Annotated in this window: 36 protein-coding genes and 1 riboswitch; of the genes, 13 read left to right on the top strand and 23 right to left on the bottom strand. The window is 72.6% G+C overall.

Annotation, left to right across the window (positions count from 1 at the left end; translation table 11 throughout):
* Positions 1–152 precede the first annotated feature (152 nt).
* Together ACFYPG_RS32800 and ACFYPG_RS32795 are read right to left on the bottom strand one after the other, a co-directional pair.
* Positions 153–2,987, bottom strand: coding sequence for a Na+/H+ antiporter subunit A (locus ACFYPG_RS32800; RefSeq protein WP_355009527.1), 2,835 nt, complete (start codon positions 2,985–2,987; stop codon positions 153–155).
* Positions 2,988–3,702: 715 nt separating this feature from the next.
* The gene (locus tag ACFYPG_RS32795) at positions 3,703–4,089 is read right to left on the bottom strand and encodes a hypothetical protein (RefSeq protein ID WP_355009528.1); all 387 of its coding nucleotides are present in this window, start codon (positions 4,087–4,089) and stop codon (positions 3,703–3,705) included.
* Between the two features lie 178 nt (positions 4,090–4,267).
* On the opposite strand from ACFYPG_RS32795, the gene ACFYPG_RS32790 reads away from it, so the two are divergent.
* The gene (locus tag ACFYPG_RS32790) at positions 4,268–8,938 is read left to right on the top strand and encodes a DEAD/DEAH box helicase (RefSeq protein WP_355009529.1); all 4,671 of its coding nucleotides are present in this window, start codon (positions 4,268–4,270) and stop codon (positions 8,936–8,938) included.
* A 115-nt stretch (positions 8,939–9,053) separates the two neighbouring features.
* On the opposite strand, the gene ACFYPG_RS32785 is transcribed toward ACFYPG_RS32790, so the two are convergent.
* On the bottom strand, positions 9,054–9,608 hold the full coding sequence (locus ACFYPG_RS32785; RefSeq protein WP_355009530.1) for a hypothetical protein: 555 nt from the start codon (positions 9,606–9,608) through the stop codon (positions 9,054–9,056).
* A gap of 102 nt (positions 9,609–9,710) precedes the next feature.
* Here ACFYPG_RS32785 and ACFYPG_RS32780 point away from each other — a divergent pair, with 102 nt between their 5' ends.
* The gene (locus ACFYPG_RS32780) at positions 9,711–10,511 is read left to right on the top strand and encodes an SAM-dependent chlorinase/fluorinase (RefSeq protein WP_355009531.1); all 801 of its coding nucleotides are present in this window, start codon (positions 9,711–9,713) and stop codon (positions 10,509–10,511) included.
* Between the two features lie 25 nt (positions 10,512–10,536).
* A complete protein-coding gene (locus ACFYPG_RS32775) occupies positions 10,537–10,779 on the top strand; it encodes a CPCC family cysteine-rich protein (protein WP_238671784.1) in 243 nt (80 codons plus the stop codon).
* A gap of 33 nt (positions 10,780–10,812) precedes the next feature.
* Here the strand turns inward: ACFYPG_RS32775 and ACFYPG_RS32770 are convergent, their stop codons facing one another.
* The gene (locus ACFYPG_RS32770) at positions 10,813–12,075 is read right to left on the bottom strand and encodes a hypothetical protein (RefSeq protein WP_387355076.1); all 1,263 of its coding nucleotides are present in this window, start codon (positions 12,073–12,075) and stop codon (positions 10,813–10,815) included.
* 109 nt (positions 12,076–12,184) lie between these two features.
* On the opposite strand from ACFYPG_RS32770, the gene ACFYPG_RS32765 reads away from it, so the two are divergent.
* Positions 12,185–12,994: a DNA-formamidopyrimidine glycosylase family protein gene (locus tag ACFYPG_RS32765; RefSeq protein WP_355009533.1), complete on the top strand. Its 810-nt coding sequence runs from the start codon at positions 12,185–12,187 to the stop codon at positions 12,992–12,994.
* 165 nt (positions 12,995–13,159) lie between these two features.
* Positions 13,160–16,771, top strand: coding sequence for a hypothetical protein (locus tag ACFYPG_RS32760; RefSeq protein WP_355009534.1), 3,612 nt, complete (start codon positions 13,160–13,162; stop codon positions 16,769–16,771).
* A gap of 71 nt (positions 16,772–16,842) precedes the next feature.
* Here ACFYPG_RS32760 and ACFYPG_RS32755 read toward each other — a convergent pair whose 3' ends face one another.
* The 7 genes from ACFYPG_RS32755 to ACFYPG_RS32725 form a co-directional block, all read right to left on the bottom strand.
* The gene (locus tag ACFYPG_RS32755; protein ID WP_355009535.1) at positions 16,843–17,628 is read right to left on the bottom strand and encodes a hypothetical protein; all 786 of its coding nucleotides are present in this window, start codon (positions 17,626–17,628) and stop codon (positions 16,843–16,845) included.
* Positions 17,629–17,651: 23 nt separating this feature from the next.
* The gene (locus ACFYPG_RS32750) at positions 17,652–18,527 is read right to left on the bottom strand and encodes a PspA/IM30 family protein (RefSeq protein ID WP_355009536.1); all 876 of its coding nucleotides are present in this window, start codon (positions 18,525–18,527) and stop codon (positions 17,652–17,654) included.
* Positions 18,528–18,723: 196 nt separating this feature from the next.
* Positions 18,724–19,158 carry a helix-turn-helix transcriptional regulator gene (locus tag ACFYPG_RS32745; RefSeq protein ID WP_355009537.1) on the bottom strand — a complete coding sequence of 145 codons (435 nt, stop codon included), beginning with the start codon at positions 19,156–19,158 and terminating at the stop codon, positions 18,724–18,726.
* Positions 19,159–19,367: 209 nt separating this feature from the next.
* Positions 19,368–19,862, bottom strand: a complete 495-nt coding sequence (locus ACFYPG_RS32740; RefSeq protein ID WP_387355085.1) for a CinA family protein — start codon at positions 19,860–19,862, stop codon at positions 19,368–19,370.
* A gap of 223 nt (positions 19,863–20,085) precedes the next feature.
* Positions 20,086–20,676, bottom strand: a complete 591-nt coding sequence (pgsA, locus tag ACFYPG_RS32735; RefSeq protein WP_355009538.1) for a CDP-diacylglycerol--glycerol-3-phosphate 3-phosphatidyltransferase — start codon at positions 20,674–20,676, stop codon at positions 20,086–20,088.
* 77 nt (positions 20,677–20,753) lie between these two features.
* Complete coding sequence (gene rimO / locus ACFYPG_RS32730; protein WP_355009598.1) at positions 20,754–22,262, bottom strand: 30S ribosomal protein S12 methylthiotransferase RimO; 1,509 nt, start codon at positions 22,260–22,262, stop codon at positions 20,754–20,756.
* Positions 22,263–22,341: 79 nt separating this feature from the next.
* Complete coding sequence (locus ACFYPG_RS32725) at positions 22,342–23,265, bottom strand: ornithine cyclodeaminase family protein (RefSeq protein WP_387355072.1); 924 nt, start codon at positions 23,263–23,265, stop codon at positions 22,342–22,344.
* 91 nt (positions 23,266–23,356) lie between these two features.
* Positions 23,357–23,428: riboswitch (guanidine-III (ykkC-III) riboswitch) on the top strand.
* A 61-nt stretch (positions 23,429–23,489) separates the two neighbouring features.
* Between ACFYPG_RS32725 and ACFYPG_RS32720 the strand changes: the two genes are divergently transcribed.
* Positions 23,490–23,804, top strand: a complete 315-nt coding sequence (locus ACFYPG_RS32720; RefSeq protein WP_357195224.1) for an SMR family transporter — start codon at positions 23,490–23,492, stop codon at positions 23,802–23,804.
* 82 nt (positions 23,805–23,886) lie between these two features.
* Complete coding sequence (locus ACFYPG_RS32715; protein ID WP_112586600.1) at positions 23,887–24,132, top strand: hypothetical protein; 246 nt, start codon at positions 23,887–23,889, stop codon at positions 24,130–24,132.
* 66 nt (positions 24,133–24,198) lie between these two features.
* On the opposite strand, the gene ACFYPG_RS32710 is transcribed toward ACFYPG_RS32715, so the two are convergent.
* A complete protein-coding gene (locus ACFYPG_RS32710) occupies positions 24,199–26,658 on the bottom strand; it encodes a DNA translocase FtsK 4TM domain-containing protein (protein ID WP_355009541.1) in 2,460 nt (819 codons plus the stop codon).
* A gap of 113 nt (positions 26,659–26,771) precedes the next feature.
* Between ACFYPG_RS32710 and ACFYPG_RS32705 the strand changes: the two genes are divergently transcribed.
* The 3 genes from ACFYPG_RS32705 (at position 26,772) to ACFYPG_RS32695 (ending at position 30,086) form a co-directional block, all read left to right on the top strand.
* The gene (locus tag ACFYPG_RS32705; protein ID WP_355009542.1) at positions 26,772–27,251 is read left to right on the top strand and encodes a YbjN domain-containing protein; all 480 of its coding nucleotides are present in this window, start codon (positions 26,772–26,774) and stop codon (positions 27,249–27,251) included.
* Positions 27,252–27,337: 86 nt separating this feature from the next.
* A complete protein-coding gene (locus tag ACFYPG_RS32700; protein WP_387355083.1) occupies positions 27,338–28,909 on the top strand; it encodes a YbjN domain-containing protein in 1,572 nt (523 codons plus the stop codon).
* Between the two features lie 124 nt (positions 28,910–29,033).
* Positions 29,034–30,086: an LPXTG cell wall anchor domain-containing protein gene (locus tag ACFYPG_RS32695; RefSeq protein WP_387355069.1), complete on the top strand. Its 1,053-nt coding sequence runs from the start codon at positions 29,034–29,036 to the stop codon at positions 30,084–30,086.
* Between the two features lie 80 nt (positions 30,087–30,166).
* Here ACFYPG_RS32695 and ACFYPG_RS32690 read toward each other — a convergent pair whose 3' ends face one another.
* From ACFYPG_RS32690 to ACFYPG_RS32670, 5 genes are all read right to left on the bottom strand, one after another.
* A complete protein-coding gene (locus tag ACFYPG_RS32690) occupies positions 30,167–31,855 on the bottom strand; it encodes a ribonuclease J (RefSeq protein ID WP_355009544.1) in 1,689 nt (562 codons plus the stop codon).
* A 52-nt stretch (positions 31,856–31,907) separates the two neighbouring features.
* Complete coding sequence (gene dapA / locus ACFYPG_RS32685; RefSeq protein WP_355009545.1) at positions 31,908–32,834, bottom strand: 4-hydroxy-tetrahydrodipicolinate synthase; 927 nt, start codon at positions 32,832–32,834, stop codon at positions 31,908–31,910.
* Between the two features lie 47 nt (positions 32,835–32,881).
* On the bottom strand, positions 32,882–33,622 hold the full coding sequence (thyX, locus tag ACFYPG_RS32680; RefSeq protein WP_355009600.1) for an FAD-dependent thymidylate synthase: 741 nt from the start codon (positions 33,620–33,622) through the stop codon (positions 32,882–32,884).
* Positions 33,623–34,824: 1,202 nt separating this feature from the next.
* Positions 34,825–35,508, bottom strand: a complete 684-nt coding sequence (locus ACFYPG_RS32675) for a DUF2752 domain-containing protein (RefSeq protein WP_387355066.1) — start codon at positions 35,506–35,508, stop codon at positions 34,825–34,827.
* Between the two features lie 4 nt (positions 35,509–35,512).
* The gene (locus ACFYPG_RS32670; protein ID WP_387355064.1) at positions 35,513–36,742 is read right to left on the bottom strand and encodes a winged helix-turn-helix domain-containing protein; all 1,230 of its coding nucleotides are present in this window, start codon (positions 36,740–36,742) and stop codon (positions 35,513–35,515) included.
* A gap of 79 nt (positions 36,743–36,821) precedes the next feature.
* Between ACFYPG_RS32670 and ACFYPG_RS32665 the strand changes: the two genes are divergently transcribed.
* Complete coding sequence (locus tag ACFYPG_RS32665) at positions 36,822–37,373, top strand: GNAT family N-acetyltransferase (RefSeq protein WP_387355063.1); 552 nt, start codon at positions 36,822–36,824, stop codon at positions 37,371–37,373.
* On the opposite strand, the gene ACFYPG_RS32660 is transcribed toward ACFYPG_RS32665, so the two are convergent.
* A complete protein-coding gene (locus ACFYPG_RS32660) occupies positions 37,272–38,546 on the bottom strand; it encodes a glycosyltransferase 87 family protein (RefSeq protein WP_387355061.1) in 1,275 nt (424 codons plus the stop codon). The genes ACFYPG_RS32665 and ACFYPG_RS32660 overlap by 102 nt on opposite strands.
* A 35-nt stretch (positions 38,547–38,581) precedes the next feature.
* Between ACFYPG_RS32660 and ACFYPG_RS32655 the strand changes: the two genes are divergently transcribed.
* The gene (locus tag ACFYPG_RS32655) at positions 38,582–39,175 is read left to right on the top strand and encodes a GNAT family N-acetyltransferase (protein ID WP_355009551.1); all 594 of its coding nucleotides are present in this window, start codon (positions 38,582–38,584) and stop codon (positions 39,173–39,175) included.
* A 10-nt stretch (positions 39,176–39,185) separates the two neighbouring features.
* On the opposite strand, the gene ACFYPG_RS32650 is transcribed toward ACFYPG_RS32655, so the two are convergent.
* The 4 genes from ACFYPG_RS32650 to ACFYPG_RS32635 form a co-directional block, all read right to left on the bottom strand.
* Positions 39,186–40,073 (bottom strand): carbohydrate ABC transporter permease, encoded by an 888-nt coding sequence (locus tag ACFYPG_RS32650; RefSeq protein ID WP_355009552.1) that lies wholly within the window; start codon positions 40,071–40,073, stop codon positions 39,186–39,188.
* Between the two features lies 1 nt (position 40,074).
* Entirely contained in the window at positions 40,075–41,196 is a 1,122-nt protein-coding gene (locus tag ACFYPG_RS32645; protein ID WP_387355059.1) for a carbohydrate ABC transporter permease, read from the bottom strand.
* 77 nt (positions 41,197–41,273) lie between these two features.
* Complete coding sequence (locus ACFYPG_RS32640) at positions 41,274–42,524, bottom strand: extracellular solute-binding protein (RefSeq protein WP_355009554.1); 1,251 nt, start codon at positions 42,522–42,524, stop codon at positions 41,274–41,276.
* A 26-nt stretch (positions 42,525–42,550) separates the two neighbouring features.
* Complete coding sequence (locus ACFYPG_RS32635) at positions 42,551–43,528, bottom strand: LacI family DNA-binding transcriptional regulator (protein ID WP_387355056.1); 978 nt, start codon at positions 43,526–43,528, stop codon at positions 42,551–42,553.
* Positions 43,529–43,685: 157 nt separating this feature from the next.
* Between ACFYPG_RS32635 and ACFYPG_RS32630 the strand changes: the two genes are divergently transcribed.
* Positions 43,686–45,803, top strand: a complete 2,118-nt coding sequence (locus ACFYPG_RS32630; protein WP_387355054.1) for a glycogen debranching N-terminal domain-containing protein — start codon at positions 43,686–43,688, stop codon at positions 45,801–45,803.
* A 264-nt stretch (positions 45,804–46,067) separates the two neighbouring features.
* On the opposite strand, the gene ACFYPG_RS32625 is transcribed toward ACFYPG_RS32630, so the two are convergent.
* Positions 46,068–46,538 (bottom strand): GNAT family N-acetyltransferase, encoded by a 471-nt coding sequence (locus tag ACFYPG_RS32625; RefSeq protein WP_355009557.1) that lies wholly within the window; start codon positions 46,536–46,538, stop codon positions 46,068–46,070.
* Positions 46,539–46,691: the final 153 nt, after the last annotated feature.

Here is a 46,691-nt window from a genome sequence, read left to right as displayed (position 1 = left end):
TGCGGGGCTCGCAAACCCGGCTCACTCCTCGCGCTCACCGCGCCACCCCTGTTCGCGACTGCGGGGCTCGCAAACCCGGCTCACTCCTCGCGCTCACCGCGCCACCCCTGTTCGCGACTGCGGGGCTCGCAAACCCGGCTCACTCCTCGCGCTCACGCCCGGTCCCCCTTGTCGACGGCCAACCCGCCGCTGGCCGTTCCAGTGGCCTCGATGTGCCGGTCCACCTCGGCACCGAGGCTGCGCAGGATGTCCAGGACCAACCCGATCACCACCAGGTACACGCCGATGTCGAAGAAGAGCGACGTGACCAGATGGGCGTCGCCAATCAGCGGCAGGGTTCGGTCGACCTTCGCGCTCTCCAGCACCGACCCGCCGAGCAGCAGCGCCACCACACCACTGCCCACCGCCATGGCCAGCCCGGCGCCGAGGATCGCGCCAGCGCCGATCGGGGCCGCCTCGGTCAGCTCGTACCGGCCGCCGGCCAGGTAGCGCACCACCAGGGCGAGACCCGCCACCAGCCCGCCGGCGAACCCGCCGCCCGGCGCGTTGTGCCCGGAGAAGAGCAGGAACAGCGAGAACAGCACCACGGTGTGGAAGATCAGCCGGATGACCACCTCCAACACGATCGAGCGGCGCTCCTCGTAGAGGGTGGGGCCACCGCGCAGCCACACCGGCCGGCCGCGTCCGCCCTCCTCCTGCTCGGCACCGGGCCGGCGCGGCCGCGGCCCGGTGCGGGAGCGCTCGAAGATCAGGCTGGCCACCCCGGTCGCGGCCACCACCAGCACCGCCAGCTCGCCCATCGTGTCCCAGGCCCGGATGTCGACAAGGGTCACGTTGACCACGTTGCGGCCGTACCCGTGCACCACCGCCAGATCCGGAAAGGCGGCGGAGATGTCCGGCGCCCGGCGTGCCCCGACGGCGGTGAGGGCCAACCCGGCGGCCACCACACCCGCCGCCACCCCGATCACCCGACGGACCCAACGGGTACGGCGCAGCGGGCGGGCCGAGAACCGCTCCGGCAGGCGACGCAGCACCAGCACGAAGACCGCGATCGTCGCGGTTTCCACCAGGAACTGGGTGAGCGCCAGGTCGGGCGCTCCGTGCAGCACGAACAACATCGCCGTGCCGTAGCCGGTCATGCCCACCAGCAGCATCGCGGTCAGCCGGCGGCGGGCACCGACCGCCAGCACCGCCGCCACCGCGATCACCACGACGACCACCGGTTGCAGCGCGCTGTCCCAGAGTGGAATCCGCGCCCGCCAGGGGCTGGCGGAAAGCATCGCCGCACCCGGCACCAGCACCAGTGTCACCAGGATGATGCCCAGATACTGCGGCAGTGAGCCACGCTGGGTCGCGCTGGTGACCTCGATGGCCAGCCGGTCGAACCGGCCGACCGCCCACTCGTACCCCTGGTTGCCCCCCACCGGTGACCGGAGTCGGGCCAGCACCGGGGCGAGCGGCCCGCGCACGGCGAAGAGCAGACCGCCACCGACGAGCGCCAGCACGGACAGGCCGAGCGCCGGGGTCGGTCCGGCCCAGAGCGCCAGGTGCGCGTCGACACCGCCGAGCAGATCGGCGTACGGGCGCAGCAGGTCGTCCAGCACGCTCGCGGCCGGACCGGCGAGCAGACCGACACCGGCGAGCACCGCGGGCGGGACCAGCATCGACGCGGCGATCGACCCCGGCGGGACTGGCGCCACACCCGGCCGGTCGGCGAACGCGCCCCAGAGGAAGCGGGCGCTGTACGCGACGGTGAGCACCGTCCCGGCGACCAGGCCGGTGAGGAGCACCGGCTGGTCGGTGAACGCCGCGAACACCGCCTCCTTGGCCACGAAGCCGACCAGCGGCGGCACACCGGCCATCGACGCCGCGGCCAGCACTGCGACCACGAACAGCGGCCGGGACCAGTGCCGCACCCCGGACAGCTCGCGCAGGTCACGGGTGCCGGCACCGTGGTCGATGATGCCGACGACCAGGAACAGCGCCGCCTTGAACAGGGCGTGCGACAGCAGCATCGCGGTGCCGGCCAGCGCGGCGTCGGGCGTGCCCGAGCCGGTCACAGCCACCAGCAGGCCGAGCTGACTGACCGTCCCGTACGCCAGCAGCAGCTTGAGGTCGGTCTGACGCAGCGCGGCCCACCCGCCGAGCAGCATGGTCGCCACACCGGCGACCTGCACCAGCGGCCGCCACGGGCCGACCGTGGCGAGCACCGGCGCGAGCAGCCCGACCAGGTAGACACCGGCCTTGACCATGGCGGCGGCGTGCAGGTAGGCGCTGACCGGCGTGGGTGCCGCCATCGCGACCGGCAGCCACGAGCTGAACGGCAGCACCGCCGACTTGGACAGCGCGCCGGCCAGGATCAGCAGCACGGCGCCCACCAGGTACCCGCCTCCGGGCAGAGGCTGCTGGCTGATCTCCGACCAGCGGTAGGTGCCGGCGTGTTCGCCTAGCATGATGAAGCCGACCAGCATGGCGAGTCCGCCCAGCGTGGTGACTGTCAACGCCTGCGCCGCCGCCCAACGGCTGGACCGCCGTTCGGTGCTGTGCCCGATCAGCAGGTACGAGAAGATCGTGGTCAGCTCCCAGCCGACGTAGAGCAGCAGCAGGTCGTCGGCGAAGACCAGCGCGAGCATCGCGCCCGCGAAGGCGACCAGGACCGCGACGAACCGCGCCAGCCCGCTGGAACCGGCACCGAAATACCGGGCGCTGTAGACCAGCACCAGCGTGCCGACGCCGCCGATCAGCAGCGTCATCAGCCAGGACAGCGTGGTGAGCCGGAACGCGATGTCGAGGCCCAACTGCCGGATCCACGGGTACGTCTCGACCACCGCCCCGCCGTCGGCGACGGCCGGAGTGCGGGCCACCGCCCAGCAGAACGCGGCAGCCGGCGCGAGCGCCAGCGGGTAGCACGCGCGCGGACCCCACCGGCGGACGAGCAGGGGCGCGGCGAGGGCCGCCACGAGATGGAGGATGAGCAGTACCAGCACCTGCGCTCCCGATCGACATGGCCGACGCCCGTGGCAGCGGTGGCGCCTAGCAGCGATCAGACGCCAGTTCCTCCCCCGCCGGGCGGTTTTGCCAGAATTCGTCCCCCCAAGCCCTCCAACTCCACACCACCCTGACCCCCACCCACCCCCGTTCTCCCCCGCTCGCGCCGATCTTGCAGTTTCGGATGTCGACTCGCGCGGAATGCCCGCTATGCCACGACAGCAAGTGCAAGATCGCGGGGAACGAGCAGCGCACCCCGGTCGATCATGGAGCTGTGGTGCCCGATTTGGTCTTTCACGGGGCACTTGTCACCCACCACAACTCCTTGATCGACGAGGGTGGGGGCGGGCGCGGGCAGGACGAGGGGTGGGGGCGGGCGGGCAGGACGGGGGGCGCGGGCGGCGGGGAGGGGTACGGGGCGCGGGCGGAGGCGCGAGGCCCGGGCGGGCGCGCGAGGCCCGGGCGGGCGCGGGGAGCGAGCGGAGCGCGCGGGGAGCGAGCGGAGCGCGAGGCACAGGCGGGGTGCGGCGCGGGGAGCGAGCGGGGCGCGGGGAGCGAGCGGGGCGCGGGGAGCGAGCGGGGCGCGGGACACAGGCGGGGCGCCAGTGGGGCGCAGGGCACAGGCGGGGCTCGCGGGCGCGGGGTGGGGGTGGGGGTGCGGGTGGGCCGGTGACGGGGACTTTTGATTGACGGGGGTGGGGCGGGGCGGGGTTGTCAGGTCAGGAGGGCGTTGTTGAGGGGTTGCGCGTCGCCGGGTGCGGGGCGGTCGCGGCGCAGCTCGGCCAGCAGGTCGGGGCGGCCGAGTTGGCGGGCGACCCGGTCGACGACCCGCTCGGCGGCGGTCAGCGAACGCACCGACAGCAGGCGGCCACGGCTCTCGCGACGCAGCACGAAGTAGTGCACTGCCACGCGGACCTGACCCCGGTCGGCGGCGCTGGCCTGGGCGGTGCAGAGAACCATCTGGCGTAGACAGTGGGCGAGGCGTTCTGCGAGCTCGAGCTCGGGGCCGTGCAGGCCGGCGCGGAGCGCGGCGAGGTGGCTGTCGACCTTGCGAATCAGCACGTCGGTGCCCGGTTCGACGGTGCGCTGCTCGCCGGCCATCAAATCCCCTCACCCCGGTTCGCGTTGCGAGTGAAGTTACTTTATGTTGCTCCTTAGAAGCAAACAGTTAAGTGAGACTTAACGTATTAAGCGCACCTTCCACGCTTTTTGCCTTTTGCTGGTTCATTCCGTCGTGAGGTCGCTCGTGGATGTCGGACCCGCGGGGCACGATGGACCGGTGACCGGGGCAGACGCAGACGCCGGCGCGGTGCTGGCCGGGTTCGGCCCGGCCACCCGCGCCTGGTTCGACAACGCCTTCGCCGCCCCGACCGCCGCGCAGACCGGCGCCTGGCGGTCGGTCGCCGCCGGGCGCAACGCGCTCGTCGTGGCGCCCACCGGCTCGGGCAAGACGCTCGCGGCCTTCCTCTGGTCACTGGACCGACTCGCCAGCGAGCCAGCACCGGCCGAGGCCCGCCAGCGGTGCCGCGTGCTCTACGTCAGCCCGCTCAAGGCTCTCGCCGTCGACGTGGAGCGCAACCTGCGCGCCCCGCTGGCCGGCATCCGGCAGGCGGCCACCCGGTTGGGCGTCGCACCGCCCGACATCACCGTCGGCATGCGCACCGGCGACACGCCCGCCGACGAGCGACGCGCCTTCGCCCGCACCCCACCGGACATCCTCATCACCACGCCCGAGTCGCTGTTCCTGCTGCTCACCTCCGCGGCTCGCGACTCGCTGCGCGGCATCCAGACGGTGATCGTCGACGAGGTGCACGCGGTGGCCGGCAGCAAACGCGGCGCCCACCTCGCCCTCTCTCTCGAACGCCTCGACGAGCTGCTGCCCGCCCCGGCGCAGCGCATCGGCCTCTCGGCCACCGTCCGGCCGATCGACGCCTGTGCGCAGTTCCTCGGCGGCGCCCGCCCGGTCGACGTGGTGCAGCCGGCCACCCTGAAGACCATCGAGGTCAGCGTCGAGGTCCCGGTGGAGGACATGACCCGCCTGGACGAGCAGGAGCAGCCACCGGAGGACGACCTCGGCGGCCCCGGGCCACGTCGGGCGTCGATCTGGCCGGCCGTGGAGGAACGGGTCTTCACCCTCATCGGGCAGCACCGCTCGACCATCGTCTTCACCAACTCCCGGCGTAGCGCCGAGCGCCTCTGCGCCCGACTCAACGAGCTGGCCGCCGAGGCGGTGGCCGCATCCGCGTCGGTCGAGGGCGCGATCGGCGTACCGGAGGGGTTGCCGGCCGGCGACGACCCGGCGGGCGACGGTGACCCGGCATCCGGCGCGCAGCGCTGGGGCGGTCCCGCCGGTCCGCTGCGCAACCGGCCGCCGGCCGAGGTGATGGCCCAGTCCGGCGCGGCCACCGGCGCGGCGCCCGTGATCGCCCGCGCCCACCACGGCAGCGTCTCCCGGGAGGAGCGCAAGCACATCGAGGAAGCGCTCAAGTCCGGCCAGCTCCCGGCGGTGGTGGCCACCTCCAGCCTGGAGCTCGGCATCGACATGGGCGCTGTCGACCTGGTGGTGCAGATCGAGGCGCCGCCCAGCGTGGCTGCCGGTCTGCAACGGGTCGGCCGGGCCGGGCACCAGGTGGGCGCGGTCTCGCGGGGGGTGGTCTTCCCCAAGCACCGCGGCGACCTGCTCTCCTGCGCGGTGGTCGCCGAGCGGATGACCGCCGGAGCGATCGAGGAGCTGCACTACCCGCGCAACCCGTTGGATGTGCTGGCCCAGCAGATCGTGGCGATGGTGGCGCTGGAGCCGTGGACGCTGGGCGACCTGGCCGTGCTGGTCCGCCGGGCCGCGCCCTTCGCCGAGCTGCCCGACTCGGCGCTGCACGCCGTGCTCGACATGCTCTCCGGCCGCTACCCGTCCACGGCGTTCGCCGAGCTGCGCCCCCGGCTCGTCTGGGACCGGGCCACCGATGTGCTCACCGGCCGCCAGGGGGCGCAACGCCTCGCGGTGACCAGCGGTGGAACCATCCCCGACCGGGGTCTGTTCGGGGTCTTCCTGGCCGGCGCCGAGCGGGCCGCCCGGGTCGGCGAGCTGGACGAGGAGATGGTCTACGAGTCCCGGGTCGGTGACGTCTTCCTGCTCGGCTCGTCCTCCTGGCGGATCGAGGAGATCACTCCGGACCGGGTGCTGGTCTCGCCCGCCCCGGGGCAGGCCGCCCGCATGCCGTTCTGGAAGGGCGACCAGCTGGGCCGGCCGGTGGAGCTGGGCCGGGCGATCGGCGCCCGGGTCCGCACCCTGCTGCGCCAGACCGACGAGGCGGCAGTGGCCGCGCTGCGCGACGGTGGGCTGGACGACTGGGCCGCCAACAACCTGATGGCCTACCTGCGCGAGCAGCGGGAGGCCACCCGCTCGCTGCCCGACGACCGCACGGTGGTGGTCGAGCGGTTCCGCGACGAGCTGGGTGACTGGCGGCTAGCCGTGCACAGCGTGCTCGGTGCCCGGGTCAACGGACCCTGGGCCCTCGCGGTGGGCCGCCGGCTGGCCGAGCGGTACGGGGTCGACGCCCAGGTGATGCCCTCCGACGACGGCATCGTGGTGCGTCTTCCGGACACCGCCGACGAGCCGCCCGGCGCCGACGTGGTGGTCTTCGAGCCCGACGAGATCGCCCAGCTCGTGGAGGAGTCGGTCGGCACCTCCGCCCTGTTCGCCGCCCGTTTCCGGGAGTGCGCCGCCCGGTCCCTGCTGCTGCCGCGCCGCGACCCGCGGCGTCGCCAACCGCTCTGGCAGCAACGGCAGCGGGCCGCGCAACTGCTCGACGTCGCCCGCGAGTACGCGGACTTCCCGGTCACCCTGGAGGCTGCCCGGGAGTGCCTCCAGGACGTCTTCGACCAGCCGGCGCTGGCCGGGTTGATGCGCGACCTGGCCACCCGCAAGGTGCGGCTGGTCGAGGTGGAGACCAGCGCGCCGTCGCCGTTCGCGCGGTCGCTGCTCTTCGGCTATGTCGGCGCGTTCCTCTACGAGGGTGACGCCCCGCTGGCCGAGCGCCGCGCCGCCGCACTCGCCCTCGACTCCACGCTCCTCGGCGAGCTGCTCGGCCGTGTCGACCTGCGGGAGTTGCTCGACCCGGCGGTGCTCACCGAGACCGACCGGCAACTGCGGTGGCTGACCGAGCAGCGCCGCCCCCGCGACGCCGAGGACGTCGTCGAGCTGCTGCGGGTGCTCGGTGACCTGAGCGACGCCGAGTTGACCGAGCGGGGTGTGCCGGAGACGTGGCTCAGTGAGCTGGAGGCCACCCGCCGGGTGCTGCGGGTCCGGATCGCGGGCGAGCAGCGCTGGGTGGGTGTCGAGGACGCCGCCCGCCTGCGCGACGCCCTCGGCGTGGCGCTGCCGATGGGGGTGGCTGAGGCGTACCTCGCCCCGGTGGCCGATCCGCTCGGTGACCTGGTGGCCCGCTACGCCCGCACCCACGGGCCGTTCGCCGCGGCGAGCTGCGCGGCCCGGTTCGGGCTCGGTGTGTTCGTCGTCGAGCAGGCGCTGCGCCGACTCGGCGCCACAGGGCGGGTGGTCTCCGGGGAGTTCACACCGGATTCGGCCGGCGCCCAGTGGTGTGACGCCGAGGTGCTGCGGATGCTGCGTCGTCGCTCGCTGGCGGCGCTGCGCCGGGAGATCGAGCCGGTGCCGCCCCGGGCCCTCGCCACGTTCCTGCCGCGCTGGCAGCAGGTCGGCTCGTCCGCCCGAGGTGTGGAGGCGCTGGCCGCCACCGTGGAGCAGTTGCAGGGCACTGCGGTTCCGGCGTCAGCTCTGGAACGCTTGGTGCTGCCCGCCCGGGTCGCTGACTACTCCCCCGCCCAGCTGGACGAGCTGTGCGCCAGCGGGGAGGTGCTCTGGGCGGGGTCGGGCGCGATCTCCGGGGGCGACGGCTGGGTAACCCTGGCGTACGCGGACGCCGCACCGCTGCTGCTCCCGCCGCCCGACGAGGCGTTGACCCGTACCCCGCTGCACGACGCGGTGCTCGACGCGCTCGGCGACGGGCAGGCGCTCTTCTTCCGCCCGCTGGCCGACCGGGTCGGGTCGACCGACGACGCCGCGTTGACCGCTGTGATCTGGGACCTGGTCTGGGCGGGCTACCTCAGCAACGACACCCTCGCCCCGCTACGCGCGGTGCTCGGCGCCGGCGGCGCGCACCGCTCCCGGCCGTCCGCGCCCCGCACCCGTTACCGGCGGCCCGGTCGGGTGGCGCTGCCGACCCGGGGTGGCCCGCCGACGGTCGCCGGCCGCTGGTCGCGTCTTCCGGCGCGGGACCTCGACCCGACCCGGCGGGCCGCCGCGCTCGCCGACCTGCTGCTGGAGCGGCACGGGGTGGTCACCCGGGGCGCGGTGATGGCCGAGCAGGTGGTCGGTGGGTTCTCGGCGGTCTACCCGGTGCTGTCGGCGCTGGAGGAGCGCGGCGCGGCCCGCCGGGGTTACTTCGTCGAAGGGCTCGGGGCGGCGCAGTTCGCCGTACCCGGTGCTGTGGACCGGCTGCGCGCGCTGGCCGAGCCGACCGACGGCGCCCGGGGTCGGGGCGCGGTGGCGACGGTGCTCGCCGCGACCGACCCGGCCAACCCGTACGGTGCGGCGCTGCCCTGGCCGGAACGGGTGATCGACTCCGGCGACGGCGCCACCCCGGCGACCGGGCACCGGGCCGGTCGCAAGGCGGGTGCCCTGGTGGTGCAGGTCGGCGGAGACCTCGTCCTCTACGTCGAACGCGGCGGCCGAACGCTGCTCTCCTTCACCGACGACACCGACGCGCTCGCCGCAGCCGGCAAGGCGCTCGCCGACGCCGTCCACTCGGGGGCGTTGGGCGCGATGTCGGTGGAGCGGGCCGACGGCGAGGCGGTGCACTCGTCGCCGCTGCGGGACGCGTTGACCGCCGCCGGCTTCCGGGCCACCCCCCGGGGCCTACGCCTGCGCGGCTGACCCGCCGAGGACCCGCCGAGGGCAATTCCGCAGAGAGCTTGATGTCTGTGAGTCATCACGATGACTCACAGACATCACGGTCAAAAGAACAACATGCTCCGGCCACGCCGGTGGCTCAGCCCAGCCTGTCGAGGGCCTTTTCGTAGCCGGGGCGGTCGGCGGCCGGGGTCTTCGCCTCCAGGTAGTTCAACACCACCGCGCCGCGCCGGTACGACTGGCCACCCCACGTCTCCGCGATGTCACTGGCGCTGGTCTCGTCCGGGAAGACGTACACGGTTACGGCGTCGGTGGCGATCAGCTCGGAACAGCCCAGGCCGAGGCCGTCCGGCCCGCAGTCGACCGAGCGGTCCTTCGGGTGCGGCACCTTCAGGCCGGCGGCACGGAAAGCGTCGACGACCTGCTTCGCGCCGGGCGCGCTGGCCGGACGCTTGGGCAGCACCACCGGCGGCGGGCTGGCCGGCCGTCGCTGCGTCGTGCCCTGGGCAGCGGGGGGCGGGGTCGCGCCGTCGGCACTGGGTGCGGCCTGGGGCGTCGGCAGGCCGGTCGGGGCCGCCTCGGACGAGACGGACGGGGTCGCGGTCGGGTTGCCGTCGTCGTCACTGCCACAACCGGCGCTGAGGGCGACGGCGACCAGCAGGATTCCGACTGCGGGGAGGTTCCGAGTTGTCACCAGGGCAGTCTGCACAACCTCTTCCCGCGGCGGGAGGGGCCGGTCGGCCACTGCGCTGTCCCGTATCCGCCAGCACGGCGCAGGTTCCACTAGCCTGCGGGCATGTCCGCCGCGCCCTGGATCTCGCTGACCACCGACTACGGCCTCACCGACGGCTTCGTGGCCGCCTGCCACGGGGTCATCGCCCGGATCGCACCGGCCGCACGGGTGATCGACGTGACCCACCTGGTCCCGCCGGCTGATGTCCGGCGCGGTGCTGCCGTACTGGCGCAGACCGTGCCGTACCTGCCGGTGGGAGTGCACGTGGCGGTGGTCGATCCGGGTGTGGGCACCGCCCGGCGGGGGGTCGCGCTGGCCACCCCGGGCGGACTGCTGGTCGGACCGGACAACGGGTTGCTGCTGGACGCGGCCACCGCGCTCGGTGGGGTGACCGGCGCGGTCGAGCTGACCGAGCCGCGCTGGCTGGCCGCTGAGGTGTCCGCCACGTTCCACGGCCGGGACGTCTTCGCACCGGCGGCGGCCCGGCTGGCGCTCGGCGCACCGCTGGCCGAGGCGGGCCCACCTGTCGATCCCGCCGGGCTGGTGCGACTCCCGGCGCCGACGGTGTCCCGGGACGCCGAGGGCTTCACCGCCGAGGTGCTGACAGTGGACCACTTCGGCAACGTCCAACTTGCCGCGCCGGCCGAGTTGCTCGATCGGCTGCCGGCCACGCTCCGGGTGGGTCCGCCGGGACCGACGCCGACCCTCGCGGCGGTGCACGGGCGCACCTTCGGCGACGCCCCGGCCGGAGGCCTGGTGGCTTACGTCGACTCGGCCGGTCTGGTGGCGGTCGCGGTCAACGGCGGGCGGGCCGCGGACCTCCTCGCCGCCTTCCCGGGGGACCTCCTGCGGGTATCGGGCTGATGTTCGACTGTGGAATGCTTCTCCGGTGGGTGAGCATGTGGTTCCTGTGGGCTGTCCCTGCTGTGCATCCCGAACCGGCGGGGGGACCTGCCCCGTCTGTTTCTGGACCGACGACGGCCAGACCGACGCCGACGCCGACGCCGTCCGGGGCGGCCCCAACGGCGACCTGAGCCTGACGCACGCCCGCCTCAACTACGCCGTCTACGGCGCCAGCCACCCGCGCTACCAGGACATGGTGCGCACGGCTCGCCCCGACGAGCGCCCCTGACATCGACGGAGCGCCCGACGGGGTGAGCGTGGCTCAGCAGACCGGCACGCTGCCGCCGTACACGCTGGAGATGTATGCGTGGCTGACGTACTGGCCGCTGGCCAGACGGTTCCAGCGGGTGGTGGTCCGGTAGGGGCCGGCGACCGACTGACCGGTGACGTAACACTGGATCGGCACGTGGGCCAGCCGGGCAGCGAGGCCTCGCGTCGCGTACGACGTGCTGGCCCCGGTGCGGATGTTGAGCGGCCCGTCACCGACGACACCGCGCGGCCCCCCTCCGGTCCACAGGTACGCGACGTCCACCCAGGAGTTGGTGGTCAGTAGCAACCCGTCCCAGAACGTCCCGTCGGCCAGGTCGATGCCGGCCGGGTTGAGCACGGTCCGCCCGAACTGGTCCCGTCCGCCGTTGTAGCCGGACTGGTACGCGGCCTGCGCCTCGGGCCGGCCCTGCGGCAGGTTCTTCCAGTTCTCCCGAACCGACGAGGGGTTCCAGTAGTCGTCGCGGGTGTTCCACGGCCCGACGTCCCAGACCGGGGCGTACTCGCAGCGGGAGCCGCTGGTGGTGCAGACCCGCACTGTGTAGTCGCCGGTGTTCAACGGGGAGAGCCCCCGCCGCGACGGCAGCGCCGCGAAGTGGTCCCGGGGTTGCACGGTACGGCCGTTGGCGGTCAGCTCGCCGACCAGGCCGATACGGGTGGCGTACACCCGGTAGGTGCGGCCGGGCGTGGCGGCGGAGACGGCGACGTTCGCGTCGGCGGTGAGCCGCACGCTCCGTGCCGTCGCCGTGGCGCCGCCGTCGGGGGCGGTGAGCACCACCCGGGTCTGCACCCTGGTGACCGGCCGGTCGAAGACCGCGCCGGTGGTGGCCGCCCGCCACTCCGTCCAGCCGGCGGCCCGCCAGCCGCGAACCTGCGCCTCCACTGTCGCCCCTGCCGGAACTGCGGCGTTGATCTCAGCGCGGACCCGGGTGGCCGGCCGGGCGAGAGTACGGGGAGCGGCCAGCAGCATCCCCTCGGCGACAGCACTGTGCGGGCTGCGGGCGCCGCGCCCGTTGGCGCGGGCATCCCGCAGGCGGAGGCCGGCGGCGCTACGCCGGACGTTGACATCGTCGCGGTCGACGATGGTGAGGTCGACGCTCCACCGTTCGTCGCCGGGCGCGGCGGCGACGAGAGTGATCGGAGCGCCGCCGGGTGCGGCCGGGGCAGGGCCGCCGGCGGGTAGCAGCGCTGCGGCGAGCAGAAGTGCGAGGGTGGCGATGAGGGCGACGGATGGGATACGACAAGAGGGTCGCGTCATGGGCATTCTCCTCAGAACCCCCTGACCTTCGCATGTCGGTAGATCATGAGGAACCTGAGTACAAATAGCGACACATGCGAATCTTGCTCGAAAGAGGGAGGATGGCAGGGTGCCCGAAGGCGACACCGTCTGGAACACCGCGCGCGTGCTGCAGCGTGCGCTGGCCGGCGCGCGGATCACCGGCAGTGACTTCCGGGTGCCGCAGCTGGCGACCACGGACCTGACCGACTGGACCGTCCGTGAGTCGGCCAGCCGGGGCAAACACCTGCTGCTGCGATTCGACGCCCCGACCGGGGAGCATTGGACCCTGCACTCCCACCTGCGGATGGACGGCGCCTGGCGGGCGTACGCCCCGGGGGAACGCTGGAGCGGACGGCCCGCGCACCTGATCCGGGTGGTGCTGCGCAGCCCTGGCGCTGTCGCGGTCGGCTACCACCTGCACGACCTGACCCTGGTGCCGACCGCCGACGAGGGCCACCTGGTCGGCCACCTCGGCCCCGACCTGCTCGGCGCCGACTGGGACCCGGCCGAGGCGGTCCGTCGGCTCGCCGACCACCCCGAGCAGACCATCGGCGAGGCGCTGCTCGACCAGCGCAACCTGGCCGGTGTGGGCAACCTCTACAAGTGCGAGGTGCTGTTCCTGCGGGGCGTGTCACCGTGGACCCCGGTCGAGAAAGTGCCCGACCTGCCGGGCCTGGTGGCCCTCTCCCAGCGGCTGCTCGCCGCCAACCGGGGCCGGTGGACGCAGAGCAGCACCGGCTCACTGCACCGGGGGCAGACCAGCTACGTGTACGGCCGCCGCGCTCAGCCCTGCCGCCGCTGCGGCACGGCCATCCGCAAGGAGGAGCTCGGCGAACGGGTCACCTACTGGTGCCCGGTCTGTCAGCCCGAACTCCCGCGCCCCTCATCATCCGGCTGACCAGGCTCTCGCCAGACGGGATCCACGGCAGAAACGGACGATTGGGTAATTCCTAACCGGCCGCCGGAGTCGCATGCTGCGGTTGAGCGCTCACCGACCGTCAGCAGAGTGCCGAGGTCCCCCACGCCGGGGTGGCGGACCTCGCGCCCCGAACCGGGGAGAGTCATGGCGATGTTCCGCAGACTCCGCTCCACCTTCTTCGAGCGGACCACCCGCGACACCGAGGCCGACAGCCGGGCCGCGTCCGTGCCGACCCCGCGTACCACCGACGAGGCCGTCGTCACGCCGAGCCTGGACCCGGCCGTCGTGCCCCGCTACTTCGGCCCGGTACCGAACTTCGCCCACAGCCCTCGCCCGACCCGGGGCCCCGACGGGCAGGTGGTGGCCGGGACCGGGCTGCGCAAGTTCGTCGACCCACTGCCCGTCCCGGGCCAGCCCGGCCGCGGCGAGCTCGGCAGCCACCTGCCGGTGGCGGTGCCGGACACCATCAGCTATCCGGGCTGCGACTACTACGAGATCGGCCTGCAGGAGTACGCGCAGCGGCTGCACCGGGACCTGCCGGTCACCCGGCTGCGCGGCTACCGGCAACTGAACCTTGGCACCGACCCGGCCGGACACAACACGGTGGCGCCTCCGGAGCGGCCCTGGCACCTCGGGCCGATGATCAGCGCCCGTCGGGGTCGACCGGTCCGGGTGAAGTTCATCAACCAGCTCCCCACCGGCCGGTCCGGCGAGCTGTTCCTACCGGTCGACGACACCGTCGAGGGAGCCGGCCTGGGCCCACTGGACGGCCCGGCGCCGTACCCACAGAACCGGGCCGTGCTGCACCTGGCCGGGGCGCAGACCGGCTGGACCAGCGCGGGCAACCCGGGGCAGTGGATCACCCCGGCCGGGGAGATCACCCCGTACCCGACCGGGCCCGGCCTGGCTCACGTGCCGGACATGCCGGCGCCCGGCACCGGGGCCACCACGCTCTACTTTCCGAACGAGCAGAGCGGCCGGCTGCTGTGGTTCCACGACAACACCCTCGGCCTGGCCCGACTCACCGTCTACGGCGGACAGCTCGCGCTCTACCTGATCGCCGACCCGGCCGAGGACCAGCTCGTCGCCGACGCGGTGCTGCCGGCCGACCAGGTGCCGCTGGTGATCGAGGACAAGACGTTCGTTCCGGACGACACCCAACTCGCCGCCGAGGACCCGACCTGGGACCGGGAACGCTGGGGCGCCCGGGGAAGCCTCTGGCACCCGCATGTCTACCAACCCCGGCAGAACCCGTACCGGTCCGGCGGACGCAACGCCACCGGCCGGTGGGACTACGGACCCTGGTCCCGCAACCCCGCCTCCGGCGACGCCCCCGCCGACGGTTGGGTGCCGAACCCGCACCACGACCCGGTCGGCGCGCCGGACGAGCCGCCGTCGAGCCCCGGCGTACCGCACCCGTCGGCGGTGCCCGAAGCGTACGGCGACACCCCGCTCGTCAACGGCGTCGCCTACCCGTACCTGGAGGTGCGGCCGCGCGCGTACCGGTTCCGGATCCTCAACGCCTGCCTGGACCGCAGCCTCAACCTTCAGCTCTACCGCGCCTGCTCCGACGCGGCGATGTGGACGGCCGACGGGGCGCTCGCCGACCCCGACGCCGGTGAAGTGCCGATGGTGCCAGCCGCGCGGGCGGCGGACCGTCCGGCGGGGTGGCCCACCGACGGACGCGACGGCGGTGTGCCGGATCCCCGCGCTGCCGGCCCGGAGTTCATCCAGATCGGCAACGAGGCCGGCCTCCTGCCGGCGCCGGTGGTGCTGCCGAACCAACCGATCGGCTACCGCTACGACCGGCTCGACCCGACAGTGCTGAACGTCGACGGACACACAGTGCTGCTCGCCCCGGGCGAACGGGCCGACGTGCTCGTCGATTTCACCGCCGTGCCGCCGGGTAGCACGCTGATTCTCTACAACGACGCTCCGGCCCCACTGCCCGGCTTCGACAGCCGCTACGACCAGCACACCGATGCCCCGGACCGCAGCGCCGGTGGCGGCCCGCCCTCGACCGAACCGGGGTACGGCCCGAACACCCGCACCCTGCTCCAGTTCCGGGTCACCGGGACGCCCGAGCCGCCGTACGACCTGAGCCGGCTGCGCGAACGGCTGCCCCTGGCGTACGCGGCCAGCCAGCGCCCGCCGATCGTCCCGCAGCCGGCGTACGACAGGGCGTTCGGCACCCGGACACCGGCGCAGACGACGGTGCCGGTGCACGCCTCCACTGTGACGTTCACGCCGACGGCCGGCACCGGCCCGGTGACCCTGCCGATCGCGGTGAAAGCCGCGCAGCAGATCTTCGAGCCGGACCACGGCCGGTCGGCGGGCCGGCTCGGCGTCGGGCACCCCCATGCCGGGCCGCTCAACCCGACGACGCTGCCGCTCGGTACGACCGACCCGGTCACCGAGGTGCTCTTCGCCACCGACCCCGCCGTGCCGGTGGGCTCCCCCACCGACGGCACGCAGCTCTGGCGGATCAGCGGCAACGTCCGGCAGACCGAGCCGTTGCACGTCGCCGGCTGCGACGTGCAGGTGATCAACCGGGTTGGCTGGGACGGCACGCTGCGACTCCCGCACGGCACGGAGCTGGGGTGGAAGGGGGTCATCCGGGTCAACCCCCGGGAGGACGTGGTGGTGGCGCTACGCCCGGTCGCGCCGGTGCTGCCGTTCAAGCTGGGAGACAGCGTCCGGTTGCTCGACCCCTGCCGTCCGGCCGGAGCGCGGACCGGGTCGACGCCGATCAGTCCGATCGACGGGCGACCGGCCACCGTGGTCAACCAACTGGTCAACCTGGGCTGGGAGTACCGCTGGCACAGTCAACTCGCCGGCCACCGCGACGGCGGGATGAGCCGGCCGCTGGTGCTGCGGGTGGCGCCGAAGGCGCCGACCGGGCTGACCGCCACACCGGTGTCCGGCTCGGCCACCGCGTTACCCGCGATCGCGCTGGCCTGGACCAGCAACGGCGGGCGTCCGCCCGCCACCAGCCACCTGCTGCAACGGGCCACCGACGCGACCTTCGGCGGCGAGGTCACCACGATCACCGTCGCGGCAGCCGCCACCCGCTACACCGACGCGACAGTCACCCCCGGGGTGACCTACCACTACCGGATCCGGGCGGAGAACGCGGTCAGCTACTCGTCCTGGTCGAACGGGGTACCCGCATCGGTACACCTGGCCGCGCCGAGCGGTCTGGCCGCGACGCTCCCGCCGGCCGCCCCGCTGCGGGTGGCGCTGCGCTGGACGAACCGCTCGTTCGCCACCGGCATCGACGTGCAGCGGGCCACCAACCCGACGTTCACCAGCGGCCCGGGCACCACGGCGATAGGGGTGGGCGACAACCACCTGGACGCGACAGTGGCACCGGACACCACGTACTACTACCGGGTGCGCACCACCTACCTGGGCTCCGCCTCCGCGTGGTCGACGGTCGCCACGGTGACCTCGCCGCCCGCGCCGGGAACCCCTACCGGGGTGAGCGCCACCGCCAGCGCACCGGGGCCGGACACCGCGACGGTGATCCTGGCCTGGGAGGCGAGCACACCCGGCGGCCCCGGGGCCGGGTTCATCGTGCAGCGGGCACTCGACCCGGCCTTCGAGCAGGAGACGGCCACCTTCACGGTGACCGGCCGCGGCTTCACCAACACGGGGTTGGCCCGGGGCGTCGCGTACCACTACCGGATCCGGTCGTTCAACGTCGTTGGCGCCTCGCCGTACACCGGACCGGTCCTGGTGACGACACCACAGTGACCGGCCCGGGGGCCGACGCGGCCTCCCCGGGGTGCGTTGTCAGCGCGCTGCCTCTCGGAGCGCGTGCGCCGTCAGCGCGTCGGCGCACGCAGCGGGGTGCCGACGGCCCGCAGCTCGGCGAGCGCCCCGGCGACCCCGTGCAGCAGGTCGGTCGCCTCGGTGAGCCGGTCGGCGGCCGGATGGGCGGTCTCCGGTCGGGAGTCCTCGGCCAGGTAGCCGGCGGCGGCGACCACCAGCCGTTCGTATGCCGCCACCCCGCCCTCCAGTTGCGCGGTCAGCGCGGCGTGCGCCTCGGCCAGCGGTGGTCGGGCGTCGGCCGGGGCCAGCCGTAGCGCCCGTTCGACGCTGGCCACCCGAGCGGCCAGGTCGCGCAGCGAGCGGTCGGCGGCGGCAGCCTCCAGCACCGCCGGCTCGGCCAGCCCGGTGAGTCGGGGGGCCATTCCGGCCAGGGTGAGCGCCGCCCGGTCCAGTCGGGCCCACTGCTCTCCGGCGCTGGTGCCGCGCAGAGCGATCCGGGAGCGGACCCGGCGTACCTCGGCCAGTACGCCCGGGCCGACCGGCAGCCGCTCGACGGCGGCGATCAGTCGGGCCCGCGACCGGGCCGCCGCCTCGGCCGGGTCGAGCGCTGGGGGCGCCGGCTGGGCGGCCAGGGCACGCACGTCGATCCAGCGCCAGGCGGCGAGCGCCACAGCGCTGCCCGCGGCGCCGGCCCAGGCCGCGTCGGGCAGACCAAGGCCGGCGTACGGAGTCAGCACCGCCGCCGCGCCGCCGAGCCCACCGGCCAGCACGCTCCACCGTCGGGCCGACCGGCGAAGCCGACCCAGCCTCCGGAAGTACCGGGTCCGCTCGTCTGCCACAGTGCCCCCCTCGATCCGGTCGTTCAGCCGGCGGCGGTCGGGTCGCCGGTGCCCCGCTCGCGAGCCATGCTGGCGCGCAGCTCGTCCAGCCGGGCGGCGGCCGTCGGGTCGTTGGCCGGGCCGGTCTTCTCGGCCTGCGGGACGGCAGGTCGCTGCTGGGCCGTGCCGCCGAGCTGCTCCCCCGCCATGCTGGACCGGATCTGCTCCAGCCGGGCGGAGCCGGCCGAGTCGATCGTGGCCTTCTGAATTTCCAACATACGGCCCTCGACGGAGTTGCCGGCCAGTTCGGCGCGACCCATCGCGTTGGCGTACCGCCGCTCGATGCGGTCGCGCACCTCGTCCAGCGACGGGGTGGTGCCCGGCGCGGTCAGCGACGACATCGACTCCAGCGAGCGGGCCACCGTCTCCTGCATCTTGGCCTGCTCCAGCTGGCTGAGCAGCTTGGTGCGCTCGGCGAGCTTCTGCTGGAGGATCATCGAGTTGTTCTCGACGGCTCGGCGGGCCTGGGCGGCGGCGCCCAGCGCCTGGTCGTGCAGCGTCTTCAGGTCCTCGGTGGCCTGCTCGGCGGAGACGAGCTGGCTGGCCAGCGTCTGCGCGGACTGCTCGAACCGCACCGCCTCGGCCTCGTCGCCCTTGGCCCGGGCCTGGTCGGAGAGCACCAGGGCCTGGCGGGCGTTGCCCTGCAACCGCTCGACCTCGGTCATCTGCCGAGACAGCTTCATCTCCAGCTGACGCTGGTTGCCGATCACCGCGGCAGCCTGCTGAACCAGCGCCTGGTGCTGCCGCTGGGCATCCTCGATGGCCTGCTGGATCTGCACCTTGGGATCGGCGTGCTCGTCGATCTTCGCACCGAAGAGCGCCATCAGGTAGTTCCAACCCTTGACGAACGGGTTCGCCATCTCCGCGGTATCCCCTCAGTAGCGTCGCTCCACCACGGCCGGCCGGCTGAACCGGCCGACCGTTGCCGGCCGGTCTCCATCGTCCCAGCCGAACGCCAATGAGGCATCCGTACCGGGCGGTCGACAGCACCGGCGGCTCCTGCGAGCAACCCTACGCGGCCGGGGCCAGCCCGCCCATGGTCAACAAAATCGCGGCTCAGGCCGCGCAGACCACGTCCCGGTCGCGCTCGGTCGGGCGGACCCGGGTGCTGCGCAGGGTGGCCTTGAGCGGCGAGTCCTGGCGGACCGAGACGGCGACCTTGCCGTCGGAGGTGACCTGACGGACACCCCGGTTGGTGCTCTTGGCAGCGGCTTCGGCCGGCTCGTCCGGCATCGAGACGAGCACCTCGGGCATCTGCTCGGCGAGCGCCACGGTGTCGCTCACCTCACGCAGCAGCTCGGAGAGGCGGGCACCGAGGGCGTCGCAGATCGCGGCGAGCAGCTCGCTCGACGGCTCCTTGTGCCCGCGCTCGATCTCGGAGAGGTAGCCGAGGCTGACGTTGGCGGCGGTGGAGACCTCACGCAGCGTGCGCTGCTGGCCCTGCCGGCGCGCTCGCAGTGCGTCACCGATCACCCGGCGTAGCAGGATCATCGCACCTCCCCCTGAGGGATACCTCGCGCTCGCCGCTGGGCGGCCGGCTACGGCGGACCGCGCCGACCCCGAACGTCGGAGCCTTCCCGCAACCGTACCCGTTGCGGGCGCGGGCGACATCCCGCCCCGCCCGTCGGTTCGTCGGGACGGGCACGACGCCGCCCGTGTGGCGTCGGCTCGGGTGGCTCTGACCGTTTCGGCCCTGGCGTTCACGAGGTTGTGGCGGCCAGCCGCTCGGAGAGCAACCGCAGCGCCTCGACCACCGCCTCCGCTCGGACGTGGTCCCGCCCGCCGCCCAGGTCGAGCTGGCGGACCTCGCTGCCGTCCGGTCCGGCGACCGCGACGTAGACCAGGCCGACGGGTTTCCCGTCCTGCGGCTCCGGGCCGGCGACCCCCGTGGTGGCCAGCCCCCAGTCCGCGCCGCACCGCTGCCGGCCGCCCTCGGCGAGCGCCACCGCCACGTCCGGGTCCACCGGCCCCCGGTCGGACAACAGATCAGCCGGTACGCCAGCCAGCGTCGCCTTCAACTCGGTGGCGTAGACCACGAGGCCGCCCCGGTAGACCCCGCTGACCCCGGCGATGTTCACGATCGAAGCGGCGAGCGACCCACCGGTGAGCGATTCGACTGTGGCCAGGGTTTCGTGCCGCTCGGCCAGCCGGTGCACGACCCCCGCCGCAGCACTGCCGACCTCGGTACCGCCCACCCCGTCACCAGCGACACCGGCACCACTCGCCCCGCCACCGTTCACCGACACCCCACCCTCCGTCGCAGAAACCAGTCGTTCCCCACCCACCAGTCCCCAACCCAATCACCCGACCCGACCCCAACCCCACCCGATCGCGGTGATCATGGAGTTGGCGTCACGACACGCCGTCCGGCAGGGCGACAACCTCATGATCAACGGCGGAAAGCGGGGCCCGGGACTGTCAGCGGGGGCGGCGGAGGCGGAGGGCCTGCGCTACGTAGTCGAAGCCGGTGGCGACCGTGACCAGGACGGCGGCGGCCATGATCCAGGGGCCGACGGCGGCGAGCGCGGCCGGCATCGGCCAGAGGTACCAGGCGATGGCGAGGATCTGGAGCGCGGTCTTGACCTTGCCACCTCGACTGGCGGCGATGACGCCGTGCCGGATCACCCAGAACCGCAGCCCGGTGATGCCGAGCTCGCGAACGAGAATCAGCGCGGTCACCCACCAGGGCAGCTGGTCGTACCAGGAGAGCAGCACCAGCGCCGCGCCGGTCAGCGCCTTGTCGGCGATCGGGTCGGCCACCTTGCCCACCGAGGTGACCAGCCCGAAGCGGCGGGCGATCCAGCCGTCCACCAGGTCGGTCGCCGAGGCCACCGCGAAGATCAGGCAGGCCGCCATCCGCCAACCGGTGTGGGTCATCCCGGACATGATCACCGAGGCGGCGAAGACCGGCACCAGCAGCAGCCGCAGGGCGGTCAACGCGTTCGCCGCGTTGACGACGGGCACCACGGCCACCACCCGGCCCGGCGTCGACTCTGTCGCCCCGGTCACCGCCGCACTCCGCTCGGGCCGCCGTGGCGTTCCCGGCACCGCACCACCTGGGTCCCCCGCTCCGCTCGGACCCGCCGTCACCGTGCCGCGCCGGGCGCCGCCGAGATCATCTCATCCGGCACAGCGAGCAGGTCCACCCCTTCGGTGCCGGTCACCGTTGCGCGTACCAGATCGCCCGGGCGCAGCGCGGCCAGGTCGACCCCGCCCTCGACCGGGGCGACGAGGGTGGTGGAACCGTCCACCTCCGGCGCCTGGTGGGCCGCCCGGCCCTCCACCACGCCGTCCTCGATCGAGTCGACAAGCACCTCGACGGTCGATCCGAGCCGGTCTTCGGCCCGCTGCGAGCAGAGCTCGTCGGCGAGGGCGCTGAGCCGGTCGTAGCGCCGCTTGATCGTCGCGGCGGAGACCTTGCCGGGCAGGCCGGCCGCCTCGGTGCCGTCCTCGTCGCTGTAGTCGAACATGCCGATCGCGTCGAGCCGGGCCTCGGTCAGGAACCGGACCAGCTCGTCGACGTCGCCACGGGTCTCGCCGGGGAAACCGACGATGAAGTTGCTCCGGGCGCCGGCGTCCGGAGCAAGGGCGCGGGCACTCGCCAGCAGCTCCAGGAACCGGTCGGTGGACCCGAAACGCCGCATCCGGCGCAGCACCGGCTCGCTGGAGTGCTGGAACGACAGGTCGAAGTACGGTGCGACGCCCGGGGTGGTCGCGATCGCCTCGACCAGCCCGGGCCGGGTCTCGGCCGGCTGGAGGTAGCTGGCCCGCACCCGGACGATGCCGGTCACCGCGGCGAGCTGGGGCAGCAGCTTCTCCAGGGCGCGCGGGTCACCCAGGTCCTTGCCGTACGAGGTGGAGTTCTCGCTGACCAGCACCAGCTCCCGTACGCCGGTCTTGGCCAGCCACTCCGCCTCGGCGAGCAGCTCGTCTGGCGTACGCGAGACGAAGGCCCCCCGGAAGGCCGGGATGGCACAGAACGCGCAGCGGCGGTCGCAGCCGCTGGCCAGCTTCAGCGAGGCCACCGGACCGGTGTCGAGCCGTCGACGCAGCACCTGGCGCAGGTGTGCCGGGGTGTGCTCGTCGGTGTCGACGACGGTGCGGGTCACCGTGCCGTGGCCGGGAAGCGACACCCCGCTGTCGCGGCGCTGCACCGGGGTCAGCGGCAGCAGCTCGCGCCGGTCCCGTGGGGTGTGCGCGCTGATCTGCTCGCCGGCGACGACGGCGTTCAGCCGGGCGGCGATGTCGGGGTAGTCGTCGAAGCTCAGCACCGCCTGGGCCTCGGGCAGGCTGTCGGCCAACTCACGGCCGTACCGCTCGGCCATGCAGCCTGCGGCGACCACCTTGGCGCCCGTTCCGGCGGCGGCGAGCAGGGTCTGGATCGAGTCCTGCTTGGCCTTCTCCACGAAGCCGCAGGTGTTGACGACCACCACGTCGGCGCCCTCGCCGTCGGTGGTCACCTGCCAGCCGTCGGCGTGCAGGCGGGCGGCCAGCTCCTCGGAGTCGACCTCGTTGCGGGCACAGCCCAGGGTCAGCAGGGCGACGCGACGGCCGTCGGCGTGGTCAGCGGGAGAAGGAGAGGTGGCAGACACCATCCGAGGGTACCGGGCCGGCCGGGTGAGCCCACGCACGCGGGCTGCGGAGACGGTCGACACGGAGGAGAACGTCATTCCGTCAGCGCGCCTCGGCGCCAACCCGGGTCAGCGCGTCGAGCAGGAACACCTCGGTGCCGGCCAGGCCGGTGCAACAGAAGACGGACATCTGGTCCGCGGTGGTCCGGCCGGGGACCGCGCCGGCCAGGATGCCGCCAAGGTCGCGCAACCGCCCGGCGTACGGGGGTGTGGCCGCGAGCATCGGCGGCTGGTAGTCCGCCGCCTGGGCCGGTGAATCGGTGACCAGCAGGTCGGCGGTGTCCAGCAGGTCGGTGCCGAACTCGCTGCGGTCGCGCTGCTTGAAACCGACCGCGTTGACGTGCGTGCCGGGGCTGAGATCGGCGGCGCAGAGCACCGGGGTCGGGCTGGTGGTCGCCAGCACCACCAGGTCCCGCCCGGTGGCGGCCGAGCCCGGATCTGCCACCGCACGGGCCGGCACGCCCAGTTCGACACGGACCCGGGCGGCGAAGGCCTCCCGGCGAGCTGCGGAGCGGCTGTGCACCACCACCTCGCGCAACGGGCGGACCGCGGCGGCTGCCCAGACCTGGGTCCACGCCTGCCGACCGGAGCCGATCACCCCGAGGGTGGCGGCGTCGCGACGGGCCAGCGCGTCGACCGCGAGACCCCCCAACCCTCCGGTACGACGGGAGCCCAACTCCTCGCCCACCGCGACCGCCCGGATCGCCCCGGTCCGGGCGTCGTGCAGCACCACCAACTGCTCGCCCTGCGGGTGACCGAAGGTGTCGTAGGAGCGGTAGCCGTACCACTCGTCGACCAGGTGCCCGGCGGTGAGCACCATCCGCCCGCCGCCCAGCGGTACGGCGGCCCGCGGCGGCGCGATCAGGCGTCCCTCGTACGCGGCCAGGAGGGCAGCGCGCATGGCGGCGACCGTGGTGGCGGCGTCCAGCGCGGCGGCGACCTCGGGGTCGGCGTAGAGCATGGTCATGGTGGCGATACTGCAAGTTGAAGTCAGGTAGAGGTCAACGGGTCGTGGTGACGGTCACCGTCCCGCCACCGCGGGCGGTGCTAGCGTCGGCACCGGCGGCCGGATGCTCGTGGCCGCTCCGGACGAGTGGTGGGCGTACCCGGTCAGGCCAAGACGCCCCGCGTGACGTGCAGACTCGACTCGTCCCGGCGCGGCAGCCCCGGGCGCTTCCGGTGAGGTGAACGATGGCCTGGCTCGTACTGGTGATCTCGGGACTGTTGGAGACGGCCTGGGCGATCGCCCTGGACCGCAGCGCCGGCTTCAGCCGGCTGGTCCCGTCGGTGGTGTTCGTGGTGACCCTGCTGCTGAGCATGGCCGGGCTGTCGTACGCGCTCCGGGACATCCCCGTCGGCACCGGCTACGCGGTCTGGGTCGGCATCGGCGCGGTCGGCACCGCGCTGGTCGGGATGCTGGCGCTCGGCGAGTCGGCGAGCCTGCCCCGGATTCTCTGCCTCTTCCTGGTGGTCGCCGGCGTGATCGGCCTCAAGATCTTCCACTGAGGTGCCGCGCAGGCAGGCGTGATGGGTGCCAACAGTGGGTATTGATCGATTCGTCACGACAGGCTCTCACTTGGAGGAAGACATGGCCGACATGCCGAGCACCGCCCGTCCCCGCAGCAACGCCGCCCGCATCCTCACCATCGTGGGCTTCGTCTTCGCGGTCCTGGCCCTGCTGCTCAACCCGATCATCTTCGGCGTGCTCGGTGTCATCGCGGGCGTCGTCGGCGCGGTTCTCGGTGACAAGCCGCTCGGTTGGTACGCCGCCGTGGCGAGCGTCGTCGCCGCGATCATCAGCCTGGTGATCATCGGCGCGCTGATCAACAACTGACCACTCTCTTGTCGCGGGCCCGCCGGGATCCGGCGGGCCCGTCGTGCGTCCACTGTCGACAGTCGGTCAGTCCACGTCGCCGCGCAGGCCGGTCAGGACCTCGTCCAGCTCGTCCGGCTTGACCAGCACGTCGCGCGCCTTCGACCCCTCGGACGGCCCGACCACTCCCCGGGTCTCCATCAGGTCCATCAGGCGGCCCGCCTTGGCGAAACCGACCCGCAGCTTGCGTTGCAGCATCGAGGTCGAGCCGAACTGCGAGGTGACCACCAGCTCCACCGCCTGCACCAACAGGTCCAGGTCGTCGCCGATGTCCTCGTCGATCTTCTTCTTGCTCTCCTGCGCCGGGGCCAGCACGTCCTTGCGGAATTCCGGCTCACGCTGGTCCTTGCAGAACTTCACCACGTCGGCGATCTCCCGCTCGGTGACCCAGGCGCCCTGGATCCGGACCGGCTTGGAGGCGCCCATCGGCAGGAAGAGCCCGTCACCACGGCCGAGCAACTTCTCCGCGCCCGGCTGGTCGAGGATGACCCGGGAGTCCGCGAGGGAGGAGGTGGCGAACGCCAGCCGGGACGGCACGTTCGCCTTGATCAGACCGGTCACCACGTCGACCGAGGGGCGCTGGGTGGCCAGCACCAGGTGAATGCCGGCGGCCCGGGCCAGCTGGGTGATCCGGACGACGGAGTCCTCCACGTCGCGCGGCGCGACCATCATCAGGTCCGCCAGCTCGTCCACGATCACCAACAGGTACGGGTACGGACGCATCTCACGTTCGCTGCCCGGCGGGGCCTTGATCTCGCCGTTACGGACCTTGCGGTTGAAGTCGTCGATGTGCCGGACCCCGTTGGCGGCGAGGTCGTCGTAGCGCATGTCCATCTCGCGGACCACCCAGTCCAGCGAGTCGGCCGCCTTCTTCGCGTTGGTCACGATCGGAGTGACCAGGTGCGGGATGCCCTCGTAACCGGTCATCTCGACCCGCTTCGGGTCGATCAGCAGCAGCCGCACCTCGTCCGGGGTGGCCCGGGTGAGGATGGACACCAGCAGGGTGTTGAGACAGCTCGACTTGCCCGCGCCAGTGGCTCCGGCGATCAGGATGTGCGGCATCTTGGCGAGGTTGGCCACCACGTAGCCGCCCTCGATGTCCTTGCCGAGCGCCACGACCATCGGGTGGTGATCGCTGGTCGCCGCGCGCGAACGCAGCACGTCGCCGAGGGCCACGTTCTCCGGGTCGGCGTTCGGGATCTCCACGCCGACGGCGCTCTTGCCCGGGATCGGACTGAGGATCCGTACGTCAGGCGACTTCACCGCGTACGCGATGTTGCGGGACAGCTGGGTGATCCGCTCGACCTTGACGCCGTGCCCCAGCTCCACCTCGTACCGCGTGACGGTCGGGCCACGGGTGAAGCCGGTGACAGCGGCGTCCACGTCGAACTGGTCGAACACGCCGGTCAACGCGGCGATCACCTCGTCGTTGGCCTTGCTGCGGGTCTTCGCTGCGGCCCCGGCACTGAGCATGTTGGCCGGCGGCAGGGTGTAGTCCCCGGAGAGCCCGGTCAACGCCAGCTGCTCGGCCCGGGTCGGGGCGGGCGAGTGCTCCGGCGGCTCGACCGACGGCTTGCGGCTCGCCGGCACCTTCGCCGGAGACTTGCGCGGCAGCACCATGGTTTCCTGGAGGTCCGCGCCGTCCAGGTCATCGAAGTCGTCCGGGTCCAGTGGTGCGGGCATCCGCTTCGCCGGTCGCTTACGCGCCGGCTTGGCGGCCACCTCGTCCGCCTCCTCATCCGCCTCCGGTGCGCCGACCAGCCCACCGGCGAGCAGGCCCAGCCGCTCCGGGATCTTGTTGATCGGCGTCGCGGTCACCACCAGCAGGCCGAAGAGCAGCAGCAGGACGAGCAGCGGCACCGCCACCCAGGCGGTGACCGCCCGCTCCAGCAGCCCACCGACGCCCGCGCCGACCAGGCCGCCGGCGAAGTCACGCTCCAGCGGGTCGACCGGATCCTGCCCGATCTGGAGCAACGCGGCGGTCGACACCAGCAGCGAACCCCAGCCGATCAACCCACGGCCGCGGTGCTCCGGATCGGCCGGCTGACGCATCAGCCGCCACGCACCGATCATCAGCAGCACCGGTACGACAACCGAGATCGCGCCCAGGAACAGCCGGATCGTGTCGGCCAGTCGCGCGCCGACCGGCCCCGCTCCGGACAACCAGAGCGCCACGGCGCTGAGCAGAGCGAGCCCGAACAGGAGCAGCCCGGCACCGTCCCGGCGGTGCTCCGGGTCGAGGTCGCGGGCCGACGCAGCCTGCCGGCCAGCGGCACGCACCGCCCAGCCCATCCCGTGCGCCAGCCCCATCCACAGTGCACCCACCGCACGGCCGACGTAGACCGCCGGGCCGGGCCGGGCCGGCGTGGTGCGACGTCGGACCGGTGCCCGGGTGGTCTTCTTCGCCGGTTGACGGGCACGACTGTTGGTGCCACCGCGCGGCGACGCGCCGCGCCGCCGGCTCGCCTGAGAGGTACGGCCCGCCATAGAGTCACGGTAACGGTGGGGGCGGGCAGATCCCCGCTTTTCCGGGTCGTGTCCGCGCGTCGAAACACGAACCCCACCGCCGGTCGTGATATCCGCCTCAGAAGGGATGCCCCATGGCGTCGCCGGAAATCGAAGGCGATCCGGACGATCCACTGGCCGGGCACCCCGACTTGCTGCGTCCGCTGACCGGTGAACTGGTCGCCGCGGTGCTCGCTGCCCGGGGCCGGTCCGTCGGTCCGACCCCGGACGGCGACCTCGTCGGCCACTTCGACGACAACCTGATCTGGTTCCTTCGCGTCGGCGGGGACGGTGAGCTGCTCCAGATCCGCACCATGGTCGATCCGACCTTCGGCATCGAACGGGTGCCCGACCTGTACGCGTTCTGCAACTCCTGGAACCACGACCGGCTCTGGCCGAAAGCGTTCGTCCATGTCGCCGACGACGGTCGGGCCCGGGTGTACGGCGAGGTGATCACCGACCTGGAACGCGGCGTGACCCCACACCAGCTCGACCAGCTGCTCGACTGTGGCATCTCCACCGGCTGCCAGCTCGCCGTGGCGGTTCGTCGACTGCCCGGAGCGGTGCCGTCGTGACCGGCCGGGACGAGTTCACCGGCAGCCGCGCCGGCACGCCACCCACCGGTGCCGGTGAGCGGCTCGCGCGGGGCCGCGTACCGGCGCTGGAGGCCGCGCTCGCCGAGGCTCGTGACCTTCCCGACGGCCCGGCCCGGCAGGTGGCCCTGGAACGGCTCGCCGAGCGTGCCGACGCGGCCGGCGACGTCCGGTCCGGGATGGACGCACGGTTCGCGTTGATCGAGGCGTACCTGCTGCACGGGGAGCGGTGGCGTCTGGTCGAGCCGGTCCGGCGCTGCCGGGCCGCCGCCGACCACCGGCCCGACGTGCTCACCGAGACGGAGACCGGGCTGCTGCTGCGTTACCAGCGGTACGCGGTGGAGGCGCTGCTCGGCACTCCCCGGGTCGGGCTGGACCAGACCCGGTCCCTGCTGCACGACCTGGCCCACCGCGTCGGCACGGATGGTCCGGACACACCGACCGTGGCGGAGCTGCACTGCCGGATCGCCGATCATCTGGGCGACGAGCCCACCGCCCGGCACTGGTACGAGCGATGGTCCGGAAAACGGCCAGGCCCGGCCGGCGGCTGCCCGGGCTGCGCCTCCGCCCGGCGGGCCGAGCTGCTGGCCGGCTGGGGCGAGTGGAATGCCGCAGTGACCGAGCTCGGGAAAACCGACGGCGACCCGCAGGCCTGCACCGACCAGCCCGAGCGGGATCTGGTCGCCGGTCTGCTGCCGGCACTGCGCATCGGTGAGCCGGAACGGGCGGCGACAGCGCACGTGCGGGCGTACCGCCGGCACCGGCGGGAGCGCGCGGCGTTCCCGCACCTCGCCGCACACCTGCGGTTCTGCGCGCTGGGTGGGCATCTGGAGCGCGGGCTGGCCATCCTGGCCGAGCAGTTGCCCCGGTTGGACCGGCCGACCGACGACCTCGCCGCCATGGAGTTCGCCGCCGCCGGGGCACTGCTCTGCGGGCTGGCCACCGACGCAGGGCTGGGCGGGCGGACGATGCCCCGGCCCGCGTACGGCGAGCGGCCGGCCACCGAGTTGGACGTCGCCACGCTCGGGGCGCTGCTGCTCGGGGTGGCGAACGAGTTGGCTGGCAGCTTCGACGCGCGCAACGGCACGGGGCACCACTCCGGACGGATGGCCGCCTGGCTGGCCGAGCGCCCGCTCGCGGCGCCGGTTCCGCTGCCCAGTGACGACGAGCCTGACGAGCCCGACGACGACCGGTCCGACGTCGGGGTCGACGTCGAGGCCGAGCTGGGCGAACGCGAATTGTCGGCGCTCTCCCTCGGCATGATCACCGGGATCCTGGACGGGCGCGGCGACCGGTACCTGGTGGACGAGGGCGAGGCGGTGGTCGGCCACTGGGAGGGAACGGTGATCCAGTTCCGGCGGGCCGGTGAACGCGGCGAGGTGCTGCACGCCCGCGCCATGGCCAACCGCCGGTTGCCGGCCGCCCGCCGCGCCGAGGCGTACGCCTTCTGCAACGCGTGGAACCACGACCGGCTGCTGCCCAAGGCGTACGCGCACGACCTCGGCGACGAGTTGGTGCTGGCCGGCGACGTGGCCACCGACCTGGCGCACGGGGTCGCCCCGGCGCAGCTACGGGTCCTCATGGACGCCGCCATCGCCACCGGCATCGCGTACGCCGAGGCCGTCGCCGCGCTGCCCTGATTCGCCAGGGGCGCCAACGGTTGCAGTTGCCGCGCGGACTGCACGACATCCGACAGCTCGCAACCGGGAGAACGGCACCGGGGTGATATCGCCGTCAGCCCACCGCAACCCCTCGGGAGTCGTCATGAACCGCCCGCTCCGGTCCGGCATTCTCGGTGCCGCCGTGCTCGCCCTGTCCGCCCTCGCCACCCCAACCGTTGCCGGTGCCGCCCCTGCAAAGCCGACCGTCTCGCCGAGCACGACGGCCGGGAGCGCCGCGCCGACGATCCTGGCCCGGGCCGACATCGTCTTCCTCGGCGGCGACCCGTGGCACCCGTCGGGTCCGCTGGAGGTCAAAGTCGTCAACGAGGGTGGGACAGCGGCGAAGGGCTTCTTCGTGCTCCGCCTGCCACAGAATGCCGACCTGACCGCGGGCGGCGACTGCCGGGCCGGCGACGGTGCGCCCAGGACCTGGGTCTGCGGCGGCGCGGAACTGCCCGCCGGCGGCGATCGGACGTACCGCCTGACGGTGACCTCATCGGCCGCGCAGCCGGTCTTCGGCGCGACCGAGTGGGGTTCCGTGGCCGGTCAGGACGCCACTGGCCGCGCCGACCGACCCACCGAATTCCGGATCAACTGGCCGGACCGCACGACGCTGCGGCTACGGGCCACCGCCGGCCCGGTCGTCGACGGTGCCGCGACCATTCGGGTCCGGGTCACGAACACCGGCACGTTCGACATCGGCGGGTACTCGTTGAACGTCGCCACCCCGGACGGGGTGCGGGTGACCGCACCGGGGTGCTCCGACAGCGGCCGGACGAACGGTGTGGGCTGCGAGATCCTGCGCGAGCGCCGCCTCGCGGACGGTGCCACGGACAGTTTCGACGTACGGGTGGCGGCCACCGGCGGCACGAAGAGCGTTCGGCTCTGGCTCGCGCCCACCAACCGGTACACCAACCCGGACACCTCGGTGACGCTCCGCCTGACCGCTGGCGGATCCGGCGGCGGCGCGGCCACCACCGCGCCACCGACCGACCCGACCACGCCGGCGACCACGGCACCGGCCACGCCCGCCCCGGAGGCAACGGAACTGCCGCGCACCGGCACGACCACCATCGTGTACGGCCTGATCGGCGTGTCGCTGCTGACCCTCGGCGGCGGACTGCTGCTCCTGCGACGCCGGCTCCAGCACGGCTGACCCGCAACGGCGAGCCCAATCGTGAAAACGGCGATGCCCGCCCGCACCTCGTGTGCGGACGGGCATCGTGACGCGTGCGGTCAGACCTCGACGACGGTGGGCACGATCATCGGCCGACGACGGTACTTGTCGTTGACCCACCGCCCCACGGTCCGTCGGACGATCTGCTGAAGCTGGTGCGGGTCGGTGATGCCGTCCGCCGCGGCCCGGTTGAGCGCCTCGGTGACCAACGGCACCACCGGGTTGAACGCCTCCGGGTCTTCGGAGAAGCCCTTCGCGGAGAGCGTCGGGCCGGCGACCACCTTGCCGGTGACCGAGTCGACGACCACCGTGGTGGCGATGAACCCTCCGTCACCGAGGATCCGCCGTTCGGTGAGCAGCGACTCGCTGACGTCACCGACGGCGAGGCCGTCCACGTAGACGTACCGGCTCTTCACGTGCCCGACCAGGCTGGCGCGGCCCTCGACCAGGTCGACCACGTCGCCGTCCTCGCAGATCACCACCCGGTCGGCGGCAACCCCGGACTCGATGCCGAGCCGGGCGTGGGCGCGCAGGTGACGCCACTCGCCGTGCACGGGCATCAGGTTGCTCGGCCGGACCACGTTGAGCAGGTAGAGCAGTTCCCCGGCCGGGGCGTGCCCGGAGACGTGCACCTTGGCCACGTCCTTGTGCACGACCACCGCGCCGGCCCGCGCGAGCCGGTTGATCACCCGGTAGACCGAGGTCTCGTTGCCGGGGACCAGTGAGGAAGCCAGCACGACCGTGTCACCGGGGGCGATGGTGATGTGCCGGTGGTCGCCGCTGGCCATCCGGCCCAGCGCGCTCATCGGCTCACCCTGGGAACCTGTCGACATCAGCACGATCTCGTCCGGCGGCAGCGTGGTCGCCTCGTCGATGCTGATGACCAGGCCGGCCGGGATGTTGAGCAGGCCGAGGTCCCGGGCGATGCCCATGTTGCGGACCATGGACCGGCCGATCAGCGCGACCTTGCGGCCGTGCTCGGCGGCGGAGTCGAAGACCTGCTGCACGCGGTGCACGTGCGAGGCGAACGACGCCACGATGATCCGGCCCTTGGCCTTCGCGAAGATCGAGTCGAGCACCGGGCCGATCTCCCGCTCCGGGGTGACGAAACCGGGGATCTCCGCGTTGGTGGAGTCCGACAGCAGCAGGTCGACGCCTTCGGCGCCGAGCCGGGCGAAACCGGCCAGGTCGGTGATCCGGCCGTCCAGCGGCAACTGGTCCATCTTGAAGTCGCCGGTGTGCAGCACCAGGCCGGCGGGGGTGCGGATGGCCACCGCGAGGGCGTCCGGGATCGAGTGGTTGACAGCGAAGAACTCGCACTCGAACGGGCCGAGCCGCTCGCGACCGCCCTCACGCACGGTCAGCGTGTACGGCTGGATCCGCCGCTCGGCCAACTTCGCCTCGACCAGGGCGAGGGTGAACTGTGAGCCGACCAGCGGGATGTCGGGCTTGTGGGCGAGCAGGTACGGCACCGCGCCGATGTGGTCCTCGTGACCGTGCGTCAGCACGATCGCCTGGACGTCGGCCAGCCGGTCCAGGATCGGACCGAAGTCGGGCAGGATCAGATCCACACCCGGCTGCTCGACATCGGGGAACAACACGCCGCAGTCGACGATCAGCAACTTGCCGTCGTACTCGAAGACGGTCATGTTCCGACCGATGGCGCCGAGCCCGCCGAGCGGGATGATCCGCAGGCCACCTTCCGGCAGCGGCGGGGGTAGCTCCGCCTCGATGTGCGCCTCGGTCACGCGTCCACCTCATTCTGCGACGCCGTTACTCGACGTCCATCGTGTCGTTCGTTCATTCGGGCAGCTCCAGGCCCGCTGCCGCGAAGTCCGCGCGCAGCTGGGCAATCTCGTCGTCGGTGGCGTCCACCAGCGGGGGTCGCACCGGGCCGGCCGGCAGGCCCTGCGCTGCCAGGCCCGCCTTCACCAGGATCGCGCCCTGGGTGCGGAAGATGCCGGTGAACAGCGGCAGCAGCCGCCGGTGCAGCGCCAGCGCGGTCGCCATGTCTCCCGCGTCGTACGCATCGATCAGTTGTGCGGTCAGCCCCCCGGTGAAGTGCGTGGAGGTGCCGACCACGCCCACCGAACCGACGGCCAGCGCCGGCAGGGTGAGAGCGTCCTCGCCGCAGTAGAAGGCGAGAGCGGTCCGGCTGGTCACCCAGCTGGTGGCGGTCAGGTCGCCCTTGGCGTCCTTGACCGCGACGATCCGGCCGTGCTCGCCGAGCCGCACCAGCGTCTCGGTCTCGATCGGCACACCGGAACGGTGCGGGATGTCGTACAGCATCACCGGCAGGCCGGTGGCGTCGGCGACGGCCGTGAAGTGCCGGACCAACCCCGCCTGCGGCGGCTTGTTGTAGTACGGGGTGACCACCAGCAGGCCGTGCGCACCCGCCTTCTCGGCGGCTGCGGCCAGCTCGATGGTGTGCCGCGTGTCGTTGGTGCCAACGCCCGCGACCACCTTGGCCCGGTCACCGACAGCCTCCACCACGGCCCGGATCAGCTGCTCCTTCTCCGCTTCCGTGGTGGTCGGCGACTCGCCGGTGGTGCCGTTGACCACCAGCGCGTCGTTGCCCTGCTCGTCGACCAGGTGGCTCGCCAGCCGGGCGACGCCGTCGAGATCGAGGGAACCGTCGGGGGTGAACGGGGTCACCATGGCTGTGATCAGCCGGCCGAAGGGGCGGGACGCCGGTCGGGCCGCGGCATCGAGGTGGTCGTGCGTCATACCCTCCAACCTAGCGGACGACCAGCCGGAGCCCGCCGGGGAAGGGCTCAGGACGCCTCGTGCGGGCTGGCCGCCACCTCGGTGCCGTCCGACAGCGTGGAGATCACGAAGTCGGCGAACACGTTGGGGGCGACGCCCTGCAGCTGGCGCAGGCACTCGACGGCCAGCTCACGGATCTCCACGTCGGCGTGCTCGGTGGCCCGCATCGCGATGAAGTGCCGCCAGGCCCGGTAGTTGCCGGAGACCACGATCCGGGTCTCGGTGGCGTTGGGCAGCACCGCACGGGCCGCCTGCCGGGCCTGCTTGCGGCGCAGCGTCGGGTTGGGCTCGTCGGAGAAGCGCTGCTCCAGGCCCTCAAGCAACTCGGTGTACGCCCGAACACTCGCCTCGGCGGCCTCCACGAACTTCTTGTGCAGCTCCGGGTCGTCGGCGATGACGGCCGGCTCGACCATTGCCGCGTCCCGCTCCGGGACGTAACGCTGGGAGAGCTGGGAGTACGAGAAGTGCCGGTGCCGGATCAACTCGTGGGTGAAGGAGCGGGACACCCCGGTGAAGTAGAAGGTGACCGACCCGTGCTCCAGCACACTCAGGTGCCCAACCTCGAGGATGTGCGCCAGGTAGCCGGCGTTGGTGGCGGTCGCCGGGTTCGGCTTCTTCCACGACTGGTAGCAGGCCCGACCGGCGAACTCGGCGAGCGCCTGGCCGCCCTCCGCGTCGGTCGACCACGGCACGTCGTCCGGGGCCGCGAATTGGGTCCACGCGATCAACTTGACCTGGGGCTGCACCATGTCCGGCATTCCTGGGACTTTAGTGGTGGGGTGCCGCCCGACCCAACTCAGGCGCGCCCCGTGCAATGTCGATCACTCAGGCAACGACCCACCAACCGACGTCCCCGACTCTTGGGCCGAGGGCGAGGGCGAGGGCGAGGGCGAGGGCGAGGGCCTTGGCCGGGCCGGAGCCGGGAGCCAAGGGCGGGGCCTTAGGCCGGGGGCCGGGGGCCGGAGGCGCGGTCAGTGCCGACTGGACGTTGCCGGAGGTCCGGGGCCGAGGGGCCGGGGGCCGAGGGGCCGGAGGCCGAGGGGCCGGAGGCCGAGGGGCCGGAGGCCGAGAGCGGGGCCTTGGGGCGGGGCGGGGCATCGTCGTCGAGGCCCGGGCGGACAGTTCCGTCGGCGTCCTTTGGAGCTGAATCGTTGGCGACATCAGCCCCGGGATGGATGGGCCGACCAAGCCGACGACCGAGACCCGAGCGCCGCTCAGGCGCCCAAGCGACCCGAACAAGTTGAGCAGTTCGGCAGGGGCGTCCGCTCGCAAGATCGCGCAACATCCTGGATGTAGTGGCATCTGTCACGCCCGACCCCACTACACCCAGGATCGAGCGCGACCTTGGGGCGAGGCGCATCGGCTGCCGTGCGCCACGGGCGCGGATATGCAGGTGCCGACTAGGGTGATCGACTCGGGTTCCCGGAAGTCGGGGTATCCGGGTCAGGTGGATGGCCCGGTTTCCTGAATGCCGAGTCGATCATGGGTGTTCGGCGCAGGAGGAGACCCGTGATGTCGTAAACGAGTCAACTCCAAAGGACGCCAGGACAACGCATGCCGGCCGAGCCCGCATCCGCCCGCCGGCCGCATCCGGGCACCGGCCCGTCGGGCGGCGGCCCATCGGGCGGCGGCCCATCGGGCGGCGGCCCATCGGGCGGCGGCCCATCGGGCGGCGGCCCATCGGGCGGCGGCCCATCGGGCGGCGGCAGGTCGGGCGGCGGCAGGTCGGGCGGCGGCAGGTCGGGCGGCGGCCCATCGGGCACTGGCGCCTCAGACGGCAGCCCCGCGGGCAACAACGCGGCCGGTGGCAGCCCGGCCGGTAGCAGCCCGGCCGGTGGCAGCCCGGCAGGTGGCAGCGCGGCCGGCAGCAACGCGGCAGGTGGCAGCGCGGCCGGCAGCAACGCGGCAGGTGGCAGCGCGGCCGGTAGCAGTGCGGCCGGTGGCAGCGCGGTCAGACGTAGAGCGAGGTGAACGGCGCCCAGGGCAGGTTGCGTAGCACCGAGAAGGCCAGCCACGCGGCCAGGAATCCGCCGATGACCTTCGAGCTGATCCGCAGCTCGGGTAGGCGCCAACCGAACGCCTGGTTTCCCGCCCAGGCCACGAAGAGGTACGCGAGGAACGGCAGCGCGAAGACGAACAGGAAGTGGTGCCGGGCGGCGGCCGGCAGGTCGGCGTGCAGCACGTACCAGAGCGCTCGGGTGCCACCACAGCCCGGGCAGTCCAGCCCGGTGGTCAACTTGAGCAGGCAGGTGGGCGCGGCATCCGGGTCGGCGTAGGTCGGGTTGCTGAGCAGCGCGTAGCTCATGCCGATCGCGACGCAGCCGACCGCGGCCAGCGGCACTGCCCAGCGTGGTGAGCGTTCGTAGAGCCGCAACACGAATCGGGTGAGCCGGTCCGGCTCAGGCGCCGGGTAGCCACCTGGCGGGGTGGTCGGCCAACCCTCCGGACCGGACCCGCCGGGACCGAAGCCGCCGGGACCGAAGCCGCCGGGACCAGCGGCAGCGGGACCAGAGCCAGCGGGACCGAAGCCACCGGAATCGAAGCCACCGGGACCCGTGCCACCGTCGGCCGAAGCCGTGTGGACGGCGCCGGGGGCTGGGTGCGGCTGGTCGACCGGTCCGGGAGCGCTCGTCACGCGCTCACGGTACACCGGACACGCCGGCCAACGCGGCGCTGAGCGGACCAGCCAGATCGCCGGCCGCTGGCGGGGCCACCGCATCCAGGCCGAGCCAACCAGCCAGGCGGTACAGCTCGGCGGCGAGCGCGACGGCGGTCTCCCCCGGGTCGGCGCCGAGTTCGAGCCAGGCGGCCGGCACGAGCAGCACCCCGGCCTTCCGATCGGCCTTCAGGTCGACCCGGGCGGTGAACCGGTCGCCCTGCAGGAACGGCAACACGTAGTAGCCGAAGACCCGCTGTGGCGCCGGAACGTAGATCTCGATCCGGTAGGTGAAGTCGAACAGCCGCTCGGTGCGGGCGCGTTCCCAGATCAGCGGATCGAAGGGGCTGACCAGTGTGTTGCCCCGCACCCAGCGGGGCAATCGGGCGGACGCGTGCAGCCAAGCTGGCTGTCGCCAGCCCGCCACGGTGACCGGCACCACCTCACCGGCCTCGGCCAGTTCGGCGACGGCCTGCCGGGCGCCGGCCAGCGGCAACCGGAAGTAGTCGCGCAGCTCCGGCTCGGCGGCGACCCCGAGGGACCGCGCGGCGAGGGAAACCAACGTCCGGTACGCCTCGGCGTCGGTCGGGGTGGGCGCGGCCAGCACCGCCGCTGGCAGCACCCGTTCGGGCAGGTCGTAGCGGCGGGCGAAGGAGGTGCTGCGCTCGGCGGCGGTCACCTCGCCGGCCCAGAACAGGAACTCCAACGCGCGCTTGACCGCTGACCAGTTCCACCCCCAGTTGCCGGTCTCGCGGGGGGCGTCGTGCTCGATCTCCGCGGCGGTGAGCGGCCCCCGGGCGGCCACCTCGTCGCGGACCCAGGCGACCAGTTCCGGCTGCTCCTGGGCGATCCGCCGCATGCCGCCCCAGGATTCGCTGTGCGCCCGGGCCATTCGCCAGCGCAGCATCGGGTGCAGCTCCACCGGGACCAGCGACGCCTCATGACCCCAGTATTCGAACAGGTCACGCGGGCGTCGGTAGGCGGCCTGGTCGAGCAACGTGGTCGGATAGGGCCCGAGCCGGCTGTAGAGCGGCAGGTAGTGCGCGCGTTGCAGCACGTTGACCGAGTCCATCTGGATCAGCCCGACCCGGCCCAGCACGCGACGCAGGTGCCGGCGGGTGGGCATGCCCGTCGGCGCCGGGTCGGCGAAGCCCTGGGCGGCGAGCGCCACACGGCGGGCCTGGGCGAGAGAGAGTGATTCCGGCGCGGTCATCGTCGGCGACCTTAATTCATCGGTACGACTCCGGTGCGGGAAGCTGGACGTGACGACCAACGGGGCATAGAACGGTGCAATGCTGACCATCCGTCGGGAGGAGCCGGACGACGCCGAGGCGGTCGCCCTGGTACACGTGCACGGCTGGCAGGCGGGCTACGCCGGCTTCATGCCGGACGAGGTGCTCGGGCGGCTCAACGTGGTGGCCTGGGCGCAGCGTCGTCGCGACGTTGGCACCGCCGATCCGGAACACCCGTTCATCACCCTGCTCGGGGAGGTGGACGGGTCGGTGGTGGGCTTCACCACCTTCGGGCCGTACCGCCGCAACCAGGACCGGGACGACCTGGACCCGACGGTCGGCGAGGTGGTGGCGCTCTACGTGGAGCCGGCCCACTGGGGTGACGGGACCGCGGCGGCGTTGCTGGACGCCGCCCGGTGCGGGCTCACCGAACGGGGCTGGGCCGACTACCGGGCGTGGGTGCTGGCGGACAACCGGCGGGCCCGGCGGTTCTGCGAACGCGCCGGCCTGTCACCGGACGGTGAGCGGTCGACCTACCAGGTGCCGCTGGCCGGTGGGGGCCCGCCGGTCGGGCTGGTCGAGCTGCGGTACGCCGGACGCCTCGACGGTTGACCCGTTCGGGGTCAGCCACCGGCGGATCGGCAGGAAAGCCAACAGCGCGAGACTGATCCACACGTAGGCGTTGCTGCCCAGGAAGCCGTCGACGCCGGTGAAGTCCTTCTCCCAGACCCAGACGATCCGGCTGATCAGCAGCGCGTACCCGATGGTCGCGGCGACCAGCAGGACCCGCCGTCGGCGGCCGGCCGGCGCGGCCATCGCGTTGTCGACGAGCAGGATCAACGCGGGCAGCAGCCAGACCAGGTGGTGCACCCAGGTGACCGGGCTGACCAGGCACATCACCGCGCCGGTGAGCGCCAGGCCGGTCGCCTCGTCGCCGGCCGCGACGGCGGCCCGGGACCGCCAGGCCCAGAGCGCCAGGGTGCCGAGCACCAGCAGCAGCCAGAGCACTGTGCTCGGGTGTTCCGGGTCGAGCCGGGCGACCACCCCGCGCAGCGACTGGTTGGAGACGAAGGCCAACTCGCCCACCCGTCCGGTGTTCCACAGGGCCTCGGTCCAGAACTCCCGGGACGCGTCCGGGAAGAGCGCGGCGGCCAGCAACGACACCCCGGCGGCGGTGCCGCTGGCGGTGAGCGCCGCCCGCCACCGCCCGGTCACCAGCAGGTAGACGATGAACACGCCGGGGGTCAGTTTGATCGCCGTGGCGAGGCCGATGCCCACCCCGGTCCACCGGTTGCCGGCCGGCATCAACCGCAGCAGGTCCACCGCCACCAGGAAGAGCAGCAGCGTGTTGACCTGGCCGAAGTTGACGGTCTCCCGCATCGGTTCGAACGCGGCGGCCAGGCACAGCGCCACGGCGAGGGCGAACCACCGGGTCCACCCGGCGCGGCGGGCTATCGGGTCGACGAGCCACCAGATCAGCACCGTGGTGGTGGCCACGCTGGCGAGGACGCTCACCACGATCGCGGCCATCCACGGCAGGTACGCCATCGGCAGCATGACCAGGGCGGCGAACGGCGGGTAGGTGAAGCCGTACTGGGTGTTCGGCTTGAGGTAGTCGTAGATCTCCCCGCCGTCGTGCACCCACCACGTCAACGCGCCGTAGTAGACCTTCAGGTCGAAGAAGCCGTGCCGCACGGCAGCGACGGCGAGGAACCCGGTGACCGCCGCGGCGAGCACAACCACCCCGACGACCTGCGCGGTCGTCCTGTTGGCACCCTGCGCCACCGTCGTCTCCCCCGCCCTGCGTAGGCTTCCGTCCCATGGCTCTCGGGTACGTCCGCCCGGCGCGTCCCGAGGACGCCGGCGAGATCGCACGCATCCAGCTCGCGACCTGGCGGGTCGCGTATCGCCGGATCCTGCCTCGGCATGTGCTCGACAACCTGGACGAGGCGTTCCTCGCCCGGCGGTGGAGCGCCGCCGTGCTGGAGCCGCCCTCGGGCGCGCACCGGGTGCTGGTCGCCGTCGAACAGGCCGAGCAATCGTATCTGGTGGGGTTCGCCGCCTCCGGCCCGGCCGACGGCGAGGCTCTCGCCCCGGGTGAGCCGGCCGACGCGCTCGGCCCGGACGTGGCCGCGGTGACCGACCTGCTGGTGGAGCCGCGGTGGGGTCGGCGCGGGCACGGTAGTCGGCTGCTCGCCGCCGCCGTCGACCTGTGGCGGGAGGACGGCATGAGTCGGGCGGTGGCCTGGGCGTTCGACGGTGACGAGGCGACCCGGAAGTTCCTCACCAGCACCGGCTGGGAGCCCGACGGCGCGGCCCGGGCGCTTGACGTCGACGACATGCTGGTGCCTCAGGTGCGCCTGCACGTGGCGGTGCCCACCGAGCCACTCGCCGAGGACCGCCCCGGCGAGTGACCCGGCCGGGTCAGCCCTTGTCGGAGCCGTCGTTGGCGTCGCGGACGAAGTACCGCTGGAACACCACGAAGATGATCGCCACCGGGATGGTGGCCAGTAGCGCGGCGCCGAGCTTGAGCGGGTACTGGGTGCCCTTGCCGAGGGAGCCGCTGACCAGGTCGGCCAGTCCGCGCGGCAGGGTGAACAGGTCCGGGTCCTGCACCGACACCAGGCTGTGTGGGAACTCGTTCCAGGAGCCCTGGAACGACAGGATGGTCAGGGTGATCAGCGCCGGTTTCGCCATCGGCAGCACCACCGACCAGAAGGTACGGAAGATGCTCGCCCCGTCGATCCGGGCGGCCTCCTCGACACTCACCGGGATCGACTCGAAGAACTGTTTCATGATGAACACGCCCGCCGCGTCGGCCAGCAGCGGCACCACCAGACCGGCGTAGCTGTTGTAGAGGCCGAGCTGGTTGAGCACCAGGAACTTCGGGATGAGCAGCACCACCCCGGGCACCGCCATCACCGCGATGACCGCGGCGAACAGCCCGCCGCGGCCGCGGAACCGCAGCCGGGCCAGCGCGTACCCGGCGAGCGAGTCGAAGAACACCCGACCGAGGGTGACCAGCACCGTCACCAGCAGCGAGTTGCCCAGCCACAGCGGGAAGTTGGTGCCGGCGAAGATCCGTTCGAAGCCGGCCAGTGTGAGCGGGTCCGGGAACGGTGACAGCGGGTTCGCCGCCGCGTCGGGCTCGGTCTTGAGCGAGTTGCCGATCTGGATGACGAACGGGTAGAGGAACACCAGCCCGAAGAAGACGAGCGTGGCGTACCCGAGGAAGCGGGTGGCGAGGGTGCGGGCCGCGCGCTGGTGTCGCCGCGCGGGCGCCGCCGCCGGGCGGTCGGTGAGCACTGCCATCTCAGGACCTCTCCGGTACGCCTCGACGCCGCCAGCCGCGTCGCGGCCGGTCGGTGTCCCGCTCGGCCAGCGCCCGGCGCTGGATCAGCGTGAGCACGATGATGATCAGGAACAGGACGAACGAGATCGCCGCGCCGGAGCCGTAGTCGAAGTCCCGGAAGGCGGTCCGGTACGACAGGTACGCCGGGGTGAGTGTGGTCTTGGCCGGGTCGCCCTGGCTCATCACGTACACCTGGTCGAAGACCTGCCAGGAGCCGATCGTGCCGAGGGTGAGCACCAGGAAGGTGGTGGGTCTGATCATCGGCAGGGTGACGTACCGGAAGCGCTGCCACCGGGACGCGCCGTCGAGGGTGCTGGCCTCGTCAAGCGTTACCGGCACGTTCTGCAGCCCGGCGAGGAACATCAGCATGAAGGTGCCGGACGTGGTCCAGATGACCAACGTGATGATCGACATCATCGCCACGCTCGGGCCGGCCAACCAGTCCCACCAGGTCAGCCCGAACGGGCCGCCGTCGGTCAGTGCCGCCGGTGGCGAGTCCACGCCGACCGCGCCGAACAGCAGGTGCAGCACGCCCCGGGAGTCGGCGAACCACTCCGGGCCGTCGATGCCGACGAAGCCGAGCAGCGCGTTCACCGCGCCGGAGTTGGCGAAGAGGAACAGGAACACCACGCTGATCGCGACCGAGCTGGTGACCGAGGGGAAGTAGAAGGCGCTGCGGAAGAAGCTCTTGCCCTTGAGCATCCGGTTGTTGACAACCAACGCCAGTCCGAGCGCGAGCACCGTCTGGGCCGGCACCACGATCGCCACGTAGTAGATGTTGTTGCGGATGCTCGTCATGAAGTCGCGGCGGGCCAGCCCGTCCTCGGTGAACAACTGGGTGTAGTTGTGGCCGCCGACGAACGGGACGTCGCCGGTGAACGGGCTGCCCTGTCCGTTCCAGTCGGTGAGGCTGACCCAGAGCGCCATCAGGATCGGCAGCAGCAGGAACAGCCCCAGAATGACGATCACCGGCGCGACGAAGAGCCAGCCGGCGAGGTTCTCGTTGCTGCGGATGCCGCCTCTGCGTCGGCGGGGGCCCGACCCGGGCGCGGTCGCCGCGGCGGTCAGTGTCTCGGTTGCCATCTTCCCTCCCTCCCTTCCTCTCTCCGGCCGACGTGCGGCGGGGGCCCCGGTGATCACCCGGGGCCCCCGCCGTCACCTCAGCTGCCGCCGAGCGCCGCCTTGGCGTTCTTGTCGAAGTTTTGCAGGATGGTCTTCGGGTCGCCGTTGGCCAGCGCCTGCAGACCGGTGTCGAGGTCCTTGAGGACGCTGTCCATCTTCGGGGCGTTCACCGGGCCCTGGGCGTACGCGGCGCCGTCGATGAACACCTTGTCGGCCGGGAAGGCGGCGGTGTACTGCTCGCCCGCCGACTGCCGGGACGGCATGACGCCGAACGCCTTGGCGAAGGCCATCTGCTGCTCGCCGCTGGTCATCGCCTCGACGAACTTGATCGCCTGGTCCTTGTGCTTGCTCTTGGCGGCGACACCCCAGCACTGGGTGAAGGAGAGGGTGCCCTGCCCCTTGGGGCCGGCCGGCAGCGCCACGACCTTGTACTTCACGTTCGGGAAGTCGTTCTGCAGGGCACCCTTGATCCAGTTGCCCTCGATGGTCATCACGGCCTTGCCCTTGCCGAACGCCTCACCGGACCAGCCGGCGTCGAGCTGCTTCGGGTACTTGGCCAGCCCGGTCGTGAGCAGGGTTTTGACGTACTGGAGGGCGGCCAGGTTCTCCGGGGTGTCCGCCGTGGGCTGCTTGCCGTCCTTGCTGGTCAGCCAGCCACCGTTCTGCACCATGAAGGCGCCGATCCGGTCCCGGGTGTCACCGATGGCCAGCGGGACCTGCCCCTTCGCCTTGATCTTCTGGGCGACCGCGGTGAGCTGGTCCCAGGTCGTCGGCACGTCGGCGTCGGTCAGCCCGGCCCTGGTCCACAGGTCGGTGTTGATCTGGAGGGCCAGGGTCGAGAAGTCCTTCGGCGCGCAGTAGAGCTTGCCGTCGTACGTGAAGGCGGTGCGCAGGCTCTCGTAGAAGTCGCCCGGGTTGCTGACCCTGTCGCCGTACGGCTCGAGGGCGCCGACGCTCGCGTAGTCGGCGAACTGGGCCGCGTCCACGTAGAAGACGTCCGGCGGGGTGCCGCCGGCGAGAGCCTGACCGAGCTGCTGGGTGAGGTCCTGCGCCGGGGTGACAGTCGCTGTGTTGCCGGAGCTGCCGGCCCACTTCGCGGCGGCGTCCTGCACCGCCTTGGTCTCGGCCTCGCCGGACGAGCCGATCAGGATCTGCAGGCTGGCCGGCCCGCTGGACTGGGCGGTGTCGCCAGAGGAGTCGTCGAAGCCGCTGCCGCAGGCGGCGGAGCCGAGGAGGGCGACGGCGGCGAGGCCGGCCACCGCGGCCCGGGTGATTGTTCGGGGTGCCATGGTTTCTCCTGGTGGGGGGTGTGGAACTACGCGGTGTGCCGCAGCGCCAGCGAGGGCTGAAGCAGCACGGGGGTAGGGGTCTCGCGGTCGCCGTCGAGGACCCCGGTGAGCAGGTCCACGCAGCGGGCAGCGGCGTCGCCGAGCGGTTGGCTGACGCTCGTCAGCCCGACCGCGGCGGCCACCGGCGTGTCGTCGAAGCCGATCACCGACACCTGCGGGTCGACGCCGCGGATCGCCTGGAGGGCACCGAGGGCGAGTGAGTCGCTGGCGCAGACCACGGCGCTCGGCGCCACGGCGACGAGCAGGTCACGCATCAGCCGCTCCCCCTCGGCGATGCCGTCCTCGGTCTCCCGGTGCAGCCCGGTCGGGTCGACGCCGGCTGCGCGCAGCGCGTCGCGCCAGCCGGCCCTCCGGTCGTCGCCGACGCCGGAACCGTCGGGCCAGCCGATGAAGGCGATCCGCCGGTGGCCGGCGTCCAGCAGGCGCCGGGTGGCCTGGGCGGTGCCGGCGGCGCCGTCCACGTCCACCCAGGGGTGCACGTCGAGCGCGTCCCACGGGCGGCCGAAGGTCACGAACGGTACGTCCCGGTCGGCGAGCCATTCGGTACGCGGGTCGCCGTACTTGGTGCCCACCAGCACGAACGCGTCCAACTCGTAGGTGCCGAGCAGGTCGCCGTAGGTGGCGATCTCCCGTTCGTCGTCGGTGGCGGTGTAGAGCAGCACCCGGTAGCCGGCGGCGTCGGCGGTCTCGGTGAGGCCGTGCAGGAAGCGGTCGAGCACGGAGCCGTTGATGCCGTCGCGGGTCGGGTCGATGCGGGCGGCGATGAGGCGGGACCGGCCGGTACGCATCTGTCGGGCGGCCTGGTTGGCCCGGTAGCCGAGCGCGTCGATCGCGTCCTGGACCCGCTGACGGGTCTCCTGCCGCACGATGTGCGGGCTGTTGAGGACGTTGGACACGGTCTGCCGGCTGACTCGGGCGTGCCGGGCCACCGTCGCGATGGTCACCTTTTCGGCCACTTAATCCCTCTCGCCATCTTGAACGATCCAATTTGGATAAGGCAGGATTGGATCGTTCAAGTTTCTGGAATGTTTCGCACTTTGCACCGCCAGGGGCGCGTTGTCAAGATGGCCGCCCCGCACCCCGAGGATCTGGAGCCACACCGTGATCGAACGCCAGCTGCAACCCCTCCTGCACGAGTTGGTAGGGGTGGTCTTCGCCCCGACCAGCGCGCTGGGGGACGCGACCGGGCAGATCCGCCCGACCGGCGTCCAGGGCGTTTTCCACGCCGACGCCCGGGTGCTCTCCCGCGCCGAGCTGCGGGTCGACGAACGGGAACTCGAGGGGCTGACCCGCGGCGACGACGGCCCACACGGTGCACGCTTCGTCGGCCTGGCCCGCTGGCTCGGCGACCCCACCCCCGACCCGACGGTCCGCGTCGACCGCCTGCGCCGGGCCACCCGCAACGGCCTCACCGAGGAGCTGCGGATCGTCTCCACCGCCACTGTCGACGTAAACGCCACCGTCACCGTCGACCTCGGCTGCGACCTGGCACCCATCGAGGCCGTCAAGTCCGGTGGCGCCGCCGCCGCGCTGGAGGCCAAGACCGGCCAGCCAGGCGTGCTCACCTGGTCGGGAGCAGGAATCACAGTCACCGTCACCGCGTCCGACGCGGACGTGCTGGCCGACGCCGAGCGTGCCACCGCGCCACGGCTGGCGTGGGCGGTCCACCTGCCTCCCGGCGGCGAGACCGTGCTGCGCTGGCAGTTGACCGTCGAGGACCCGCGCGCCGTCGTGGTCGGCCCAGCCGGCGAGCCGGAGTGGTCCCGACCCGAGGTGACCGCCGACGACCGCCGCCTCGTCCGACTGCTGGACCGCAGCCTCGACGATCTGCGCGGCCTCCGACTGGCCGAGACCGGCGCCCCCGGGGACGTGTTCCTCGCCGCCGGCGTGCCCTGGTTCCTCACCCTGTTCGGCCGGGACAGCCTCTGGGCCGCCCGGATGATGCTGCCGCTCGGCACCGACCTGGCCGCCGGCACCCTGCGCGTACTCGCCCGCCGGCAGGGCACCCGGTTCGACCCGGCGACCGGCGAAGCCCCCGGCAAGATCCTGCACGAGCTGCGCCGACACGAGTTCACGGTGCCCGGCAACGGCCTGCGCCTTCCGCCCGCGTACTACGGCACCGTCGACGCCACGATGCTCTGGGTCAACCTGCTGCACGACGCGTGGCGCTGGGGCATGCCCGCCGAGCAGGTCGAGCCCCTGCTGCCGCACCTGGAGGCGGCTCTGCGCTGGCTCGGCGAACACGCCGACCCGGACGGCGACGGCCTGGTCGAGTACGTCGACACCACCGGGCACGGGCTGTCCAACCAGGGTTGGAAGGACTCCGGTGACGCTGTCCGATTCCGCGACGGCACCCTGGCCACCGCGCCGATCGTGCTGGCCGAAGTGCAGGGTTACGCGCACGAGGCGGCCGTGAACGGAGCCGCCCTCCTGGACGCCTTCGGCCGACCGGACGCCGACCGCTGGCGCGAGCACGCCGCCGCGCTCGTCGGCCGGTTCCGCAGGAGCTTCTGGGTCGACGGCCGGCACGGTCCGCAGCCCGCGCTCGCCCTCGACCGCGACAAGCGCCCGGTCGACTCGCTGACCAGCAACATCGGCCACCTGCTCGGCACCGGCCTGCTCGACCGGGACGAGGAAGCCCAGGTCGCGCACCTGCTCACCACGGACACCATGGCCGCCGGGTTCGGGCTGCGGACCATGTCCAGCGACGACGCCGGCTTCAGCCCGCTGTCGTACCACTGTGGCTCGATCTGGACCCACGACACAGCGATCGTGCTCGGCGGGCTGGCCCGCGCCGGGCACCGGGAGGCCGCGCTCGGCCTGACCGAAGGGCTGCTCAGCGCGGCCGAGGCGTTCGACTACCGGATGCCGGAGCTGTACGGCGGCGACGACCGCTCACTGGTTAACCGGCCGGTGCCGTACCCGGCCGCGTGCCGACCGCAGGCGTGGGCCGCGACGGGTGCGGTGCTGCTGCTCCAGGCCGCCGCGGGGCTCTACCCGGACGTGCCGGGCGGCACGGTCCGACTGGCACCCCTGGCGGGAGCAGAGTTGGGTGCCGTAGCGGTCGACGGCCTCCGCGTGGCCAACACCCCGGTGCACGTGTCTGTCGACCGCACTGGCGAAGCCACAGTCACCAACCTCCCCACCCCGCTAACCCCAACCCCAACCCCAACCCTCCCCACCCAACGCCGCCCAAAATCCCCAACCCACCCCGCCTAACCCGCCCCAGCCCTTGACCCTCCCCAGCCCTTGACCCCTCCCCGGCGCCCCGTCCCCGCCGGCGCCCGTCCCCGCCCCACCCCACCGGTCGATCATGGAGTTGTGGTGGGCGACAGTTCCGTGTACGCCCCATTTGTGGGGCACCACAACTCCATGATCGACGCCGGCCCAGGCTCGCCGCCCCGGCGATCTTGCAGTTTCGGTTGCCGTTACAGGTGGGATGTTCTCTATGTCGCGACAGGAAGTGCTAGATCGCGGAGGGGGTCAGGGGGCTCGTTCGGCAATCAGCTCTTCGTCGTCGACCGCGCCTGTCGGGTGGAAGCCCAGGGACTCGTAGAGTGCGGCAGCCTGGGTGTTGTCGGGGTGGTACGAGAGGCGGACCGGGGGGTTGCCCTCTCGGGCCGCCAGCCAGGGGGCCAGCGTCTGCACGGTGGCCCTGCCGACGCCCTGGCCCTGCTCGGCGGCGTCGATCAACATCCCGCCGATCCAGTGTGAGCCGTCGTCGTCCACTCCCCACATGACGTGACCGACGACGGTCTCGTCGGCGTACACCGCGAGCGAGTTCCACACCTCGGAGCGGGTGCTCAGCAGCAGATAGCGCGCGCCCAGCGCGGCCACGAAGCGGCGCTGGTCGTCGCGCGGGGCGACGTCGGCCACCGCACGCCAGTTGTCGTCGTCCACCGGTCTCAGCGTCACTCGCCGCCCGCGCCGGTCCAGGTGTCCACCATCAATCATCGGCGGATGCTACCCGGTCGGTCCGCGTGCGGAGATCTTGGACAGTTTCCGTCATCCGGGCGGGCTCAACCGATGGTTGCAACACCCTTCCGTGATTTTCGTTGGGGTGGTTATGGCGTTGAGGTTGAGCCCGCTGGAGCGGGAGCAGATCGG

It is taken from the genome of Micromonospora sp. NPDC005553 (assembly GCF_042871765.1).
Classification (GTDB): Bacteria; Actinomycetota; Actinomycetes; order Mycobacteriales; family Micromonosporaceae; genus Micromonospora.
This window is presented reverse-complemented; position numbering and strand designations above follow the sequence as displayed.

Excerpts from the sequence above, each read along its gene's own strand:
- ACFYPG_RS32695 (WP_387355069.1), top strand. The coding sequence starts at position 29,034 with ATGAACCGCCCGCTCCGGTCCGGCATTCTCGGTGCCGCCGTGCTCGCC.
- ACFYPG_RS32665 (WP_387355063.1), top strand. The coding sequence starts at position 36,822 with ATGCTGACCATCCGTCGGGAGGAGCCGGACGACGCCGAGGCGGTCGCC.
- ACFYPG_RS32795 (WP_355009528.1), bottom strand. The coding sequence starts at position 4,089 with ATGGCCGGCGAGCAGCGCACCGTCGAACCGGGCACCGACGTGCTGATT.
- ACFYPG_RS32725 (WP_387355072.1), bottom strand. The coding sequence starts at position 23,265 with ATGACCATGCTCTACGCCGACCCCGAGGTCGCCGCCGCGCTGGACGCC.
- ACFYPG_RS32770 (WP_387355076.1), bottom strand. The coding sequence starts at position 12,075 with ATGACGCGACCCTCTTGTCGTATCCCATCCGTCGCCCTCATCGCCACC.
- ACFYPG_RS32670 (WP_387355064.1), bottom strand. The coding sequence starts at position 36,742 with ATGACCGCGCCGGAATCACTCTCTCTCGCCCAGGCCCGCCGTGTGGCG.
- ACFYPG_RS32625 (WP_355009557.1), bottom strand. The coding sequence starts at position 46,538 with ATGATTGATGGTGGACACCTGGACCGGCGCGGGCGGCGAGTGACGCTG.
- dapA (WP_355009545.1), bottom strand. The coding sequence starts at position 32,834 with ATGACGCACGACCACCTCGATGCCGCGGCCCGACCGGCGTCCCGCCCC.
- ACFYPG_RS32645 (WP_387355059.1), bottom strand. The coding sequence starts at position 41,196 with ATGGCAACCGAGACACTGACCGCCGCGGCGACCGCGCCCGGGTCGGGC.
- ACFYPG_RS32650 (WP_355009552.1), bottom strand. The coding sequence starts at position 40,073 with ATGGCAGTGCTCACCGACCGCCCGGCGGCGGCGCCCGCGCGGCGACAC.
- ACFYPG_RS32780 (WP_355009531.1), top strand. The coding sequence starts at position 9,711 with ATGTCCGCCGCGCCCTGGATCTCGCTGACCACCGACTACGGCCTCACC.
- ACFYPG_RS32760 (WP_355009534.1), top strand. The coding sequence starts at position 13,160 with ATGGCGATGTTCCGCAGACTCCGCTCCACCTTCTTCGAGCGGACCACC.
- ACFYPG_RS32720 (WP_357195224.1), top strand. The coding sequence starts at position 23,490 with ATGGCCTGGCTCGTACTGGTGATCTCGGGACTGTTGGAGACGGCCTGG.
- ACFYPG_RS32705 (WP_355009542.1), top strand. The coding sequence starts at position 26,772 with ATGGCGTCGCCGGAAATCGAAGGCGATCCGGACGATCCACTGGCCGGG.
- ACFYPG_RS32750 (WP_355009536.1), bottom strand. The coding sequence starts at position 18,527 with ATGGCGAACCCGTTCGTCAAGGGTTGGAACTACCTGATGGCGCTCTTC.
- ACFYPG_RS32640 (WP_355009554.1), bottom strand. The coding sequence starts at position 42,524 with ATGGCACCCCGAACAATCACCCGGGCCGCGGTGGCCGGCCTCGCCGCC.
- ACFYPG_RS32745 (WP_355009537.1), bottom strand. The coding sequence starts at position 19,158 with ATGATCCTGCTACGCCGGGTGATCGGTGACGCACTGCGAGCGCGCCGG.
- rimO (WP_355009598.1), bottom strand. The coding sequence starts at position 22,262 with ATGGTGTCTGCCACCTCTCCTTCTCCCGCTGACCACGCCGACGGCCGT.
- ACFYPG_RS32710 (WP_355009541.1), bottom strand. The coding sequence starts at position 26,658 with ATGGCGGGCCGTACCTCTCAGGCGAGCCGGCGGCGCGGCGCGTCGCCG.
- thyX (WP_355009600.1), bottom strand. The coding sequence starts at position 33,622 with ATGGTGCAGCCCCAGGTCAAGTTGATCGCGTGGACCCAATTCGCGGCC.
- ACFYPG_RS32655 (WP_355009551.1), top strand. The coding sequence starts at position 38,582 with ATGGCTCTCGGGTACGTCCGCCCGGCGCGTCCCGAGGACGCCGGCGAG.
- ACFYPG_RS32715 (WP_112586600.1), top strand. The coding sequence starts at position 23,887 with ATGGCCGACATGCCGAGCACCGCCCGTCCCCGCAGCAACGCCGCCCGC.